Genomic DNA, 57,671 nt, shown 5'->3' with positions numbered 1-57,671 from the left:
TACCTGTTTGGTCCATTGGATGTTTTCAAGAAATCCCTTAATATTCAAAAAACGAGTTTCTAAATCAGAAAGACTATTTTTTTGGCTGGCAGGAATACTATTTAACACAAAGTCGAACTGGCCCGGAAGAAGTACATCAGGCAACACACTACCCTTATCAAAGTCAGCAATAAACGAAAAAATACCATCAGTTTTAAGCCGATGGTATTTTTCATATTGTGTTGCACTTGCCCAGACCTCATGTCCCTGATGTTTCATATCCATGGCAAACGATTCTGCCAGCCATCCACATCCTAAAATGAGTATCCGCATAAGGTCAAGATATTAATAAGCTTTTGCAAATAAAACGCGTCGGTTAGAAGGTTTACCCGTAAATATACAAACACCTTCTTCCTCTTTGGCATCCAAAGGAATACAACGGATTGTAGCTTTTGTTTCCTCTTTTACACGCTTCTCAGTTTCTATTGTTCCATCCCAATGGCAAGAAATAAATCCGCCCTTACCTTCTAGGACCTCTTTAAATTCATCGTAAGAATTCACCTCAGTAAAATGAGATGTTCTAAAGTTTAAGGCTTTTTGATAAATATTTTCCTGTATTACATGCAACAATTGTTCAATATTTCCAGCCAATCCTTCCTGGGCGACAGTTTCTTTTGTTTGTGTATCGCGACGTGCTAACTCCACCGTTCCATTTTGCATGTCTCTTGCCCCCACAGCTACACGCACGGGCACACCTTTCAATTCCCATTCAGCAAATTTAAAGCCCGGACGTTGTGTATCGCGATCATCGTATTTCACCGAGATATCCTTTACCTTCAGTTCGTTTACTAACTGATCTACGAATGCATCAATCTGCGCTTTTTCGTCTTCAGTTTTAAAAATTGGAACAATAACAACCTGAATTGGCGCCAATTTCGGAGGCAATACCAATCCTTGGTCATCAGAGTGAGCCATAATCAAGGCTCCTATCAAACGGGTAGAAACACCCCATGATGTTGCCCAAACATGTTCAAGTTTCCCCTCTTTGGAGGTGAATTTTACATCAAAAGCCTTTGCAAAATTCTGCCCAAGAAAATGTGATGTTCCCGCTTGTAAAGCCTTACCATCTTGCATTAAAGCCTCGATACAATAGGTATCCAATGCACCTGCAAAGCGTTCGTTTTCAGTTTTCCGTCCGCGTACAACAGGTACAGCTAAAATATTTTCAGCAAATTCAGCATAGACATCAAGCATACGTTCTGTCTCTTCAATAGCTTCTTCCCTAGTTGCGTGTGCAGTGTGTCCTTCCTGCCATAAAAACTCTGCTGTACGTAAGAAAAGACGCGTACGCATTTCCCAACGGACCACATTTGCCCATTGGTTAACCAAAATTGGCAGGTCACGATAAGATTCGACCCAACCACGGTACGTATTCCATATAATCGTTTCAGAAGTCGGACGTACAATCAACTCTTCCTCCAACTTTGCATCTTCATCCACCACAATCTTTCCGGTACCATCGTTTTTTAATCTATAATGTGTGACCACAGCACATTCGGTAGCGAAACCTTCCACATGGGCAGCTTCTTTAGAAAAAAACGACTTGGGAATGAATAAAGGGAAGTAAGCATTGCTATGGCCTGTTTCTTTAAATCTTTTGTCTAAGATTGCTTGCATTCTTTCCCAGATAGCATATCCGTATGGTTTGATCACCATACAGCCCCGTACAGCTGAATTTTCAGCCAGATCAGCTTTGATCACAAGTTCATTGTACCATTGTGAATAATCTTCTGCACGACTTGTTATTCCTTTACTCATATGAAATTGATAAATTATTGTAACATTATTACGTTAAATCTCGTCTGTATCTCCAATACAAAAAGCGTTCAATAAAAAATATTTGTATTTTTGATTACTTCGATTAAACCACCTCGAGAAATTTGCGTCTAAGATAGTAAATAAGGCTGTATAATCGAAAATAACGATTTAGGATATTATGAAAAAAAATAGATTATTTATCGGAGCACTTGCCATGACAGGAGCATTTATGTTAGGTTCCTGCGGTACTAGCAGGCAAATCTATGGCGACGATGTCTATGGCAATAATGGACAGGCTAGACAGAAAGTCTATCAAAGTCCAGATTACTATTACACAGATGTGGATCAGGTTCAACAAGGAGGACAGGCTCAAGGTGGTTACTATGATGACGAATATTCAGACCAGGATTATAACAATGATTCCTACGAAGATCTAGAATATGCGAATCGTATAAACAGGTTCTATTATGCGTCCCCCGGAATGACCTATTTTGATCCATTCTTTGATCCATGGTATGGCTATGGATTTGGTGGTATGTACGGATATGGTCCTTCCTTCGGTTTAGGCTGGGGTTGGAATTCAGGCTGGGGTTCTTCATGGTCTCTTGGTTTTGGCTGGGGCTGGGGCTCTAGTTGGGGCTGGGGATCTCCTTGGTATGGTGGCTATAACCCTTGGGGTGGCTGGTATGGCGGCGGCTACTGGGGATCTGGCTGGCATGGTAACGGTTATTGGGGCGGCAGCTATTGGGGTAATTCAAGACCTCGTTATGCTTCATCTCGATCAACTTATAGAGACAACTATAATGTACGGACCTCCTCTTCCCGCACCAGAAGTTCGGGAAATTATGACCGCACCGGTGTAGCCCGTGATTCCAGAGGACGTATTACATCAGTCGCTAGCACGCGATCAAGTGCTGGTGGGCGAACTAGATCATCTGATGGCTCTATATCACGTAGTTCTTCTTCCTATGACAGATCAAATGGTAGAACAAGGTCTTCGGACGGTATCTCAACAAGAGGCGGATATACAGATGGTGGCAGAACACGGGCATCGGATAGATCTAATGGAACTTACCCAAGCATGCGGAACTCCAATGGAACTTCAAGAACCCGCTCAAGTTCCGGTGATGTTTCTCGTCCAATGAGCCGTTCCATGGAAACTCGTTCAAGCAATCCAGGTTCGACATCAAGACCATCCTATACTCCTCCAACAAGAAGTTATGATGGTGGATCGACACGCTCAAGTGGAGGTTATTCCGGTGGCGGTAGCACTAGATCCAGTGGCGGATTCTCTGGTGGTGGTGGCGGTGGTAGCACCAGATCCAGCGGCGGACGTACACGCTAATCATAAAAAATAGCTTACAGTAGCATACATTACCCTGTGTGCTACTGCTTATTATAGACGATATTTTAGCATATGACAATCAAAAAATTACTTTTTGGAACTGCATTTTTAATCGGTGCAGCAGGGACTGCCCAGGCGCAATACACGAAAGATGTGCTTTTATTTTCCCAAGGGGACAATGGTGGTACTGCTCGCTTCAAAGCCATGGGAAATGCTTCAACCGCTTTGGGTGGCGATATTAGTTCAATTACTGGCAATCCGGCTGGTTTGGGGTATTTTAACCAATCAGACATTTCGGTAACAGGTAGATACCTTAATAATAAAAATAAAACAGATTATTTCGGACAGAATACAAATAGCAGTAAAAACAATTTCAATTTGGATAATGCAGGAATTGTTTTTCATTTGCCTACCTACCGGAATGGGGGAAGCCTCGAAAAAGGCTGGTTGAACTTCAATGTCGGTATTGCTTACAACCGTAATTATGTTTACAACAACCTATTGGAATATAAAGGTGTTAATAATACCAGTTCGATAACAGATGCTTATTCGGACCGTTTATCTGCGCCAGGAGGATTGAGTGGTTGGGGCCAGGAAGTCTACGGTAACTCTTTATTATTTGATGTAGATCCTAACAAACAAGGATCCTATTTGCCTATTACAAGTTTTGGTAACTATAATGGAAAAGATGGTTTTAATCAAGTAAATTCCATCCTTGAGAAAGGAAGTAAATCAGAATCTGTCTTGTCTTTCGGCGCAAACTACAGCAACAAATTGTACTTAGGGGCAGCTTTAGGATTTACAGCCTTTAGCTATGACAACTCGAGCTGGTTTACTGAGTATGGCCAAACTATGAATGTAGCGCAAATGACAAAAGCAAATCCAAAGTCTGACTTCTTAAAACCAGGTGCGGAGTATGCTAGTAAACGTGAAATGCTGGATAAAGATTATGAACTGTATGATGACTATGCACAAGTGACTGATGGTACAGGTGTAGATTTCAAATTAGGGGTAATTTATAAGTTCACGCCTACTTTCAGCATGGGCTTTACAGCGAAATCACCGACATTTATGAGCATTAGAGATGAGTCTTACAGCAATTCGGAATTTCGTTATTTTAAGCCAAATGAAGATAAGTCTTTTAAAGAATACCGCACCAGCGATAAAGCAGGCTATAGCTATTTAGAGTATAATATGAACACACCATACAAACTCTCCTTAGGGGCTAGTCAGGTATTTTCCAGTGGCTTGATTACCGCAGATGTAGAATGGGTGGATTATGGAGCTATGCGTTTTAAAGATGCTGGTGCCGCTAATAAAGCATTAGAACAAGATATGAACCAAAACATTAAAAACACATACCAAGGTGCATTTAATGCGCGTATCGGTGGTGAAGTTTTATTTGACAACGTTTTTAGTGGTAGAGCTGGATTCAATTATAGTGGCAATCCGTACAAAAATGCAGACTATACAAACTATACTGCATCTTTAGGTATTGGTGCGAAACTCGGTCGGGGAATGTATATTGATTTGACAGGAGCTTATAATGCTGTCAATTACAAAGAAAGTCCTTATACTATCGCTGAAGATTTTTGGAATACAGCCAGCCCTGCCGCAGATATAAAAAATCAACGAACAAATGTCGTTTTGACAATCGGTTCTAAATTTTAAGATATTCTTCTCAGAAAAAAACGTCCAGCTCGTCTGGACGTTTTTCATTTATTACAATCCCACCAGCCATAATTTAAAAGCTTTTAGTAAATTTGTCCTCTTGGTTGAAAATCACATGACAAATCAGACAGTCTCAAAAGCATTCAATGTTCTATTTACTTATCCCATCTGGCGGATCGAGATCGATGCCGAGAATAGACTGATTGCAGTAGAAACCAGAAATCCAACAGACACACTTCCCTATTTCAATGTGATTTCTTTTGAAGGAGATTATGTCCTTCAGGACTTCAAGGCTATGAGCAAGGAGTGGGTGTTGGCTGGAATTCAATGTCAGAAACTCATCCTAAAAAAAATCTCGGACACTTCACCCATCGATGCTGGTGTACAAATTATAAACTGTTATCAGCCACAACAGCAAGAAACCTGGTTTAACTGCATTTTTCTAGAGATGGTCAATGATGCTATACTACTCAGGCCCAAAATGATCGCGCAAGGAATGCAATTGTTTTTAGATTTAAAAACAATGTCCATTGAAGACAAAAAGGAAGAGTCTTTTAAACCTTTTGATAGCCAAATAGTCTACCCAGTAATCTACAATGGTCAGATACCCCATTTTTTGACAGATTTCACAACAGATGACGAAATTTGGCTAAGTGCTTTGGATGACTATTTTATTTGGGCTTTCTATGAAAAAAACAAAGATAATCACTATCAAATCCGGATAGTTCGATCAACAAAAGATAGGTTAATTGAATCTGTTGTTGCAGTAAATCAGTTGCCTTTAAAGTTTTTCAACATCTATTTTCTTGTTAACAAACAAATATTCCTTTTGACAGACAATAAACGGGAGTTTGTTTCGTATTTAGTATAATTGCAAAATATATGAAACTATTATTCGAATTAAATACATATAAAAAGGTAGCCATTTTATCAATTTCTATGCTATCTCTACAACAGGTTGAAGCTAAAAATTTCACCTCAATACGTACAACCGCGATCCCCGACTCAGTTGGGACAGAAATAGTCAATGGTGAAGAATTTGTCCTTTTCAAAATAGAAAAAGGAGATAATTATTACCAACTCAGCAAAAAGTACAAAACCACCGTGGGCCAGCTCACCCAAATAAATGGAAATGGTACATTAAGTATCGGCCAGATTGTTAAAGTACCAACTGGTCGAAAACCCGCTCCTATTGCGACTAAAACACCGGTAAACACAGCGCAACAGAATCCAAATGACCCACAACAAGGCTTTACAGCGTATATCGTTGGTGAAAAAGAAACACTCTATGCCATATCCAAAAGATTTGGCATTACTGTCGAAGATATCAAAAAAGCTAACAACCTAAAGAACAACACCATCGGTGGTGGCATGAAATTAATGATCCCAAATCAACCGCTACCACCTGAAAGACCAAAATTGGTTGAACCTAAAGGTATAGAAGTCGTTGTCCCGGATTCTACAAACGATGACAACAAAGAAGAAAATCAGATCTCAACAAACCGCTACGGAATACGGGAAAAAGCTGAGCGGGGAATTGGTGTCTGGATAGATGGTTTGTCTTCCCAAGGAACAAGCAATCTAGCACTCCATAAAAGTGCACCTGTAGGAACGATCCTAAAAATCACCAACCCAATGACTAAAAGCGTTACCTACGCGAAGGTAGTCGGCAAATTCAATGACAATGCTGAAAACCAAAATGCTATTGTGGTGTTATCAAAGTCCGCAGCGGCAAGTATTGGAGCATTAGATAAACGCTTTCAGGTAGAGATCGCCTACGGATTACCTTTAGAAAATTAATTAAAATAAAAATAGCTCTTGCAGCACAAAACAAGAATGAATAACAAACCGTATGTCATAGGGATTGCCGGAAGTAGTGGTTCTGGAAAAACTTTTTTTTTGAATAGCTTTTTGAAACATTTCAAAACTGATGAAGTTACTTTGATTTCCCAAGACGACTATTACATTCCAGCCAATACAAAAACGCAGGAAGAAAATAGACTCTATAATTTCGATATCCCAACATCCATAGACAGAGAAGCTTTCTACAAAGATATTAAGGCACTCTTTAATGGAGAGACTATTTATAAAGAGGAATATACATTTAATAATCCTTCATTAACACCAAAAATATTAGAGATAAAACCGGCTCCGATATTGATTATCGAAGGGCTTTTTATTTTCTATTACACGGAAATAAATGCACTTATAAATCATAAGATATTCCTGAGCGCTGATCAGGATATTGCACTCAGAAGAAGGCTACATCGCGATTTGGTTGAACGTGGTTACTTTGAGGATGATGTTATGTACAAATGGGTGAATCACGTCCTCCCCTCTTATAATGAGTATTTATTACCGTTTCAGGATTCTTGTGATCAGGTTATATTCAATAATACGGACGAACCGGAGCCGATCTGGGATATTACCAATCAGATTTCTGAAGAGCTGAAAACAAAACTTAATTTAGTATAACGTAGATAAAGACGGGCTTAGGTATAAATAAGCCCGTCTTTATTTAAAAGTACTTGATTTATTGACATCAAGACTTTAAATTCTTATCTTTGCGCCACGAAACAAATCCATCATAATGAACCATCCTGTAAAGATTAAAAATGCTTTGGTTTCAGTCTATTATAAAGACGGCCTAGCTCCTTTAGTTGAATTATTAAACAAATACGGTGTTACATTCTATTCCACTGGTGGGACAGAAACATTCATCAAAGATTTAGGTATAGATGTCGTTCCAGTTGAAGACCTGACAAGCTACCCTTCGATTTTAGGAGGCCGTGTTAAGACCTTACACCCGAAGGTGTTCGGTGGAATTTTAGCTCGCCGTCCGCTTGAGTCGGACCAACAGCAACTTGCTCAGTACGAAATACCAGAGATCGATTTGGTTATTGTGGATTTGTATCCATTTGAGGAAACTGTTGCTTCTGGAGCTTCCGAGCAAGACATCATCGAAAAAATCGACATCGGTGGAATCTCATTGATTCGTGCAGCAGCGAAAAACTTTAATGATGTTGTTATCATTTCTTCTAAAAATGATTATAAAGCGCTTGAAGAAATCCTAGCGAACCAAGAAGGTAATACTTCTTTGGAGCAACGTAAAGAATTTGCGAAACGCGCCTTCAATACATCATCGCATTATGATACGGCAATTTTCAATTATTTCAACCAAGAGAATCCAATTGAAGTTTTTAAACAATCCGAGCAAAATGCTCAGGTGTTAAGATATGGTGAAAACCCGCACCAAAAAGGTATTTTCTTTGGCGACTTGGATAACATGTTCAACAAATTAAATGGTAAAGAGCTTTCGTACAACAATCTAGTTGATGTAGATGCAGCTGTAGCTTTAATCGACGAATTTGAACAACCGACATTTGCTATCCTAAAACACACAAATGCTTGTGGGGTTGCATCAAGACCAACGATTAAACAAGCTTGGTTAGATGCTTTGGCCTGTGATCCGGTTTCAGCATTTGGCGGGGTTTTAATCACCAACGGAGAAGTGGATGGCACAACAGCAACAGAGATCAATAATTTATTCTTCGAGGTCTTAATCGCACCTTCTTATTCGGAGGAAGCAATTGCTATTCTTACTGCCAAGAAAAATAGAATTATCTTAGTTCGTAAAGACGTAAAACTACCTAGCCAACAGTTCAAAACCTTATTGAATGGTGTCATTCTTCAAGATAAGGACAATACAATTGAAGGTCCTGAGCAAATGGTAACTGTAACAACAGTAAAACCTACAGCTGAACAATTGGAAGATTTATATTTTGCGAATAAAATTGTAAAACATACGAAATCCAATACCATTGTCTTTGCTAAAAATGGCACATTGTTAGCATCGGGTGTTGGGCAAACATCAAGAGTTGATGCCTTAAAGCAAGCAATTGAAAAAGCAGTTTCATTTGGTTTTGACCTACAAGGTTGTTCAATGGCATCAGATGCATTCTTTCCCTTCCCTGACTGTGTAGAAATTGCATCTGGGGCGGGTATTGCAGCCGTATTGCAACCAGGTGGTTCTATCAAAGATCAATTATCTATTGATATGGCCAATGAAAAAGGTATTGCAATGGTAACGACAGGCGTAAGACATTTCAAACATTAAGAACGATCCAATCGCCTCATAAAAAAAGCTACTTTGTAAAAAGTAGCTTTTTTTATTTGTTGACCTGCCAGCCCAATCGCTCTGATTTGTATCGTTCTATTTCTTCCGAGAGTTTCCGTATGGCATAGGCAACAATAGCGACATCATCTAACCAACCGCCTATAGCAATAAAATCCGGAATAGCATCTACAGGGGAAACCACGTAAATAATCGTCCCGATAATAATGGATAGATTCCAACTGTTCATTTTAAACTTTCCTGTAATTGCATCCTTGCACATCGCGATCAGCAATTTAAAATCACCAACATAGCTTCCTAGATTTTTCGCCTTAGATTCTGCCTGTGACAGCTCCGCTTCGGTAATTTTACGATGTCTAAAGCGCTCAAACATACCCGATGCAATCTTTTTGATTCTACTGTTCATAACTCAAAATTATCAATATTTTTTAATTAACAAAGCCTGTGCCTTTTTTACAAGGTAGCACTCAACCCGAAGCGAGTCCCCTCACGTACTGACTTATTTCAGTATTGGACAATATCACCTGAAATCTCGTTTATGATAAAATAAAACACAATTTTATTATTTTTACAAGTAACTGTAGCAAAGTGTATGTCATCTCCGTATAATAGACAACACAAGCGCAATGTGTTTTACACAAAAAAGATTTTAATATTACACGGTTATGAAAAACTATAGATTATTTAATTTTATTGCCATCACAGTAGCGACATTCTTACTATCCAGTTGCTTAAAAGATAATGACGACCAAAGAATTCCAGGCGCGTTATTTACAATGGTCAATGGATACACTGACGCCAATGCGGTTGTATATTATGCCGACGGGGGACCCTTACAGAGTCCATATTATCCCTTGGATTTTAAAAGCTATAGCCAAGTTGGCCTATTTACAGGGGCTAGAAAAATAGCGATATCATCAGAGTATAACAATGTTTTGGTTGATACTACTGTTACAATCAAAGACAGTACAATTTATACTTCATTTGTGTATGGAAACAAATCCAAAGCCATTCAGGTCATCACAACAGATAAAATCAACAAAGAAATCAAAAATACGGAATCCGGTTTACGTTTCTTTAATTTTGCTGAAGGAACCGATCAGGTAAGCCTTCAAATCGGCAGCCAGACTTCTCCGACAGAATGGACAAACCGTGCGAAAGAAACACAAAATTCAGCGACTGCTCACCAAGGTTTCATCGCACAAAAAAGTGGGACCTTTACAGTTATTGCTAAAGATAAAGCCGGAAAAACCATTGCAACTCGTAAGGATATCAAATTGGTTGAAAATTATTACTATTCATTGATATTGATCGGCAAGGCCAATGATGAGAAAAAACCATTATACCTTGGTTTGGTAGCTCAGGCCGCAAACTAAAATACCCCGTTTTCTATATACTGAAAAAGACCATCGTATTCATATGATGGTCTTTCTTCATTTTGTACAAGGTATCTCTATAATGGGATCCCCTTTTTCCGTTAGACACTAAGGGGTTTCTTTAGGGGCAACTTTAGAGACAACATAGATATCCTCATTATCTTTCTTCATCTTATATTTCTCCCGCGCGATACGTTGCACCTCCTGCGGATTGGATCGAATGTCGTTTATCGTTTTTATAATTGCTGCATTCTCCTTCAGATAAAAGGATCGTTCCGTCTCCAGGTTGGTCTTTTGTTTTTGATAACTGTATTGTGTCGCAAAATCATTTCGATCAAAAAACAACATCCACACCAAAAAAGCCAAAGTGGCTAATAAATACTTATTTCTAATTAAAGACCATAATCGTTGCATAGGACAAAAATACTATTTAGCTTTTATACTCCTGATATTTTCTTCCAAAGTTAAACATCTTTAATAAAGATATGGAATAATGTACTCAAATTCATCATATACTTAGAATAATCTTATCTTTAACAATTCGAAACAACATTAATATTCCGATGAAATATCCGTATTTGAAAAGCATAAATAGTCTTAAAAATAATGTGGATATTCCATATGGCCATTAAAGAATAAATCATTTACATATGAAATACTATCTCATTGCTGGCGAAACATCAGGTGACCTACATGGAGCCAATCTTATCAAAGCACTTAAAATAGAGGATCCCACGGCTACATTCAAAATCGTTGGTGGTGATTTAATGCAGGAAGCCACTGGAGAGAAAGCGTTGATACATACTTCGGCGATGGCTTTTATGGGTTTTGTGGAAGTTTTGAAAAACCTGGGCAAAATAACTAAAAATTTGAAGGCAGTCAAAAGTGATCTGCTGAAAGAAAAACCTGATGCTGTTATACTCATAGACTTTCCCGGCTTCAATTTAAAAATTGCCGAATTTGCCAAAAAGCATAATATTAAAACATGTTATTATATTTCACCAAAAGTATGGGCCTGGAATCAGGGGCGTGTGAAAAAGATCAAAAAAATTGTCGATCACATGTTCTGTATTCTGCCATTTGAAGTTGATTTCTACAAAAAATGGCGTATGCCGGTCGATTATGTTGGCAATCCACTGCTCGATGCTATTTCAGCCTACTCTTTTAATCCGAAATTCCGGGATGAAAATGGATTTACAGACAAACCACTCATTGCCTTATTACCGGGTAGCAGAGAAATGGAGATTTCCAAACTTCTTCCCATTATGGCCGAACTCCCTTATTTTTTCCCAGTGCATCAATTTGTTATCGCGGGTGCGCCTAATTTTGACGAATTTTATTACAAACAATTCATGAGGGGTATCGATATTCCGGTTATTTTCAATCAAACATACGATATCCTAAACAATGCAGAGGCGGCAGTAGTCACCAGTGGTACCGCGACGCTGGAAACAGGTATATTGAAAGTTCCGCAAGTTGTCGTATATAAAGCAAATGCAATATCGGTTTGGATTGCCAAATTAGTGGTTAAAGTAAAGTTTATTTCACTGGTAAACCTAATAAACAATTTTCTATCCGTAAGAGAGTTAATTCAGGAAGATTGCACAGCATATGATATTTCCTATGAAGTGGGTGAACTGATCAACAACAAAGCGCATCGGGCAAGTGTGTTAGAAAATTACGATATCCTTGCCGAAAAACTGGGCACACCGGGTGCCTCGGAGAAAACAGCTAAATTAATTGTAAAATATCTTAGTAAAAATTAAACTCTTTGGGCTTTCAATTGTCAAACTATTAAATAGTTACAAATAATTAAAGGTTTATGAAATCGAAACTTATTTTAGGCTTTCTTTTTTGTGTCGCGTTTACCTTTGTTGGTAAAGCGCAGGAAACACAGCATTTTTCCAAGCTTGAAATTGGAAAAAAAGCCAAGAAAAATATTGACAGTAAAGACTCCACAGCAGTTATCCATATTGACACATTAATCATGAAGGATAACTCCACCTTGTCCTTTTACGGAAAGAAAAATGTAAAAATCACCATTGGTTACGCTGAGATCGGAAACAAAGCAACTTTCTATGGGACCGATGGAAAGAATAATGGCGCCAATTTTGATATCAACGCCAATTTCCAAAAATTGGGTTCACTGTATATTATAGCAAAAGGCGATGATGCATTTAATGGAACCAAAACATTCCCCAATGGAAATGGTGGCAAAGTGAAAGTTACCCTGGCAACAGGAAGTATAAAACCACAGGCGACAGATAAGAAATCTCCAAATTATATCTATGCTGATGTCGTGGCAGGTGGTAGAGCGGTCAATGCAAACACAGACTTGAGAAATATCTATGATCGGATCAAAACCGCGCCTACAGGTCTTAGAGGTTTACCACAAGGGCAGATTTACTCAGGCAGTGCAGGTACGGAAGGTTCCTTTGAGCTGATTTCAACCCAATAGGATAAACGGAAGCAACTTGTCAATAAAAAAGCATCAATGCTCACATTGATGCTTTTTTATTGACCTGAGTTTTTATACTAATTTCAATGACAGCCTCTCTTTTTTAGTTCATAGGCCAATACCAATCTTGTCATCCGGTCGTATCTTGCAATTCCCTCCTTCTGATTGTTATGTGTTAGGTATTGATTGTAAAACAGCCCCATCAGATCGTTGATCCAACCGGTATAATCACTCCAAAATAGGCGTTCATCGGTAATATCCGCAAGCACCTGCTTACTTAGCCTTATTTGATAATCCTTCGAAAGGTCTGGATACATCCCCCGCAATTCTCCCAGCATATATAAGGTTGTTTGTAAATAAGCTGAATAGCGATAAAAGGATTGCGGATGATGTTGTAAGCGAACAAAAGCAATAAAATTGGCTTCATCCTCAAAACCAACCCCCTGTTGGTGGGCGAGCTCATGTACATAAGTAAACGGAAAAGATAAGGCTGGCATCGCATAATTTACCTGCGCTTCATGTGTAAACGGATTGAAATAACCTGAAACCCCGAAATAAGAAACAACCACACTATTTAAAGGTGATTTAGCCCGCACCTGGCTCCTTGATAAAAAAGTAGAGAATGTGGTATCATTTTTCACCCAATCTGCAAGATCCGCCCGCATATGGTCTTTCCGATCCGTCCATTGTGCAGGATTGACCTGTTCCCGCAAAGCATTTGTACTATCCAGGTATTCATCGAGTACCATGAGATAGTCCGCAAGCTTCAAGCTGTCAACTTGCAGGTTTGCATTCACACTGATCGGCTTCCGGTAATAATTCAACCCCCAGGAGATATAGAAGAAAATATATAACCCCAGCAATAGATTTAAAATAAACAAAAAGGTTCGACAAGCATCCGACCATTTTTTACCCCATACCTTCCGTATAAGATTAACAAGCCAATAAAGCAGAAAAATAATCGTGAAAGCGTAAAAAACATCTCCTATACTAAAGGGAATATAACCAAAAATATACTTCGGGATATGTCCAAAAAATCGATAAAATCCCTGTGCATAAAATTCCTCTATCCATAGACTTTTGCTTTCGATCGACGATAAAAGGAATAGCAGGCCGATGAATGATCCAAAAATAAAAACAGCTAATTTATCACGCTTCGTCATAAATATTAGCTTTCGTTTTCGAAATAGACCTTATAATAGTTCATCCCTTTATCATCATCAAATCCCTTTTCAAGGTATTCCCGTTTTCCATGCACATAGATATGAAAGTTCTTATCCAATTTTAGTACAGACTTGTAGGATGATTCCATCTTTTTGACGGCTTTATCCGCTATTTCAAAACTTGACTGAAAGGGTGAATCAAACTCATTTTCAAAACCAGCTTTATAGTCCTGGAACATAGCTATCGCCTGAGGATTTCCCAATACTTCTTCTTCAAATTCCTCCTGAACGAAAGTTTCCTTTTCCTTAAAGTAGTTCATTGATTTATTCATCAAATCAATCTTATCGGCCTTCTCCAGTTCAAACGTTTCATCGAGTTTCTCCTGAACAAAATTCTTATAGACTTTTAAGTAGTTACCTGTCTGATTGAAATTGTCATTACGTACGCGCAGTTTTAGAAACTCGTCTTTCCAATACACTGCTTCCTGCTGTCTATTGGTTTGATCTAGCACAAGAACCTTATACCCTTCCTCTTCCTCAACATTGATAATAATGCATCCTTTGTCCAACTTATTGATGTTGATTGCCTCCTGCTCATATTCCAAGGTAAAAGCCCCTTGTTCAGGATATACCTTTAGATAAGTCTCTTTGTTCTCCGATTTAAATATACCAATAGCATCGTGTTCCTCGCCTTCAATCTGCACATTTTTTAGCGCTACCACATACACCTCTCCTGCTTTAATCTTGGGGTGACTGGACACCTCATACAAGTGCTTCGAAATCTGCTGAGAAAAATCGTGAAAAGGTAACTGTTCCTTAAAGTATTGACGAACAAAATAGAAGACTTCGTTCAGATCCAGTTCTTCATTGGGATGATATAAACGATATACTTCGTTCACTTTCGCAAAGGGGCTCATAAAGTACTGCATCAAAAGTCCGGGCAATATTTCATCGCCTTCAAGGGATACAGGGGCGTCAGAAAGGATATAAAACTCATCCTGTGCTTTGTTTCCTACACGATGGATAGATAATGCTTCAAAAATTGCGTCTTGATGAAAAAACATATTCTTATTTTATAAATTATATAAATCTATTGCTATTTTAAACGTTTGACAATGTGCATTGACAATATCTTTGATCTGCGGAGAATAACCGCCTCCCATACTTACCTGAACAGGGATATGCTGCTGATGACATAGCCCCAATACAAGCTCATCCCTTCGCGCGCAGGTTGTCGGACTTAAATTCAATTTACCCAGTTTATCTGTTCCCAGTATATCTACACCTGCCTGATAAAAGACAAAATCAGGCCGGATACGCTCAAATAAATCCAGTAGATTGGCTGTCAGGATTTTTAGGTATTCTTTATCTGTTATATTTTCAGCAAGACCGATATCCAAGTGAGAACGCTGCTTGATAAAGGGATAGTTCTTCTCGCCATGCATCGAGAAGGTAAATACCTGTTGATGTCCTTCAAAGATATGCGCTGTTCCATTCCCCTGATGCACATCTAGGTCAATGATGAGGATTCGATTTGCAAGCTTCTGTTGTAATAGATAACCAGCAGCAGTCGCTTGGTCGTTCATCAGGCAGAAGCCTTCACCAAAATCATAACCCGCGTGGTGCGTTCCACCTGCAATCGTGAAAGCTACCCCATATTTTAAAGCATAACCTGCAGCCTGAACAGTTCCATCCAAAATATAGCGTTCGCGATCTACCAAGCTCCTACTCAAGGGAAATCCGATCCTGCGCACCATTTTTGCATCCAAGGTCAAATCAAACAGTTTCGTCACATAAGCTGGATCATGGACCAGACAACAGGTCTCAAAACTTGCTAACTCAGGCCGGAAGAAATTAGCTTCATTGGCCAATCCCTCGTGCTTCAACTGCAGCGGGATCAACTCATACTTTAACATCGGAAAACGATGTCCTTCTTTGACCGGATGGATAAATTCGGGATGAAAAGCTATCTTGAGCACTTTAAATCTTATTTTATTCATGCGAAGATAAGAAAAACTAAAGCAATCCCATTTTATCCAACAATATCAATCGTATATTTTGGAGTTGTATAGGAAAAAGGGCATCTTTGGGTAAGAACAAATCCTCAAGTTGATGTCGGGCGCCGTTTGACATTAAACTTATATTCGATCATAAATAGATACATTACAATAACATGGAAACGACTAATTTGCCTCAATTGTCTGCAATGGAACAGCGTGTCCTGGGTTCTCTGATTGAAAAATCAAAGGTAACCCCCGAATATTATCCCATGACGGTCAACAGCTTACAGGCTGCATGTAATCAAAAAACTTCACGCAAACCTGTTGTTCAATACACCGAAGAGGACATCGTCAATACGCTGGATATACTTAAAAAGAGAGGGTTGGTTTCAACCGTTATCGGTGGTGGATCCAGGGTAACTAAGTATAAGCACAATTTCGCCATACAGTTTCCCCTTGTACCATCTGAATTGGCAATAATTTGCCTATTACTCCTCCGTGGACCAATGACAGCCGGTGAAATCAATTCAAATGCTGGAAGATTATACGAGTTTGACTCTTTAGGTGAAATTAATGAACAATTGGAGAAACTTGCTCAAGAGGGCTATCTGAAATCTCTTCCAAAACAAGCCGGACACAAAGAGGTGCGTTATATCCACCTGCTGGGTGAAGTAAATATCGAAGCATTTGAAAATAGCAGCAATGCACCGAGCGTGGCTGCAGATCCGGCGCTTTTGGAACGTATCGGACAACTCGAACGGGAAGTTGCTGAATTAAAACAGAAGTTTCAAGAATTGTGGGACGAACTACATTAATCAATGACGAATATTACCGATTCTAAAACAGAATTATCCCAAGCCACCTTATGGCTGATGACCATTGCCACAGGTTTAGTTGTCGCCAATAATTATTATAATCAGCCATTATTGGGGCTGATTGCCAAAGACCTACGTGTTAGCGAAGCCACAGTGAGCAATTCCGCGATGTTAACACAAATTGGTTATGCCTGTGGGCTTTTATTGATTGTTCCCCTGGGCGATATGTTCAAGAGAAAGAAAATGATCTTAATTGATTTTATATTCATTATTCTCTCTTTGGCCGGAATGGCACTTTCCCAGTCTATCACAGCTATCCTAATCTTTAGTTTTTTGATTGGCTTTACGTCCGTGATACCACAAGTTTTTGTACCCATGGCGGCAGAACTTGCCCCGAAAGGGAAACAGGCAGCTGCAATAGGTATGGTCATGTCAGGCTTATTGATCGGTATCCTCTTATCACGTGTGGTCAGCGGATTTGTCGGTTCCTACTTTGGCTGGCGCGAAATGTATTGGATCGCTACTGTGATCATGATCATCACAGCAATGGCCATCGCTATCAAATTACCTGAAGTTAGCCCAAATTTTAAGGGCACTTATAAAGAATTGATGCTTTCGGTGTGGAATTTTGCCAAGAAACAACCTGTCCTGCAATTGGCTGCATTTCGTGGTGCAATGGGATTTGGGGCGTTTTCAGCCTTCTTTACGACCCTGGTTTTCCATATCGAAGGGCCTCCGTTTTTTGATGGGCCAGCTACCGCTGGGGCATTTGGGCTTGTGGGTGCCTGCGGCGCCCTTGCAGCTGCTTTTGTTAATCGGATGACCGTATACATTGGTACCGCGAAAATTATCCTCTACGCAATATTATTGATGGTCTTTAGCTGGCTGCTTTTTACGTTATTCGGTAATTATTACTGGGGCCTGATCATTGGTGTGATCCTCATTGACCTTGGATTACAGTCCATGCACATCTTAAATCAGAGTGATTTCTACGCGCTCAATCTTGGCGCTAACAATCGTCTGAACACCGTTTATATGGTCAGCTATTTTATCGGTGGTTCAACAGGCACCTTTTTTGCGGCACAAGCATGGCAGCATTTCCAATGGCCGGGGGTTATTGCGGTTGGAACAACATACACCTTAATGGCATTGCTCGCACACTTATTATTTGATCATAAACTAAGAAAAATCTAATATGAAATTTGGCCAAGTAGATCATCCAGAAGAAGTGGACTTCACACTACCTTCTACATCTCAGGAGACCTTAACCCTCCTACAGCATTTCAAAAATAAAGAACCTTTTGAAGTATATGTCGGCTGTGCAAAATGGAACAAACAGGATTTAAAGGGTTTTTATCCCAGAGGAACAAAGGACGAGCTTGTTTACTATGCCAATCAATTTAACAGCATCGAACTGAATGCCACGTTCTATAATTCACCGAGCATGGAGCAGGTAGAAACCTGGAAAAAGAAAACTCCGGCAGATTTTAAATTCTTCCCAAAAGTCCCCCAGTCTATCAGTCATTTTAGTCGATTACTTAACGCAACGGATAAAGTCAAGCTGTTTACAGATGCTGTTGTTCGATTTGATGAAAAATTAGGTATGGTCTTTCTACAAATGCATGACAACTACAGTCCAAAGGATATGGCGCGGTTAAAATTATTTTTGCACGACTGGCCAAAAGATGTTCCCTTAGCATTGGAAGTCCGAAATAAGGACTGGTTCTCAAAAGCTGAAGTAACGAATGAACTTTATACCTTATTGGAGGAGACCAGTGTAACCAATGTATTGGTGGATACGGCTGGCAGAAGAGATATGTTACATATGCGCCTGACTACGCCTGTCGCCTTTATCCGTTATGTCGGTGCCAACCATGCATCGGATTATGCGCGTCTGGATAATTGGATAGAAGTATTAAAACTCTGGCGGGATAATGGATTACAGAAACTGTATTTTTTCATCCATCAGAATGTTGAAATTGAGTCACCCCTGCTGGCAACCCACTTTATTAAGAAAATGAATGAAACATTTGATTTGAACCTTAAATATCCAAATAAAGCAAGCGGCAATACCTTATTTTAATTAATATAAATCTATGACAAAAATATTTATAGCATTCTCATTTATCCTACTGGTCGTCTTCTCATGCAGTGTCCAGCAGGCCATAATGAAAACCGATTCAAACATGAAAAAGATACAACTAGGCATGAGTAAAGAAGAAGTGATCAATACCATGGGGAAGCAATATAGAATCGCTGGTGCAGACCGCCTGAATGATAACTCGATAATGGAATTGATAACCTATGAAAATGCATATAATGAAGAGTATCAGCTATGGTTCAAAAATGAGGTACTCATGAAATGGAACAGAATATATAAATACAATCATGATCATGATCGAAGTAGAAGGGATACAATCCATTAAACTGTAATTCTTATGCTCTTTCCAGGATAAAATTATGCTAAAAAAATAAGGCCCAATCTGTAGATTAGGCCTTATTTTTTTAGCATGATAGGGTAAACCTATTTTTTTGCATATTTAAAGTTTTTGCCGATGAAGCGAGCATTACCACCCAATTCTTCTTCGATACGCAACAACTGATTGTATTTAGCCATACGGTCAGAACGAGAAGCCGAACCTGTTTTGATTTGACCACAGTTCAACGCAACGGCCAAGTCAGCGATCGTCGCATCTTCGGTTTCACCTGAACGGTGAGACATTACTGAAGTGTAACCAGAATTTTGCGCTAAAGTCACTGCATTGATCGTTTCAGTCAAAGAACCTATTTGGTTTACTTTGACCAAAATAGAGTTTGCAGTATGGGTATCGATACCTTGTTGAAGACGTTTTGTATTTGTTACGAAAAGATCATCACCTACTAATTGAACGTGATCGCCAATTTTATCAGTCAATGTTTTCCAACCAGCCCAGTCATCTTCAGCCATACCATCTTCGATAGAGATAATTGGGTATTTTGCTGTTAATTCAGCTAAATAGCTTGCTTGTTCTTCGCTAGAACGTACTGCACCTTTATCACCTTCAAATTTAGCATAATCATATTTGCCATCTTTGTAGAATTCAGAAGAAGCACAATCCAATGCTAAACAGATGTCTTGACCTGGTTTGTAACCTGCGATTTCAATCGCTTTCAATACTGTCTCGATTGCATCTTCTGTTCCGTCAAATGTTGGTGCAAATCCACCTTCATCACCTACCGCAGTAGAAAGACCTCTATCATGTAAGATTTTTTTCAATGTATGAAATACCTCGGTTCCCCAACGTAATGCTTCAGAAAAAGAAGGAGCACCTACTGGCATGATCATAAACTCTTGGAATGCGATAGGCGCATCAGAGTGAGATCCACCGTTGATGATATTCATCATCGGAATAGGCAACGTATTCGCGTTAACGCCGCCAATATAACGGTACAAAGGTTGACGTGACTCTTGTGCAGCTGCTTTTGCTACAGCCAAAGAAACACCAAGGATAGCGTTTGCACCTAAATTACCTTTATTTTCACTACCGTCTAAATCAATCATGATTTTATCGATGGCATTTTGCTCGAAAACATCTACGCCTTCCAAAGCTTTCGCTATTTTGGTATTTACATTTTCAACAGCTTTCAAAACACCTTTACCCAAGTATTTTGACTTGTCGCCATCGCGCAATTCTACTGCTTCGTGAACACCTGTTGAAGCACCTGAAGGAACAGCTGCACGACCAACAAAACCATTTTGTGTAGTAACATCTACCTCAATTGTAGGGTTACCGCGCGAATCCAAAATTTGACGCGCATGAACATCGATAATTAAACTCATCTCTTTATTAGACTATAATTTATTTTCATTACTTAGTGTAAATAAGACACACTCTCATCTACAGACATTTCTCACAACCAAATATAACAAAAAATGTATTTAATCCGTCATTTATTGTGAATAAAATATGACCAATCTGAATAATTGGTTCAACAAATAGCATAAAAAACCCTCCACAATAGGGAGGGTTTTTATGATATACTACGTTTGCTTAGTTTTTGATCATTGCGACGAAATCATCAAATAGGTAACGTGAATCGTGTGGACCTGGAGATGATTCAGGGTGATATTGCACCGAGAATGCTTTTTGCCCTTTTATACGGATACCTTCGATAGACTGGTCGTTCAAATTAACGTGTGTAATCTCAACATTTTCCGAATTTTGGATATCCTCTGCTACGACACCAAAACCATGGTTTTGTGAAGTAATTTCACAACGGTTAGCAATAATATTTTTGACTGGGTGATTGATACCTCGGTGTCCATTATGCAATTTACTTGTGCGGATGCCATTAGCTAACGCTAAAATCTGGTGGCCTAAACAGATCCCAAACATCGGCTTGTTTGCACTCAAAATAGATTTTACAGTTTCGATAGCGTAATCCATTGGAGCAGGATCACCAGGACCATTTGAAATAAAGTAACCGTCAGGGTTCCATTTTTCCATTTCCTCAAATGTTGTCTTAGCCGGGAAAACCTTTGTATAAACGTCACGTGCTTCAAAATTGCGCAGGATATTTTTCTTAATACCCAAATCCAATACTGCAACACGTAAAGATGCATTTTCATTCCCAAAGAAATAAGGTTCGGCAGTCGTTACCTTAGAAGACAGCTCAAGACCATCCATCGAAGGAACTTTTGCCAACTGGCTCTTTAATTCTTCAACGTCTAGCGTTTCTGAAGAAATGATTGCATTCATGGCTCCTTTATCACGGATATGTCTTACCAATGAACGTGTATCCACATCGGAAATACCCACCAAATTTCCTTCTTCAAAATAGCTTTGAATAGACTCATCAGCCATTTTACGGCTATAGTTGATGTTGTAGTTTTTACAAACCAAGCCCGCAATCTGAATTTGATTTGATTCGGTGTCATCCTCATCAATACCATAGTTACCAATATGTGCATTGGTTGTTACCATGATTTGTCCAAAATAAGATGGATCTGTAAAAATCTCTTGATAACCGGTTGTTCCTGTATTAAAACAGATCTCACCAGTAGTCGTACCAATTTTACCAGCGGCTTTACCGTGATAAACTGTACCATCTTCTAAAACTAAAATTGCAGGCAATTTGCTGTAGTTGGTCATTATCGATGTAATATTATAAAATGTGTATCTCTTCTGTTCTGAATCCTAAAGCCTTCCCTATTGGATATAAAAAAAGCCCTCAAATGGGCTAAAATATTAATTAACAATGCATTACCACGATTGACAAACCGTTTCCTAAGGCACCTACCAATAAAGACTCTACTTTAATTTTCACGGGAGACAAAGTTACGACATATCAGTTAAAAGTGAAAAACATTTTTCAATTATTTTATCTGAAATCTGTTTGCGTATGTCTAAAACGCCAAAAGTCTCTTAAAATCAAAAAGATGAATGCAGGAACGAGTACATAAATCATCGGATTTGCAGACCAGGCGTAGGCCCATTGCATTCGAAGCAGCGCCACAAATGCGGTCGTCAGTCCGCAACCGGGACATTCATATCCTGTAATTGCCTTCCAGAGACAAGGAATGAGGATATGAATATCCGACAGCATGTACAATGCAATAGCGGTGCCAAAATACCCTATGACAATGGTATAAATCCAATGCAATCGCAGGTATTTCAGCACAAGCCAAGCCATTAATTATTGTTTACCGGACTTTTGATGTATTGACCATTTTTATCCTTGTATTTCCCAACAATGATCATAATCAGATCTATAAGCGACCAGATTCCACAGCCGCCTAAAGTAATCAATTGGAGAACCGCTGTTCCAATCTGTCCCAAATAGAAACGATGTCCACCGAAGGGGCCCAGAAAGAAACAAAACAACAAAGCAGGCAACCAGCGATCATCCTGAATGCTACGACTCTGTTGGAAAGGTTGGTTCGTGTAAAATATAGGTTGTTTCGCGCCGCAAAGAGGACAGACCTCTGCTTTGACATTAATTACCTGACCACATTCCACACAATATTTTTCGTCTTCTGTTTTCATTTAGATTTAGTTTGGTGATGGAACTAAAAACCAGTCTTCCATCAGAGATTAAATAATAGGTTGAAATTAATAAAAAAACTTAAAAAACATACATTTTTTGGACCACTAGGATGCGCATTAGTTCATCTTCAGCCCAAAATGATCTAATACCGCACAACAGCGATCTATTTGTTACTTAAGCACAACCTCTCCCCTTTTTTTCCTTTAATTTTTAGCGGCAGCAAATTCCGAGCAATAAGTGATCAAATTCGGCATTTTGACATTGCTTATTCAGTGTTTGTTCAGTGCTTGTTCAGTGATTACCCAGTACAAACTGAATAATCATTGAATAAGCACTGAATAAAAATTGATTGAAAATTGTGATTAGACATAAGTTGGTATTTGGATGTGTCAGCTTTAATGTTTATCTTAATTAGTTATAATCAGCTAATTGTAGCAATCATCAAAAATGGAATCATACCGAAAATGGGGGGAACCGCAATTAATATAAACAGGAAAGGCGCCTCATGACATGAAGCGCCTTTCCTGTTTATATTTTTTCAACTATTAAGAGTTTATTGCTTTCCAGATCATATCTTTCAATGGCAGAATATTTTTACCGCTGACGGATGAGATGAAAATATGTGGAAGCCCCTCAGGAAGCTGTTGTTCCATTTCCTTCTCAAGTTCATCATCAAGCATATCAGACTTTGTAATCGCTAATAACTTGGGTTTATCCGCTAGTTCAGGATTATATGCTGTTAATTCATTCAACAAAATACCATATTCTTCTGCTATCGTGCGATCTGTATCAGCAGGCACCATAAATAACAATACTGAATTTCGTTCAATGTGTCTTAAGAAACGATAACCGAGTCCCTTTCCTTCTGAAGCGCCCTCAATGATCCCCGGAATATCGGCCATCACAAACGAGCGATTATCGCGATAACTCACCATACCGAGATTAGGTACCAATGTGGTAAATGGATAATTAGCAATTTCAGGTTTTGCTGCTGAGACTACAGACAACAAGGTTGATTTACCTGCATTCGGAAAACCTACCAGACCAACGTCTGCCAGTACCTTAAGTTCGAGAATCATCCATTGCTCTTTGCCTGGCATCCCCGGTTGCGAAAATCGAGGCGTCTGTTTTGTAGGCGACTTAAAATGCCAGTTACCTAAACCACCTTTTCCTCCCGGAACCAAGATCTTGGTCTCACCATCTTCGGTAATATCAAACAACACCTCGCCGGTCTCCGCATCCTTGGCAATGGTACCCAGCGGCACCTCCAATATTTCATCATGACCAGTGGCACCTGTCCGTAGCGAACTACCACCAGATTCACCATTGGAGGCAATGATATGTTTACGGTACTTTAGATGGAGTAATGTCCAAATATTAGTCGTTCCTTTTAGGATAATATGTCCTCCACGGCCGCCATCACCACCATCAGGTCCTCCCGTAGCTGTGTGCTTGTCACGATGCAAATGAGCCGAACCTGCCCCACCATGTCCCGAACGACAACACACTTTCACATAATCAACAAAATTCGATCCTTGCGCCATTTACAATGTATTACAGTCTAAAAAAAGTATTTATTTCAATTAATAATTATCGATAATATCCGTTAGGTTTTTGAAGATTGTATCAATATCGCCAATACCATCTACCTTGGACAATTTACCTTGCGCTTCGTAATAAGGCAACACATGAATTGTTTTTGTAAAATATTCATCAATGCGTTTCACCAATTTATCAGCATCGTCATCTGAACGGCCAGAGATCTCTCTACGTTTAGCGATCCGCGCTTTCAGTTCATCTTCATTTACATCCAGTGCGATTACAACTGAGATTGATGTGTTGATACCTTCCAAAAAAGCATCCAATGCCTCAGCTTGAGCAACAGTACGTGGGAATCCGTCAAAAATAAATCCTTTTGCTTCAGGATTCTTTTTCACTTCCTCTTCCAGCATTGCTATCGTAATCGAATCTGGCACTAAATTTCCCTCAGCAATAATCTGGCTTACTTGTTGACCAAGTGGCGTTTGACCTTTAATATGTGCTCTAAAAATATCACCAGTTGAAATATGAATCAATTGATATTTTTCAATAAGCTTTGCAGATTGAGTTCCCTTACCTGCACCCGGAGGGCCAAATATTACAAGGTTTAGCATAGTTTTATTTAAGAAATTAAAACGAGTTAAAAAATAAAAGCCTAATCACAGATGATGACTAGGCTTTTCAGTCGTGCGCTCCAAGGGAGTCGAACCCCTAACCTTCTGATCCGTAGTCAGATGCTCTATCCAATTGAGCTAGGAGCGCAGTAAACCATTACGTTTAGAACTCTGTCCCATTTGTTTTGGTGACGCAAATATAGTCAGAATTCATTTTTTTACAAATTTTTTTTCAAAAAGAAGTTTCCACACACCTAAATATACTACGCGTACTTCACCTTCTTTTATAAAAAAAGCCAATCTTCAAGATTGGCTTTTTGTGCACTCCAAGGGAGTCGAACCCCTAACCTTCTGATCCGTAGTCAGACGCTCTATCCAATTGAGCTAGGAATGCCTCTTTTTAATAATACAGAAACTGTATATTGTGCGCGCCAAGGGAGTCGAACCCCTAACCTTCTGATCCGTAGTCAGATGCTCTATCCAATTGAGCTAGGTGCGCTGGGCAACCAAAACAAATCCGTATCCTTTTCCGTTTTGGTGATGCAAATATCGATATATTTATCGATTTAACAAACATTTTTTCTCTTTTTTTAACTTTATGAAACAACATTTCGTTTATCTCGTTGATAATATTATATTTAAAATATCAACTTTTTTTTTCAGACACTGACAAATGTTATTATTCATGAGCAAAAGAGAATTAAAACTCAGCAAAATCCGCATTGGAGATATCAGCATCTCCTATTATATCCGCCCTAGCACAACATACCCTGCCCCTAAAACCGCGTTATTTATCCATGGGTTCCCTTTCAATAAGAATACCTGGAAACAACAATTGTTAGATCTTGACGAGGAATATACAGGGATTGCCTTGGATGTCAGAGGACATGGCCTCAGTACAAATGGACATGGTTTCTTTTCCGTCGATGTGTTTGCAAAAGATCTTGTTGAATTTATCCGGAAATTGGATCTCAATCATATCGTGCTCTGTGGCATCTCCATGGGTGGTTATATCGCCTTGCGTACTTATGAGTTGATCGGCCAGCAGCTCGCCGGTTTGATTTTATGTGACACTAACTCCCTTGCTGATGATAATAAAGGCAAACAAAAGCGATTTGATTCCATACAGGCATTGCTTAAATATGGCCGAAGACCATTTGCTATCGGTTTTACAGAAAATGTGTTCTATGAAAAAACAATCCGGGAAAATCCTGAAGCCGTCGAACTCATCAAAAGCTGTATCCGTAGAAATGAGCTTTCCAGTATATGTTCAACACAACTTGCCCTGGCTTCCCGGACAGACACGACACATTCCCTGAAAACGATTATTATCCCCACACTAGTCATTAAAGGCAAACACGATAAATTGATGAGCGAAGAGCAGACGAGCATTCTTATCGAAAATATCCCTGATGTTAGATTTATGGAATTTGAAGAATCAGGGCATCTGCCGAATCTTGAGGAACCCGAAAAGTTCAATAGGGTGTTGAATGAATTTTTAGCCAGTATATAAGATCCTCGTTATTGCGAAGCAATCATGAAGCGATCATAAAACCAAGAACTAAGGAAAGTCCGAATAAAAAAAGCCACGCGAGTGGCTTTATTTCTTTTTTTTCATTGAGATTTCATCCTGGGTACGTTAGAACGAAAAATCATCTTTTGAACGACTATCTGCTTCTTCAGCATACGCATCGTCAAAGTTAGGCTCATAACGTTTTTCGATTACTTCCTGATTAGACTTGATGTAATTTACAACATCTGTCAAACCCTCCGCAAACTTTTCAAAATCTTCTTTATATAAGAAAATCTTATGCTTAATAAACTGGCCATCCTCAAAGCGCTTCTTGCTTTCTGTGATAGTAATGTAGTAATCGTTCGATCGAGTTGCTTTTACATCAAAAAAATAAGTTCGCTTACCTGCTCTCACCTTTTTTGAAAAAACCTCTTCACGCTCTTTGTTTTCAAAATCTCCCATTGGTTGTTATTTAAGTTTAAAGTAATCTTAATCTTTGATAAATATATAATAATTCATTTTAATACACCAAATAATATTAAAAAAAAAGACAATAAACCGTAAAAATGGCATATTCATTCCATCGACAGCCGATAAAAATTAAACAACAAGATTTTTTACCGACGAAATCAGTACATTTACCGAAAATATAAGTTGTATTACCTAAAGCGAATATGTATAGTTTATTTGTGCCTCTATCTTTGAGTCATAAATAGTAAAACATTATGGAAAAAGAACCCATCATACCAAACAGCAATAACAGCCGCAATATCGTAGGAGCGATTGTGATTATTATAGGTATATTCCTATTATTACATAATCTAAATTTAGGAGACTGGTTTCCGGGCTGGTTATTTGGCTGGCAAATGATTTTAATCATTATCGGACTAGTTATTGGGATAAACTCCCAATTTCAGAAGAAATCAGCGATTATCCTTCTGATTATTGGTGGCGCCAGTCTGATTTCCCGAATGATGCGTACGGACTTTGGATCAGTAACCGTCCCTATTATCATTATTTCGCTTGGGATTTATTTTATCATGAGTAAACGGAAGCCACCAATGGTTCCGCCTACTTACCCTAATCCGCCACAGAATCCTTACGATTGGGATAAACGTGTCAATAGTCCAACAGATACTCCGGAGGACGCCACAGCACCTGATGCTGAAGCGAAACCTTTTAACGAACAATATGGATCAAGCCAACAAGCCTCGCCTAACGCGCAGGCTTTTGGCAACAAAGAGAATAGTTCATTTCATCAGTCTTTTGAGGACAGCCTGAATCTGAACTCGATTTTTGCGGGCCAAAAGAAAGTCATCTATTCCAAACAATTTAGAGGTGGCAATTTGACCAATGTCTTCGGAAGTATTGAATTGGATCTAACAAAGGCAGATATTCAACAGGCAATTGTCATCGATACATTTCAGTTATTTGGCAGCGCACGTATTATTGTCCCGCCACATTGGACAGTATTCAGCAATGTAGCCTCCATTTTAGGATCTGTCGATGACCGAAGATTCCAGACGATCTACAACCCTGACACCGACAAAAAGATCTATATCACTGGTACATGTATATTGGGCAATTTAACGATAAAAAATGCTTAATAGATGAAAAACAAACTGTCCCTCAGTGTTAAAAGTCGACTAATAGGCATTATTTGTATATCCGTATTTATCGGATATCTTGCATTACAATATTTACTGATGCTACGTTCAGGATTTGATTCCGAGCTGGCATTTAAAGATTCTTTGATCAATAGTGCTGTGATGATGTTTTGCTGCTATGGCATGTCCTCTGCGCTAAACTTCTACACACCACAACCCCGCGAGATATGGAAGGTACTGATTATAGGCTTGATTATGGCCGCCATTAGTACTGGGTTGAGCCGTTTTCTGATGAACTATTTTATTCAGCCCAACTTTATCACGCTACTGGATTTAACACTACCATTTCGTGGTATCGTAAACTTCCTTATCCTCACTTCGGTTGCTATTATCAATATCGTCTGGAATATCCAGGAAGATAATATCAATAACATCAAACGGAAACAAGAGTCCGAAAATCTGCTTCGCGAGGCAGAACTCTATAATTTACGGCAGCAGCTGCAACCACATTTTTTATTTAACAGCTTGAATTCGATCATCGCCCTTATTGGTGCGAATCCGGATGAAGCGCGCAATATGACATTTCAATTATCTGATTTTTTACGGGGGACGATGAGAAAGGAAAACAATCAGATTATCACATTGGAAGAAGAACTGGACCATTTACAACTTTATCTTGATATTGAAAAAGTACGTTTTGGTCATCGTCTGAACACTTCCATCTCCTCCTCTGAGGAAATATTTAGTAATAAATTGCCAGCAATGATCATCCAGCCTTTGGTAGAAAACGCTATTAAGCATGGATTGTACAACATAACCGACCAGGTCGAAATACAAATTAAATGTGCCTCAAATGAAGGGCAGCTTCTGATTCAAATTACCAATCCATTTGATGTCGAGGAGCAATCGAGTCCTAAAAAAGGTACCGGATTTGGGCTTTCCAGTATCCAACGCAGATTATATCTTTTATATGGAAGAAATGATCTTATGGAGACCCAGATTCAGGACAATATATTTACTAGCACCCTAAAAATACCTCAATATGATTAAAGTCGTTATCATTGATGATGAACCCTTAGCACGCTCCATTATTGCGGGCTATTTAAAAAATGAAGCCGATGTAACCATTATGGCTGAGTGTGGCGATGGTTTTGAAGGCGTTAAAGCAATCCAGACACATGAACCTGATCTGGTGTTTTTGGATGTCCAAATGCCTAAATTGACTGGTTTTGAAATGCTCGAACTGGTAGACGATCCACCAGCCATTATTTTCACCACGGCGTTTGACGAATATGCGTTAAAAGCTTTTGAAAAAAATGCACTGGATTATCTGCTAAAACCGGTCTCCCCGATGCGTTTCAAAAAAGCATTGGAGAAATTTAGGGCCAGCTATTCTGCACCCGAGAAGAAGGTCCAACCTAACTATGAGGTCCTCGCTGCACAAGATGAAACAAAGATCGACCGTATTGTTGTAAAAACAGGTACACAAATCAAAATAATCCCGATAGATACTGTTAAATACCTGGAGTCTTATGATGACTACGTAAAAATTCATACCAAAGATGGCATGTACCTCAAGAATAAGACCATGGCATTTTTTGAAAAATCCCTTGATCCAAATCAGTTCGTACGTATCCATCGTTCGTTTATCATCAAGGTCGATCAGTTGGCTAAATTGGAACCTTACGAAAAGGATTCTTATATCGCTGCATTGATCTCTGGTGAGAAGCTCAATATCAGCAAATCAGGCTATGCCCGATTAAAACAATTGATTGGAATTTAAACATTCCGTAGATTTGTGCCTAACAATGGTTATGAAACATTTTTATACAGCAATCTTGTTGGGCATCACATCTTACTCCTTTGCTCAGACAAATCAAGCGGAACAGATCAACAAAGGAGTTTACAATAGACTGGAATTCTTCATCAATTCCCAGATGACAGACTCTGCCTATAATCTAGCGAGCGATTCTTATAAACAACAATATAGTCTTCCAAAGTTTACACAGATGCTGCGGCAGATCTACCCTTTGGGAAGGATCAAAAGTTCGGATATCACTAATTTCGAAAAAGGTACAGCAACCTATCGTCTGGCTTTTGACGGTCAGACTTATGAAGTATTTTTTGCGACAGACTCGACACTCAAGTTTAACACCCTACACTTTAGTCAGCTGAACGAATCTACAGCGGACAAAAATATCGCCGAGAAACCGGTTGAGACAACAATCATTTCGAAAGCCGTAGACAAAGAGGATTTTTTCATCGATTCTGTTGCAAATTCTTACCTAAAACAACAAAACACACAGTCACTTGCCATAGGTGTTATTAAAAACGGGCAGTCGAAAACCTATTTTTACGGCGAGACCGCAAAAGGTAACCAAACATTACCGACAAAGACCTCGCCTTACGAAATTGGCTCACTCAGTAAAGTTTTTACAGCGATCCTATTGTCGAACCTTGTTGAGGAAGGAACAATTACCCTGGATCAACCTGTATCATTATTCCTTCCAGATACATTGAAGAAGAATGAGGACCTGGCGAAGATAACTTTTCAGATGCTAGCCAACCATACTTCAGGACTCCCGCGGCTTCCCGACAATTTTGATAAAGTAAAGAGATACAATGAAAACGATCCTTACAAAGGATACGATAAAAAAGCACTTTATAGTTATTTATCCAGTTTCAAAAACAAAAAAACACCCGGAGAAGAATACGAGTACAGCAACTTGGGTTATGCAATATTAGGCGATATCATCTGTAGTATCTATAAAAAGCCATATGACCAGATTGTTCGTGAAATCATCTGCAAACCGCTCGACATGAATAATACCTTTCAGGTATTAGATCCTAAAAGAAAAGATACCTTTAAAGTATACAACAAAGAAGGGCAAGAAGTAACCCCTTGGTCTTTTGATACTTTTAGCGCCGCCGGTGGATTAAAGTCAACCGTGGAAGATCTGCTTAAGTTTGTAAACGCGCAGTTTAAGATGCCACAAAGCCCACTGGAAAATGCAATGGCCAACACGAAATTATTTACGTTCTTTCTCCCTCCTGATACAGACTTGGGATTGGCTTGGCATATGAACCTGCTTGATGATCTTACTTTTTATTGGCACAATGGCGGTACAGCAGGAAGCAGTTCCTACCTCGCCTTGTCTCCAGATAAAAAAAGTGCCGTTGTCATCTTGTCCAATACTGCACTCTCTGTCGATGACATAGGGAAAAGCATGTTGGACAATCTGCTTCACACAAAATAAGACCTTCGTACCTTTACAAGCACCAACAGCGATGAAAATCACTGAAGGTTCTTTCAGACAAATAGGCTGCGTGTAGTGAGCTCATTGATAATAAAAAAATACGAATTAATCAAATCACCACCGATAAGAAAAAAACAACATATTATTATTAGAGCTATATCGAAACAACGATATAGCTTTTTTTGTTGTTATAAAAAGGGTTAATTTTTTGTTGTTACACAAGCTGTTAACCATTAACTTTGATTAATAGCCCAAATAAACTGGGCACTTTTAATTTTATTTTACAACAGGCTCCACGACAGCATTACATTTACATGAAGATATTTATCACCAAACGAATCCCGCAAAAAGGTATCGATCTATTAACTACAGCCGGACATGAGGTGGCAATACATGATTCTGCTACCCCGTTATCCCCTACCGAACTTATCCAGGCAGGACAACAGGCCGATTATGTATTAAATGGCGGTATGCAAAAGTTTGACGAAGAATTTTTCCAAAACTGCCCCAATCTTAAAGCGCTATCCCTTATGAGCGTTGGTTACGATAATGTTGACATTCCCGCAGCGACGAAATTTGGTATCCCTGTGAGCAACACACCGGGTGTACTTTCCGGCGCTACAGCTGATGTTGCGTTCCTATTGATGCTGGCCGTTTCCAGAAAAGCTTTCTTCAATCACAAGCAGATTTTGCAGGGCCAGTGGAAAGGTTTTGACCCAACAGCACATCTGGGCATAGAACTCAATAATAAAACATTGGGTATCTATGGACTTGGACGGATCGGTCTTGAATTTGCCCGAAAAGCAAGGGCTGCTTATAATATGGAAATCATCTATTATAACCGTGGACGTAACTTGGAGGCTGAACGGATCTTGGGGGCGAGATATGTCAACTTTGATGATCTGTTAACCCAAAGTGACGTACTTTCCATTCATGCTGCACTCACAGCGGAAACATCCAACCGGTTTAATCGGGATACATTCAAACGCATGAAAAACTCGGCGATTCTAGTCAACACGGCACGTGGCGGATTAGTCCAGGAGGAAGACCTCGCCAACGCTTTACGAACAGGAGAATTATGGGGAGCGGGACTCGATGTGACAAACCCTGAACCTATGGCTGCGGACAATCCACTACTGAATCTTGAAAATGTGTGCATTCTACCGCATATCGGATCCGCAACAGTAGAAACTAGAGACAATATGGCCCTAATGGCAGCAAGCAATTTATTGGCAGCAATCAAAGGTGAAAAGATGCCACAAACTATCAATCCAGAAGCCTATACATGAAACGACATTTCTTTCAGTTCCTGAACAAGCTAAATAAAGCGATCCTGCCCAAATATGGGAAGAAGGATCCGCTTAAACTGAAAAAGTACCAGCAGGCCATATTAGCCTATCGGTACTTTATTCTTATCCGTGCCCTGTCAGATGATTAAGCGTCTGCTTTGACCGGACTTCCCTGATCATTTGCATTAGGGACAATACTAATCTGTGTCGGATTCGGAGCCACACTCATATCGTTTCGTTCTAATTCCAACATAATTTTTTCCTGCATCGAATTGCGTGCCGGCCAGTAATGTTCCCGTTTGGTCCATGCCCGCACGGTCAATACAATTGAGCTGTTTCCCAACTCTTTGACAAACACCGTCGGTTCAGGTGTTGTCAACACATTTTCATTGGATCGAAGTACTCTTAGAATGATCTCTTTCGCCTCTTTTATATTCTTGTCATAGGATATGCTCACGGTATATTCAAACATCCGTTGAACGATTTTCGTATAGTTCTTGATCACCGAATTAGCTAATGGACCATTCGGGCTAAAGATGCGTACGCCATCGTCACCAATCAATGTTGAGTATAAAATGTCAATTCGCTCCACAGTTCCGGCCGTACCATTCGCACTTGAGATGTAGTCACCTACTTCAAAAGGTCTAAACATCAGGATCAACACACCACCGGCAAAGTTACTTAGACTTCCCTGAAGCGCCATACCTACAGCCAAACCAAAGGCAGACAATGCCGCTATAAAAGAGGTCGTCTGAATACCAATCTGACTGGCAACAGTCAACATCAACATCACCCACATCACAATCCTTACCATACTCGAGATAAATGCTCGTATTGAAGGATCAACATTTCTCTTCTCAAAACGCTTGTGCAATAATCGGTTGACCAAATCGATAACATATTTACCAATAATCAATAAAATAATACCACCTATAATACCTGGTATTGAATCAATGACGATATCGGTCAATCGCCCAAATTTAGTCCCTAGACTATTTAAATTACTTTCCATGCTTATTAAATATATTTCCATGCTTTTTGAAACAAGGATTGTTCCAACATCCAAACTTAGCATTCAAAATATTAAAATCGTTGAAAAATACCACAAAAGACCAAATTAACACCACTATAAAAAGAATATTTGAGCTAACTTTGTAGTATGAATAGAAAAAACACCATTCCTATTATCGATAGTTGCAGTCTCGATCTCAACAATAAAACAACTATCCATATTGATGACTTGAGTCAATACGTCATCAAACATGCGAATATGGTGTTTCCTCACAAGCACAATTTTTTTCATTTTGTATTATTTACGAAAGGTTCAGGTGATCACATCATCGATTTCAATCATTATAAAATTAAACCCTTTCAAATCTACTTCATGGCCCCCGGTCAAGTGCATACCTGGAATTTTGTTGGCGACGAAGGCGGCTATGTCGTCAATTTTTCGGTCGACTATTTCCAATCGTTTTTATTACGTACAGATTATCTGGAGCGTTTCAGCTTTTTACAGGGCAAAATTGAGCATTTAATTTTTGAACTGGAAGGACCTTGCCGCGCTCAGGCGACGAATATTTTGGATGAGATCTTATTGGCGAAGTCCAGCGGTCTATCCGAAGATTATATCCGTACACTGCTGCTCCAATTTCTACTATATGTTTCCATCTGTTCTGAAAAAGAACAAAAAGACGGAAGCAATCCCTATAATCATAAAATATTCAATAGCTTTCAGCAATTGGTTGAACAACAGTTTAAATCTACCAAATTACCGAGTGTATATGCGGATCAATTATTTATCACGCCAAATCACCTGAACGCGATCTGTAAATCCTATATCGGTCAGTCGGCTGGAGAGATCATCCGCAACCGGATTGTCCTGGAAGCAAAACGACTGTTAATCAATCGAAATTTAAATATTACTGAAATTGCAAATGAATTGCAGTTTAAGGACAACTCTTATTTCACCAAATTTTTTAAAAAATCCACTGATCTCACACCCGAAGAGTTCAGAAAACAACTATAACTATGGAAGAAGTTAAATACGAATTATCGGAATTCAAAGCGGCATGGCAAGCAAAATGTCCAAGATGTAGAGTTGGTCATGTATATAAAGGTCCTGCCTATGGTCTAAAGGTCCAAAAGATGAATAGTAACTGTGAATACTGTGGTCTCCGCTACGAACGTGAACCGGGTTATTTCTATGGTGCCATGTATGTCACCTATGCATTTGCCATCGCAGAGATGGTAACGGCCTGTATGGCAACCTACATCCTTACCGGAAATGACTCGTCCTTCATTCTTTATGCGACTGTCGCTATATTAAGTGTTGTGTTGATGTCTCCCTTCAATTATCGATATTCACGCGTTATTTTGATGTATTGGTTGACACCGGGACTACGCTATGATCCCAATGTCAAAAAGAAGGAAGTTGATGTGAAAGCTTCTGTATAAACACCATTATCCTTATCTTTATGCTGATGAAGGATACCATATATTTGGACAACAATGCAACCACCCGAATTTTGGATGAAGTATGGCAGGAGATGACCCCTTATTTCATCCAAAATTATGCTAATGCATCCAGTGTTTACCACCAGATGGGTAGAGCGGCAAATGCAGCGGTTCAACAGAGCAGAGCACAAGTCGCCGCGGCTTTAAATTGTACGCCAAAGGAAATTTTTTTCAATTCCGGAGCTACAGAGAGCATCAATACCGTACTGCAGGGTGTATTTGACAAATATCAGTCTCAAGGCAATCATATCATTACAGCCACTACGGAGCATAAAGCAGTATTAAGTTGTTGTGAACAACTGACCAAACAAGGGGCACAAATTACTTATCTTCCCGTTGACAGTCAGGGGCACATAGACTTGGATGATCTTAAAAATGCCATTACCGCCAAAACCATATTAATCTGTCTGATGGCGGCGAATAATGAGACTGGCGTGTTGGCTGAGATCGAACAGGTGGCATCCATCTGCAATAAAGAAGATATTCTATTTTTTTGCGACGCCACACAAGCAATCGGAAAAGTTGCGATCGACCTCCAGCAGCTTCCTATTGATCTTTTATGTCTGAGTGCACATAAAATTCACGGCCCAAAAGGAATTGGTGCACTTTATATCCGACGCAAATCAAAACCCATTCAGCTTACACCATTAATTTTAGGTGGTGGTCAGGAGAATGGTTTTCGAGGCGGCACCTACAATGTTCCGGCCATCGTCGGCTTTGGAAAGGCGATCTCCACGCTAACTCCACAAGCCTATACAAACGTTCGGGCGTACCGGGATCTGCTGGAAGCCGAGCTAGCTGATATTCCTGAAATTATTATACATGGGCAAAATACCCTTCGCCTACCGACGACAAGCTATATCAGTTTCAAGCATGTGCTCGCAAGCGAGATTATGACCGCCTGTCCTACCTTGGCCCTGTCCTCCGGCTCCGCCTGTGTTACCGGATCAAGGGAAGCGTCACATGTACTACTGGCCATGGGCATATCCAAAGAAGATGCACTTTCCGCAATCAGATTTAGCCTAAGTATATTGACCACAGGTGAAGAAATCCTACAATGCGCACAATTGATCAAAGAAGCTGTACAAAAAATAAGAGAGCAATCACCCATATGGCAACTTTATAAGGCCGGTTTGATCAGTTAATTTATGACATTCTAAAAACTTAAGAACAGGCGAAATATAGCGAGATTGTATGTATCTTTGTTGTAGACAAAGATACAACTATGATTACAGTTACTGATAAAGCAAAAACTCGTATCGAGGCAATCATGAAGGATGAGCAATATGACGGCAATTACTTTGTGCGTGTTGCTGTAGAAAGTGGTGGTTGCTCAGGCTTAAGCTATAAACTGAATTTCGATAATGAGGAAAAAAAGGGAGACCAGTTTTTCGAAGATAAAGGAGTTAAAATTTGTTTAGATATCAAATCATTCCTCTATTTAGCAGGAACGGAACTTGATTACTCCGATGGGTTGGACGGAAAAGGATTTGAATTTCATAATCCAAATGCAAGCCGTACATGTGCCTGTGGCGAGAGTTTCTCGGTATAAGCGAATCCCATTCAATAGAACAAAAAAAGCCCTGAAAATTATTTCAGGGCTTTTTTTGTTAGGTCGGACCAATTTAGTTGCACCGACAAATTAATAGTTTTATAATTACAGATTGACCTATTCGCTTTTTCTTGTAATATTTATATTTTTTCAACATTTTAATGGATAAATATCAAAAATAACAACAAAACATATTAGCAAATGATATTTTCATATTTTTGTATCAAATAACTGAATAAGAAAAATGATGCGATGTACAACGATCCGTACATGGCTTTTCAATTGACTCATATGGAGGGAAGAAAACTTTTAAATACCGAAGTTGCTATCAGCTTCGTTAAAGATACATTTGTCCAAGAATTAAAAAGCAAGTTAAATCTGATTCCAATTTCCTCACCACTGGTGGTCTTGGACGGCACAGGATTAAACGATGATCTAAATGGCATCGAGCGCCCTGTTTCCTTTCCGATCAAATCTTTAAATGAAAAGCGGGCAGTCGTGGTTCATTCATTGGCGAAATGGAAAAGAGTGCGGCTAAAAGAGCTTGAAATGTTGCCGGGTGAAGGTATTGTCACCGACATGAAAGCTCTTCGGCCGGACGAAGATTACACCCCTATACATTCCATTTATGTAGATCAATGGGACTGGGAAAAAGTAATCGGAAAAGATCAGCGTAATTTGGTTCTTTTGAAAGATACTGTACTCAATATATACGAATCACTTCGATTTACAGAATTACAGGTGGAGCGTAAATACCCACAGATAAAAGCGATCCTTCCTGAGACCATTACATTTATTTCTTCGGAGGAGTTATTGCAAAAGTACCCCGACTTAAGTGCCAAAGAACGAGAAAATGCCATCACAAAAGAACACGGTGCGGTATTTCTTTATGGTATTGGTGGTGCACTGAGCAATGGGGTAGCACATGATGGCCGTGCGGCAGATTACGACGATTGGAGTACAACAAATGAAGCTGGCTACAATGGTTTAAATGGTGATATTCTTGTTTGGAATCCAATTTTAAATTCAGCATTCGAGCTTTCGTCCATGGGTATCCGTGTCGACAAAACAGCATTAGCCTATCAGATGGAAATCAGAAATTGCAGCGAAAAATCCAAGTTGACTTTTCACAGCATGCTTCTTAACGATGAATTACCCGAATCGATGGGCGGTGGTATCGGGCAGTCTCGTGTGTGTATGTTTATGCTTAAAAAGCAACATATCGGCGAAGTACAGGTCAGTATCTGGGAAGAAGATAAAAAACAAGCTTTAAGAGAAGAAGGTATTGATATACTCTAAAACAATACTATTAAAGTATTATACTTTGGGTCTTTAAAAAGCGATTAATCGCAATAAAGGCCAATACAAAAATCTGACAAAGGTAATCCATCTGAAAGAGGTGGGTTACCTTTTCGTTTTAATTAGTACTTTTGTGCCATGCAGCTAGAAGCTATTTTAAACAAATTCGGTATTTCATCCCTGAATGAAATGCAACAAAAGGTATTGGACGTCTACCAACAAGACAAAGATCTCATCTTGCTTTCCCCTACAGGGTCAGGAAAAACATTAGCCTTTTCATTATTAATACTACAACAGCTAAAAGATATCGCCCGAGAAGTACAGGTACTGGTTTTAGTGCCCACCCGTGAACTCGCCTTACAGATCGAGCAAGTCATCCGGAAACTGACGACAGGATACAAAGTGACCTGCGCTTATGGTGGACATAGCACACGTATCGAAAAAAACGCATTCAAAGATGCGCCATCTATTCTTATCGGTACCCCCGGTCGAATAAAACAGCATCTTGAAGAAGGAAATTTCGATCCGACACAAATCCATACCCTAATACTGGATGAATTTGACAAGTCATTGGAACTTGGATTTCATCAGCAAATGGATTTTATCATTCGGCACATGCCCAAAATTAAGTCGCGCATATTGACCTCCGCGACAACAATGGAGACCATTCCGCCTTTTACGCAGATTCAGGATCCCGTTACTGTCGATTTCCTGAAAGATGCAAGCAATATCCCGCGGATCACGATAAAAAAAGTAGTTGCAACCAGTCAAAAGAAACTAGAGGCGCTATTAAAACTTATCTGCAAGATCGGTACAAAAAAAATGATTATTTTTTGCAACCATCGTGATGCTGTCGATCATATCAGCGACCTATTGGACAATCGTAATATCATTCATGACATCTTTCATGGTGGCTTGGAGCAGCAGGACAGAGAGTTGGCGCTACTAAAGTTCAGAAACCACTCTAACAATGTCTTGATTACCACAGACCTTGCTGCTCGGGGACTGGATATTCCTGAAGTAGATGCAATCATTCACTATCAGCTTCCACATAAAGAAGATGATTTTACACACCGCAATGGACGCACAGCGCGTATGCAGGCAAAAGGTGACGTGTATGTCATCTTAAAACCGGAAGAAAATTATCCCTACATTCTAGAAGATACCGCAGAGGAGGAGTTCCCGGACTTTTATGACCTGCCGGAAAACTCGCCTTTTGCTACACTCTATGTCAGCGCAGGAAGGAAGGATAAGGTCAACAAAATTGACATCGTTGGCTTTTTGTTAAATCTGGATGGCATCGAAAAAGACGATATCGGAATTATCGAAGTCAAAGACAAAATTGCTTATGTTGCTGTCAAACGTAAACTGGCTTTAGTGATCATCAATGCCGCTAACGGTCAGAAAGTCAAAGGCCGAAAAGTGAAAATCGGAAGAACATAGAAAGCATAACAAGATATATTTACATATAAAAAAAGAGGTTTGTTGAACAAACCTCTTTTTTAATTTCTAATGCATCGCGCTTTATTTGATCAATCCAAATCTTTTAAATAGCCCAGATAACGTTGTACAGCTTCCCGTTTTTGATCCGTTAGATGAAAATCAAGATGTGCCGTCAAATATTTTGTATAATCAAACCCTTCAAATTCGGGCAGTCCCGCAATGACATCGGTCGCATGAGCCACGCCGTAAGCGAGGGCATCATTGAAATCTTTCACAAACGATTCAGGCAGCTTTTTATTGCTTACCCAAAGGGCAAACGCAAAAGGCAATCCTGTAAAATCAAACCATTCCTTCCCCAAGTCATAAACGTAGGGTACGGTATTCTTTTTACCGAAGGTGCGGTCACCGATCAGGACATAAGCATCTGGTTCCGCACTGTCGTCTGTAATCAACTGAACCTCGCGTTTCCAGTAATTCTTTAGCAGTACACGGGCAAGGCCATTAGAAGTACGCGATTGCTTATCCAGTCTGAGGGTCTCCACCTCCGTAATGGGCTTATTGGAAAAAATAAACACCGAATCAACGGCACCTTCAGTTCCGATACAAAAATCTGTATTGATATAATATTCAGGAAGACTTAGTAGTGCGGCAGTCGGAATAATTCCCATATCTGCCTCATCATCTATTACTTTTTGCGCACAGGCACTTGGATAATCGACACTGAGATCGATCTGATCCATTACCTTTGATTTACGTATTCCGTTCAAAAACGGATAAGTGTTTGTATAAGATACGGCTGAAATTCTAATTTTATTCATTCATCAATGCTTCTAGGTGGTCTGTATTGTAATGGTCTATAATTTCAAATTGACCATTATTATACAGCAATTTATATAAAGCAGTATTTGTGTGTGGAAAATCATCCATATATCGAGCATCAATACCAGTCATGAGGCAAAGCATGATACGTAAGGCACGACCATGCATACAAACAAGGATATTTTCTTCATTTGCTTGGGCCAGCATATGATCCAATGCAACCTGCTGGCGTTCCATTAATACATTTGGAGATTCTCCATTTTCAATACTGACATCCAATTCTCCGTTGCGCCATGCAGCAACCAATTGCTCAAAACCAGACAACAACTCAGGCGTCTGCTCTTTCCCTTCGTAGATTCCCCAGCTGATTTCATCCAGCCCGACAAGCTGTTCCCAAGGTAAATTTTGGTCAATAAAGCCTTTTACCGTCTGATGAGTCCTTAATAAAGTCGAGGTATATACTTTGTCAAAAGGCACTGTATTGTAGCGTTCAAAGAAAGCCTGAGCCTGGGCCATGCCTGTTTCATTTAATGGGGAATTAACCCCTCTCCCCTGCACTATGCCCTTTAGATTTAAATCAGTCTGTCCGTGTCGTATAAAATAAAATGTCTTTTTCAAAATGAATATGATCTAGTTTATGGGTTTACAACAGGTAGTGCATAATAACTTTTCTTTTTGGTATCCACTTCAAAGACAACATCATTATAGTCAGTTACCACATTATACAATGTATCGCGTTCAATGGGATGACGGCCTACCTGTTTAATCAATTCCACAACCTCTTGTGTTGTCATTCCAGGTTTTTGCTCTTCCGCACCAGCCATACTGTATATTTTGGTCGTATCGTCCAACGTACCATCAATATCGTCCACACCAAAAGCTAGGGACAATTGTGCTGTATCTCTTGATATCATGGCCCAGTATGCTTTGATATGATCAAAATTATCCATGTAGATCCGTGCGATTGCATAATTTCTTAAATCCTCAATAACAGAAACCTCAGGGATATGTGACATTTGGTTTTCCTTGTTCCTAAATTTCAATGGAATAAAAGTCTGGAAGCCACCGGTTTTATCTTGAAGCTGTCGCAAACGTTCCATATGGTCTACCCGATGCCAGAATTGTTCAATGTGACCGTATAACATGGTCGCGTTTGTATACATCCCCAGGCGGTGAGCTTGTTCATGAATATCTAACCACTGCTCAGCCGTACACTTGTCATGCGCAATCTGCTCTCTGATTTCCGGATGGAAGATTTCAGCCCCACCTCCGGGCATCGAATCAAGACCACAAGACTGTAAATATTTCAGTCCGTCATAGTGGCTCAACTTTGCTTTCTTGAAAATATAATAATATTCTACTGGCGTGAGTCCCTTAATATGCAATTCCGGTCGATGTGCTTTACATCTTTTAAAGAAATCCGCATAAAACTCAAGGTTTTGCTTTGGCACAACACCACCAGTAATATGCACTTCGGTAACGGCTTCATTGTCATATTTCTTCACAATATCCATCATGCCATCGACCTCCATTTCCCAACCTTCGGCGCGCTCTTTGATCAGTCTGGAGTAGGAACAGAATTTGCAGTCATATACACAGACATTCGTGGGCTCAATGTGAAAATTACGGTTAAAAAAGGTATGATCTCCATGACGTTTCTCACGGATATAATTGGCAAGAACACCAAGATAGCCTAATTCACCTTTTTCGTATAAAAGAACTCCTTCATCAAAAGTGATACGCTCCTCTCGCAAAACTTTCTCGGCTATATTTCTTAATTCAACGTCTAAATGTTTATCAGTGATCAAGAAATTTAATTTATCTATTGCGTTCATTAATGTATCTCCTATCTTAAACAAATGTACCTAAAAGGCGACAAAAGTTATAATAAAATGTGACAACACTCATTCAGGATTGCGTCATGTTTAGTCCGATAAAGACCAACAAAACTTTCCTAAAACGACGTGTTTAGTCGGTAAATTGCTGCATCTCAATTAACTTCTTATATAAGCCATTATGCTGTAGCAATTCAGTATGGCTACCCGATTCAACAATTTTTCCAGCTTCGATTACAACAATCTTATCTGCATTTTGAATGGTACTTAAACGATGTGCAATCACGACTGTTGTGCGATTATCCATCAATTTATAGAGGGAATCTTGTACTAATTTTTCGGATTCGGTATCCAGGGCCGAAGTAGCCTCATCGAGTAACATAATTGGTGGATTTTTTAACACTGCACGTGCAATACAGATTCGCTGACGCTGCCCACCTGACAATTTACCGCCCCGATCACCAATATTGGTTTGGTACCCCTGATCTGTCTTTAGAATAAACTCATGTGCATTGGCTATTTTTGCCGCTGCTTCGATTTCTTCCTGACTAGCGGCTAGATTGGCAAATGCGATATTATTGAAAATAGTATCGTTAAATAAAATAGATTCCTGATTGACAACACCGATCATACTACGTAAAGAATCCTGATCCAGATCTCTTAGATCCACGCCATCAAAAAGGATCTGTCCGTCCGTGACATCCATAAATCGTGGGATGAGATCCACTAATGTTGATTTCCCGCCACCTGAAGGGCCTACTAGGGCAACTACTTTTCCTTTTTCGATGCTTAGGTCTATTCCCTGAAGAATTTTCTTATCTTTCGTATAAGCAAAATTTACATCTTTAAAAACAATACGCTGCTCGAAGCTTTCAACTTTTTTCGCATTCGGTTTGTCGGTCACCTCACTTCGTTCATCAACTAATTCCAACACCCGTTCACCTGCTGCAAGCCCATTATGAATACCACTAAAAGCATCTGTCAATGCTTTCGCGGGACGCATGACCTGCGAGAAAATGGCTATGTAAGCGATAAACGCAGGTGCCGTCAAACTTTTATCTCCAGAAAGCACCAAATGTCCGCCATACAATAAAATAATAGCAACCATCATCACCCCAAGCAGCTCCGAAACGGGAGAACCCAATTGTTGTCTCTTCGCCATTGCCCGACCAATATTGGCATATCGTTCGTTCTCATTATGAAATCTATTTTTGATAAAAGAGACCGCATTAAAGGCTTTGATGATTTTGATACCGGATAGTGCCTCATCCAGGTAGGATATCATATTTCCATAGGATTCCTGAGCTGAACGCGCTTGGCTTTTTAAATTTTTTACAATTCGTGCTATAAAAAATGCTGAAATCGGAATAACCAATAAAGAAAAGAAGGTCAGCTTGGCCGAGATATTAAACAACATCACAATATAGGCGATCAGCTGCAAAGGTTCTTTGAATACGACCTGTAAAGTACCCGTTACTGAATACTGTACAACCTGTACATCGGAAGCAACCTTGGAAACGATATCTCCTTTCCGCTGTCCCGTAAAATAACCGACATGCAGATCCATCACATTGTCAAATACTGCCCTGCGTAGTTTCAACAAGGTATGAATACGAAAATTTTCCATAATCCGCTGGCAGAAATAACGAAAAAGATTACTGATAAATACGGAGATTACGATAACAATACAAACGTACTTTAATGCCCCATAAGCACCAAGTTGGTTATTTGCTACATTCGCATAGTAATTAAACCAGGCCAGAATATCCGTATATGTCTCAGGTTTTACAACTTCAGTGACAGATTTACCGGTATTAAAAAGTGTATGGAGTAATGGAGCGAGTAATGCTAAATTTAACGTGCTAAAAACAACCGTAATCAAGGTGCAAATTACATACGGAATCGCAAATTTCTCAATGGGTTTAGCAAATGATAAGAGCCTAAAATATGTTTTCATTTATTTTGAACTAAGACAAATTAATTTGACACAAAAAATAATTTGTCGACCTCTCCTCTTCCATTAAAATTCTGTTAAGCGAGGAAATTGAACAAAAATAACAAATTAATCAAGAAAAGCACTCATACAGTTCTATTCTATAAAATTATCAAGGTTTAGTGTGAAACGCTGAACGTGCTATTCATTTGAAAAAAAGACAAAAATAGCTACTTTTTATAGATAATTCCCTAATTTAGCTTCATTCAAATACCAAAATTATTAAAAATAAAATGCAAATAGACGTTGCCAAAAGATTGCAGCAAACTGAAGAATACTACTTCTCGAAAAAACTAAGGGAAATAGATGAGCTTAACAAACAGGGTGCACGTGTAATCAATCTAGGAATTGGAAGTCCTGACTTACCCCCTCACCCGGAGGTAATAGCGACATTAAACACGAATGCCCAACTTCCAAATGTACATGGCTATCAAAATTACAAAGGAGCTCCAGCTTTAAGACAGGCTGTCGCAGATTGGTATCAACGCTATTATCAGGCTACTTTTAACTCCAATACTGAAATACTACCGCTTATTGGATCGAAAGAAGGTATTGTACATATTTGCATGACTTACCTACAGGAAGGAGACAAGGCATTAATCCCCAATCCCGGATATCCGGCCTATGCTGCGGCGGTAAGGTTGAGTGGAGCTGAATCGATCACCTATAAGCTTACACAGGAAAAAAATTGGCTGATTGACTTTGATGAACTTCGGAAACAGGACCTATCAAAGGTCAAGTTGATGTGGATCAATTATCCGCACATGCCTACGGGTGCGTCAGCATCGGATGCGTTTTATAAAGAACTGATTGAATTTGCAAAGGAATTCAATATTCTTATCTGTCATGATAACCCCTATAGCTTTATCCTGACTGACAAACCGCGTAGTATTATGAGCGTGGAAGGCGCAAAAGAGGTCGCGATAGAATTAAATTCATTGAGCAAATCATCCAATATGGCTGGTTGGAGAGTTGGAGCATTGGTTGGTAGCGAAGAGCGTATCAATCAGGTATTACGTTTTAAAAGCAATATGGACTCAGGAATGTTTTTGCCTGTTCAATTGGCGGCGGCAAAAGCCTTACAACTGGAAGCTTCATGGTATCAAGATCTAAACAAAATTTATGCAGATAGACGTCATAAAGTCTATGAAATTATGAACTTACTGGGCTGTTCATACCAAAAAGATCAGGTTGGTTTATTTGTATGGGCTCAGATTCCGAATTCCTATAAGGATGGCTATGCCCTTAGCGATGCTGTCTTGGACAAAGCACGTGTGTTTATCACGCCGGGAGGGATTTTTGGAGACGGAGGAAATGAGTATATTCGGATCAGTCTCTGTGCCACAGTAGAAGTTCTTGAAGAATCCATCCAACGCATTAAGGATAACTTCTAAACGCATTTTTCAAAATTAACATTTCAGTCAGATGAAATATCCGCTATTACAGCAAAAAAATAAATATAATCCGGATATTTCATATGGACTTTGAAAAACAAACACGAATAAATAATTATTCACATATGAATATTGCCATCGTAGGCGTAGGCTTAATTGGCGGCTCAGTCGCCATCCGCTTAAAAGAAACAAAATTCTGCAGTAAGATCATTGGTGTAGATAAAAGTGAAAAAAATCTTGACAAAGCCAAGCAGATAGGCTTTATCGACGAAGCAATGACTTTGGAAGAAGCAATAAAGAACTGTAAGGTACTTATATTGACTATCCCGGTTGATGCGATTTTGCAGGTCGTTCCTCAGATCCTTGATCAGGTGACAGACCAGGTCGTTATCGACATGGGATCTACCAAGACAAACATACTCAACAAAATCAAAGATCACCCTAATAGAGGACGCTATATTGCGGCTCACCCAATGGCCGGTACGGAATATTCTGGCCCCGAAGCAGCCGTAGCAGGTTTATTCAAGGGGAAGATGATGGTCTATGTTGAAGCCTTTAGAACGGATGAAGATGCATTTGAAGTTACTGACGCGATAACGGATCAACTGGAGATGCGTACCTGCTTCATGAATGCGGACGAACACGATGTACATACAGCTTATGTTTCACATATTTCCCACCTTACTTCATTCGCACTAGCATTGACAGTATTGGAAAAGGAGAAATCGCAGGGACGTATATTTGAGTTGGCAGGATCAGGTTTTGAATCTACAGTCCGTTTGGCTAAAAGTTCACCAGATATGTGGACGCCTATCTTCAAACAGAATCGCGAAAATGTACTGGAAGTCCTAGAGGAACATATCAAACAATTGCAATCCCTACATGATTCAATCGCCAGCGAAGATTATGACAAGTTGCATAAACTCATCAAGCGTTCAAATAAGATTAAACGTATTATTAAGTAGGATGTGAACTGGCTTTAACGTAGAACAATCACAGGCTCCGCGGGAGCTCAACTAAAATAGAAACGGGGCTATCCAAATTTGGATAGCCCCGTTTCTATTTTATTCGTTCTCTCCACTTGTCTGCACAAGTATTCAATTCTCCATAAGACGCTTTTTTTATAGCTTTCTTCTATTTATTCGTCTTCCAATTCATTAAACTTATCTAAATCGAGCTTAGCCCCCACTGCATCGCCGAGCTTTTCTTTGATAGCAGCACGATAAGAATATAAGTCTGAATAATAGGGATTCAATTCAATAGCTGTCGAATAATCCACCAAAGCGCCTTGCATGTCCTCCAATTTTTCCTTGAGATCGGCCCGCAAAGAATACACATAAAAATCCTCAGGATTCAGTTCGACCAGACGGTTGAAATCAGACAATGCCTCAGGAAGACAGCCCAGACGTTCTAATAAAGAAGCCCGTTCTTCATACACAATAGATGAGTTGCTGTCATTTTCTTCCGCTTTCGCATAATCGTTAAGTGCTTTTTCGGAATAACGGTAAGATTCAAATACCTTGGCACGGAATACATAGGCGGCGGTTTGATTTTCATCTAGCTCGATCGCCCGATTAAAATCATTTAAAGCCAACTCAAAGCAGGTCAATTTTAGATAGAGACTTCCTCTGAAAACAAAGAGGTTACTATCTCCTGTTGTATTTTTATTGATGGCCGAGGTATACAATTCGATCGCCTTCAGATAATCATAACAATGTACATATTCAAGCCCTAATGAATTCAGCTCATCCGTACTGAGTTCTTTCGGCGTAGATTCCAGCTCTTGAATAACCAGATTCTCCGCTTCAAAATAGCTTACCTCGGCTTGATTTTCCTGCCATTCCAATACGCTATGATAATTAAAATCCAATCTTTTGGCAATCTGGTAATCATAAAATGCTCCCTCATCTTCACCGATCAAGCGATAGACTAGGCATCGGCTTGCATAAAAATACGGTTCCTCTTTAAAATTTTCAATTGCTCTGCTATAGACAGCGATCGCTTCTTGATAGGCTTTCAATTTAAAATAATAGAGTCCAAGGTAACTGTATGCCAGCGCACTGTTTGACAACACAATGACCTCTTCCAGGACTTGCACAGGATCGTTATCAGCAATAATCCCCATCGAAAAGCCCTTTAACAGGAGTTTGATGTCTGTTTGTTCGATGTGATCAAACTCATCCGGGGAAAAGGGAATGATATCCGTTGGAAAAAAAGACGAAATCGGCAAAAAAGAAAATTTAGCAAGCAATACAGGTGTGGGAAGTTTAAAATCCGCCGCTGTAACAGCATTGCCCCGAAGGGTAACAGATAGATTTGATATCATTTGCTTCATACCCAAAACTAAGCTAAATTTCGATACAAAAGAAATTTAACAGCTTTCCTTTCCTGTTTAAATAGAAACCTTTTAGTTCAACTCACCGGTCAAATAGAGATATTTGTAGCGAACGATATCCCTTGAGTTTGTAAATCTGACAAGCTTTTCATGTTTGAAGACATAATTGGAAACCTTGTCCTCCATTAAACGTAAAAACTCAACAAACTCGGCGAAAAAGCTTTGGCGTTCACTAGCTGTAAATTGACTATTTTTCACGATCCAAAAAAATTGGTCTTCATTGACATGAAAAGACACTTCATTTTTCTTCTCTTTTCGAAAAATAAAAATCGGGTCATTTTCTTGGTTAATAAATAAAGCAAAACCGGTATTTCCACCATCCAGGTTTACCACAAAAGCGGAAAAATAAACGGTACCTATCTGTAAATTTTCCAGACAAATTAATTTATGCAACATCAGGTTGGCAGTTAGATCACCTAAAAGTATTAAGTTTTTATTAAAAAACAAAAAAAGACCCACAATAATGTGAGTCTTTTTAATACAAATAGGATTTTACTAGAACGTAAATTTCACTGAAGCGTTCCAGGTCCTGCCCTGACCGATCAATACAAAATTGGATGTATCAATACCATTCCAGATATTGTCAGCATTTGTAGTTACTGTACTGGAGGTAGCCTCGGAGATATAGAATTTGTTTAATACATTATTCATATTAACACGGAAACTCATTGTATTTTTATCACTTACTTTAACCTCATAGGATAATCCGGCATCCAGTAGATTGAAAGAAGGAAGCTCAATTACACGACCAACCTTTTTACCGTTTTCTTCAACCGTTCTATGTCTTGAAGAATATAGGCGTTCATACTGTCTGTAGTTACCATCAACTGAAAATCCTTTGAATACAACGTATTTAGCACCAAAACCGTAAGTTGTCTGCGCAGCATTTCCAACACGCTCCCCAGTCAAATCGACCTCTTCTCTACCTAGTTCAACACGGTTATCATTGCGTTCAATAGCTGTTACTTTTCCATCATATTTCCAATCACCGATTGATGCAAAACCAGTTAAAGTAAGCCCATGAAACGGACGAGCTGCAATGTCTAATTCCGCCCCTTTATGATCCTGTTTAACACCGTAATTTGACGTATAGATATATTGTCCCGCAAGCAAAACGCTCGGATCATTCTGTGGGTTATATTTAGCAACGTCCTTATCTGTTGCCAGTCTAGAGCTACCTGTAACTCGATTTTCCCAAGTTGTACGGTAAACATTCACATTCACATCCAAGAATTGAGAAGCAAATTTATAACCAGCTTCTAAACCCAGAATTTTTTCATTGTCAGCATTTTCATTGATATCATTTGCATAATTCATGAAAATATTGTTTTGATAAGGCTGACGGGAATAATACCCTGCATTAGCAAAAATACTGTGTTTCCCCAAAGTATAACTTACACCACCTTTGGTATTGTATCCAAAGTTGTTAACTGTTTTGGATTTTTCATTTCCCGGTGTATATTGAAAATAATCGTAACGCTTATTTTGTTGTTCAGAAACTGATCCTTGGAAAAATGCTGTAAAACCATTTTTAGCATATTCCAATTGACCAAATAAACCTCCGTAGCGGATATATTGGTTATAGTCCCAAGACAGTCTGTCTTCACGAGAATCAGGCTTGCTTGAGAAAGCTTTCCAAGGATTAGTGGAATATGTATTGGTTACATATACCGGATCAGTAATATTAATATTACCGCCCAACAATACACCATTTGTATTGGCAAGTGGATCAGTTAACTTACGGTAATGTGTACCTTTATAATCTCTGACATCAAAACCAATGTTAAAATTCAAAGACTCTGAAAGTTTATGGTTGTAGTTTGAAACAACACCAAACCATTGGTGATTGTTCACATCGGCTGCTAGGTATTTTTCTTTGTTGTACTTGTCACCTCTTAACCCTTGACCACCACCAGCAGCCAAAGAAGCATATACAACAGTAGATAATGAAGATTTATCATCGATGGTCCAATCCCAGTTTAAGTTAGCAACCGGTTTATGATAAAAGTTCTTCTGTGGATTCATCATCACCCCGTTGACATCCTTATAGTTATCATTGTATCGCTTACCATATTGTAAGTAATTTGATAATTTAGATGTAAATCCTTGGTTATGCCATTGCGGGGCTCCTGTAATCATCAAGTTAAGGTTGTGCTTTTCACTTGCTTTATAACCTACAGATAGGAAATAGCTCTGTCCTGCACCTTCAGTATGATCCATATATCCGTTACCAGACCATTGCGTAAACATTGCCGAAACAGCAAATCCGTTTTTCATCAAACCTGTATTGTAACCAACAGTAGCTTTCATAAACATGTCGTTACCGACTGTTGTCCGCACAAAACCACCTTCTTTCATCGAAGTGGATTGCGTTACATAGTTTACAGTTCCCCCTACAGATGAAATGGCTAATTTAGAAGCTCCCAGACCACGTTGAATCTGTACCAATGATGCAATGTCCGTAAGACCAGACCAGTTTGACCAATATACGCTACCATTATCCATACCATTGATCGGCTGACCGTTCAATAAAAATGCGGTATTGGATTGGTCAAAACCACGTGTAGTCATTGAAGATTCACCAAAACCTTTGGCTTGACCAGTAATATAAACAGATGGAGTATTGGCAAGCGCTGAAGTAATATCCTGTGCTCCTACTTTTTCCTCTAAATCTCTTTTATGGATTGTAGATACCGCAATAGGTGTTTTTCTACCTACAGCAATATCAATAACACCATGACCAACAACAACAACCTCATCTAAATCCGTTGAAGAATTCTCCGAAAAAGTCGGATTTATATTCAACGATTCGCCTGATTTCAACATGATGTTTTCAATGACAACTGGTGTTTCACCAATATAGGTCACTTCCACTTTGTAGGGACCACCCTCTTGAAGATTTGAAATTTGAAATTTTCCTTGAGCATCAGCTGAGCCGCTTACAACTTGTCCACTTGGGATGTGGGTGATTTTAATGGTTGCTCCTTTAACTGTTTGTCCAGTAGCCTCTTTTACAACTCCTGAAACCGAACTAGTATTTGCTGTTTGTGCATGAACCGCGCCATAGCTAGCAAAAACAAGTGCAAAAAAAAGTAAAGACTTTTTCATCTTAGATGTGATTGTTTTGTTTTTTGAGCCGCAAAATTAGGAATTGATTGTCTTTTTAACTAATTTTAACACTAGCATAACTGTATTCAGTGCATTTATATTCACTTCAAATTTTAATCTTCCATAGATTAAGCTCGGTTTTAAGATCAAAACAATAATTCAGAAATCAGCCCATTGACATAAACACAATAAAAACATTATTTTAATGGAAATATCTCAAAAATAGTCAAAATAAAATTTTGTCTTCTTTGAATAAGTCGATACATTATTTTATTTTCGTTTTCTTTATCCGACATCTACCTGAAACACTCTTTATTAATACAACAGAGCATAAGGTCTTAGCATTTTTTTAGTCAAACACCGCGCCCCTTAAAATCAAAATGGCTATATTTAATTACTAATAAAAAACTATGTTGTCCATTGAACAAGCTTACGCAGGTGTTCTTGAACCTGCATTGATTGAAGAAATTATAAAGCACGCTCGCATCAAAAATTTTCGTGAAGGCGATCTCATCATCGATACCGACCAATACATTAGCGCAATGCCCCTATTGCTAGCGGGAGCGATCAAAGTCGTCCGCGAGGATGAAGCCAGAGGCGAACTCCTACTCTATTATCTTGAACAGGGACAGACCTGCACCATGTCTATTGCCTGTTGTCTGGGTAATAAAAAAAGTGAAATCCGTGCCCGGGCTGAAAAGGATACAACCGTAGCCATGATCCCCAATGAACAGGTCAATGACTGGATGGCAAAATACCCATCCTGGCGGAATTTCATTATATCAAGCTATTCGAGTCGAATGAATGAAATGCTTCAGGCCATAGATAATCTTGCATTCTCCAATATGGAAGAACGTATCCTCAATTACCTAAAAGCCAAAGTAAATCTTACCAACGACCGAATCCTTACCCTTACTCATCAGGATATTGCATCCGATCTGAATACTTCCCGCGTTGTCGTCTCCCGGATCTTAAAAAAACTAGAAAATGAAGACAAGATTGTACTGCTCAGGAATGAGATCAGGGTATTGATTTAGCAGCAGAAATAAATTCATATCAAACGGATATAAAGCTTACCGAAGCAGATTTCAATACTTGTGCAGTTGTCCTAGCTTTGCACCCCATAGATCCAAAAACATTTGTACCTTTATTGTGAGCAGAACGTTCGATTCACATGACAGGATTTAATATGAAAACAGAAAACGTAGGATTTATAGGATTAGGAAACATGGGGAATCCCATGGCAAAAAACCTTGAAAAAGCAGGTTTTCCGCTTGCCGTTTACAACAGAAACATCGCCAAAACAAGAGACTTTGAAGCACAATCAACTGTTTATAGTGAAGTCACAGATCTGATAGGCGCCAGTGACGTCGTTTTTACCATGCTGACAAACGATGATGCAGTCGAAGAGGTATACAGCAAAATTCTTGAACAGCCTATCAGCGGAAAATTATTTGTGGATATGAGTACCATCGCTCAAGATGTGAGTATCAATCTTGCCAATAAGCTAAAAGCAAAAGGTGCTACATTTCTGGATGCTCCTGTCGCTGGAAGCACCAAACCTGCTGCAGAAGGTACATTGATCATTATGGTTGGCGGAGAACAGACCGACCTTGAACGTGCTAGACCTTACCTTGAAAAGATGGGAAAATCCATTAAACACCTTGGTGAAAATGGCAAAGGTATTGCCGCAAAACTAGCCATCAATTATTTTCTATCAATCATCTATCAAGGTCTGGCCGAAACCATCTTATTCTCCGATCAATTAGGGATTGAACGCAGTGAAATGCTAGAGATTATCAACGATAGTGCCAGTGGTAGCGGAGCAACAAAAGTAAAAACACCTTTGCTCGTAGAAGGAAATTATACCGCAGCATTTGCACTGGATCTGATGTTAAAAGATATCCGGCTGGCACAACAGGCAGGAGCCACCTATCCCCTGCTTGGCACCTTGCTAGACACCTATCAAAAGGCACATGAAAACGGCTTGGGACAGTTGGATGTGATCGGAATTATTGAGTCAATAAAACCATCCTGAGTCTAAATTTGTTTATAAACACACGAAGGACTTTCACCGGAAACAGCGGTATTATGTTTAATCACACAGGCCATCTGATGGCTAAAAAAAATTAAGAACAGATGAAAACAGCTTTGACATTTTTTCTATTAACTATCGTTACCATGAGCATGAAAGCACAGGAGTTAAAACAGGTATCCTATAAAGACGGAACACAGCAGCTAAATGGGCTTATCACGTCCAATGCTAATAAAAAAGGGCCTGCAGTCCTTATTTTACCCGCTTGGAAAGGCATAGACAATGAAGCAAAACAAGCTGCTTTACAACTTGAAAAAGAAGGTTATATTGCTTTCATTGCCGATATCTATGGTGAAGGAAATATTCCTACAGACAACACGGCGGCTTCGAAAATCGCCGGCCAATATAAAGCAGACTACAAGGCCTATCAGCAGCGCATTTCGGCTGCTCTGAAACAATTGAAGGAAGCAGGAGCTGATCCCGAAAAAATTGCAGTAATTGGTTACTGCTTTGGCGGAACCGGAGCGCTGGAAACAGCACGCGCTGGTTTTCCTGTCGCAGCTGTGGTCAGTATTCATGGTGGGCTCTCCAAATCAGTCGACAGACCTAATGCAGCAATCAATGTAAAAGTATTGGTTGAACATCCCGCCGCTGACAAAAGTGTATCAAAAGAAGATTATGATGGATTGGTTAAGGAACTTAATGAAGGAAAAGCCGACTGGCAGATCATTACCTATGCCAATTCTGGCCATACCTTTACCAATCCAGAATCACCAGAATATAACCCTGTTATGGCCAAACGTGCTTGGGAGCATACTTTACTATTCCTAAAAGAAGTACTAAACTAAAACATATAAAGCCAAAGTTTCCCCTATTTAAATGAACTGTCATTCCAGATCAATAAAGCCCCATTCGATCATTTTCCAGTTATTGGCACTCCTGTTCTGTACGACTGTAGCACGATCTCAAACGATAAAATCAATGGAAATCGGAGCGCCTACACAAGCGATCCTGTTCGTTACCAATGAATCCGATAAATCAACGGATTTCGCGATGCGTCTCCATGATCAAAAGGCGAATGAAATTATTAGACTGGCTCCCTATAGTACCACCAAACTCCTGGTCTCAAAAACAGATGCCCAAAAATTTACTTTTGTTGTCAACAAGCGTAAGTGGACAGTGGATGCACCAACCCTCAAACAACGCAATGCCATGATCCTGTTTGATGGTCAGAGCCGACCGAAAGTGATCTATGACAGTCAAAGCTATCTACAGGCCGCAAAGCCAATATTGACAAATAATAAGCAGACAAGTACGCCTCAAAAAGCGCTTAAATACGATGGGAAACTATTCTTCGATTCCATCGCAGCTATTCCGTTTAAACCATCCAAGCAATATGCTAAGGCCATCATCTCTCGATCCAATCTTCCGATCTACTCCACTCAGAAAAAAGGCAAATATGACGGAACTTATATTTCGCAGACCTTTACAGGGGAGAACCTCGAAAAACCTAGCGGCATTATAACAACCGTTTATCAGCAAGGCAAAGAACTCTCGGCAAACAATTTGTCTAATGGGATCAATTTTTACACCAAATATTTTTACAACAAATGGGGATTAATCGATTCGATACAACAGCTTCAAAATAGCAAATGGTCCTCTAGTACAATTTATCAATACTTACCGCATGCTATTCTCATTACCGATCCTGAGCGGCGGTCCGTCTCCATCCAGCATTTAAATGATCAATATCAATTGATCCGGGAGGAGTCCATTCATTTCGTTTACCAACGGATGCATTGGGTCGACCGCCGTTACAATGAAAATGGGCAGCTTATTGAGGAAGTTTCAGGGCTAAATGACGCTATCGAAAAACGTACACTGTATTATTATGATAACCCAAAAGCAGACAATTTCTCTTCGTGGCAGGTATTTGACACGAGGGGGAAGCTCACTGCTGAATCCAAAATAGCTGTGCAAGGCAACGAAACGACCTACCTATTTTATCGTGATGGTACATTGGAATTGAAAATAATCTCAAAAGAACAGGGCGATTATCAATACGAGAGCACTGTATTTGATAAACAGAATAAAATCACTTCTAAAACAATACAAACAAAGAAAAATCCCGCCAATTCTCAATAATCAAAACGCGCAAACTGAAACATGAGGAAGCAATAAACAATCATTTGTCATTAGTGAAAAAACGGAAATTAATAAGTCAACGTCACCCTTTGCTATATTTTCTTGCTGTTTGGGTAAGAAGAACACAAAGAAAAGCCATTTGGTTACTGGATAATAAAAAGTACACAAAAACCAAGTCTACAACAGCGCTACAGTACCGCATCAAAAAACACCAGTCTGTTTTATTAAAGAAGTTGGGAGAAAACAATATGCAGCTGCAGATCAATAAAGTGACCAATCTAAAGATTGCAGCAAAGCAGATCAACGGTGTACTGATCCACCCCGGTGAAACCTTTTCATTCTGTAAACTAGTTGGGCAGCCCACAAAAAAGAAAGGCTATCTTCTGGGGATGGAATTGTCTTTTGGCGAAGCACGGGCAGGTATCGGTGGTGGAATATGCCAGATCTCCAATCTGATCCATTGGCTTGTTATCCATAGCCCACTGACAGTCGCAGAGCGTTATCATCATTCTTTTGATCCGTTTCCCGATGATGGGCGTGTATTACCTTTCGGAAGCGGTGCAACGGTATTTTACAACTATCGGGACTATCAGTTTACCAACAATACACCCTACACGTTTCAGATCAATCTCTGGTTTACCGAAAAATGTCTTGAAGGTGAACTGAGGATCGATCAGGAGCTCGATTTTGCCTATCACGTCATTGAAAAGGACCATCAATTCCTTAAAATAGAAGATCAATTCTATCGAAAAAATGAAATATGGCGGGAAAAATTCCTAAAATTTCAGGGTGGAAAGGTTGTTGATACGGAACTCCTGACGAAAAATTTTGCCCGCGTCACTTATACCCCACCTGACTACACGGAATTGCCAGCTGAAGACAATATAAATTCTTAACAAGCAGCTTAGCTGCACGAGATCATTTTGACATCATCCTGTATTAGTTATCGGCTCAAGCTATTTCCTTACTGATACTGAAAATGTCGGTCAAATCGCTCGCAGTCATTTTTACTATTCTTGGGCCGAATAAAACACGGGCTATAAAAAGTCCTTTTTTTTGTCTAAATTTGATATGGCTTTGGGGGTATTCTGTATAGAATTGAGATAGTCCCTTCGAACCTGATTCGGTTTATACCGGCGTAGGGAAAAGCAACCGCTTAGGTATATTGAAATATACCGGACAGCCCATCTGTCTCATTTCTTCCTGACAAAGCCACCATCAAACATAGCGAACAAAAAGGAATGGAAGATTTAATTATCGATCTGTTAGCACAGGTCAAACGACAAAAACCACTTGTACATAATATTACGAATTTGGTGGTGATGAATAGCACCGCCAATGCACTCCTTGCTCTTGGAGCTTCCCCAGTCATGGTTCACAGCCCATCCGAAGTACGCGAGGTTGTTGATCTTGCCCAGTCATTGGTACTTAACATCGGCACATTGAGTGAACTTACTGCCGAGTCTATGCTTGTGGCAGCAGAACACGCCAATAACATTGGCCGCCCCTGGGTATTGGATCCTGTGGGTGCGGGAATATCCGCTTTTCGCAATGACCTATTAGCAAATCTCTTGGAGTTAAAGCCAACTGTGATACGGGGAAATGCATCGGAGATCATGAGCCTTTATAATTTCAACGAGGTCAATACCAAAGGTGTAGACAGCACCGCAGACAGCAAAGCAGCTATCGGCTTTGGTAAAGCATTACAAGAACAATTGGGATCTATCATCTGCATCTCCGGAAAGGTAGACTATATCCTGTCCGAACAGCATACCGCTGAGGTGCACAATGGACACCCCTTGATGACCCAGGTTACCGGACTTGGCTGTAGCGCAACTGCACTCATCGGTGCATTTTTAGCAGTCACAGACCATCCTTTTGAAGCAGCGACCGCCGGTGTCTCCCTTTTGAGCTTAGCAGGTGAACTGGCTACAGCGCGATCCGCTGGTCCGGGTTCCTTACAGATGAATCTCTATGATGAACTGTATCTGCTGAATGAAGAGCGTATCCGGATGCATCTCAACTTGAAGCATTATGGCAATTAATCCCCTGTTTCCTTACCCCTTGTATCTGGTTATCTCCGAACAGGACTGCTACCCACAATCTTGGCTCCATATTGCGGAAGAAGCCATAATCGGTGGTGTAGATATTATTCAGTTACGCGAAAAGAACGAAACGCCGACGGGGTTTCTGGAAAAAGCCAAGAAGCTAAAGCAGATTACCGATCGCTATGGAATCCCATTGGTCATCAATGATGCCGTGGATATTGCAATTGAAATCGAGGCATGGGGCGTGCATGTTGGACAAAATGATCTTCAACCTATAGCAATAAGGGAAAAATACGGACAGCGTCTTCAAATTGGCTGGTCGCTTGAAGATCGGACACAACTTGACAGCAAACAGATGGCCGCTGTAGACCACCTTGGTGTCAGCCCAATCTTTCCAACAAAAACAAAAACAGACACCATTACAACCTGGGGAATCAGTGGATTGGCTGAGTTACGTAATCTAACTGAAAAGCCCTTGATCGCCA

The 57,671-nt window shown here is 39.6% G+C and carries 57 protein-coding genes, 3 tRNA genes and 1 riboswitch (2 of these 61 only partly in view); of the genes, 35 read left to right on the top strand and 25 right to left on the bottom strand.

Features of this window, described 5'->3' with window-relative positions:
• Both LC454_RS01930 and proS read right to left on the bottom strand, forming a co-directional pair.
• Positions 1–312, bottom strand: the 5' portion of a protein-coding gene (locus LC454_RS01930; protein ID WP_223578656.1) for a GDP-L-fucose synthase. 477 nt of this gene lie to the left of the window's left edge; only the first 312 of its 789 coding nucleotides appear in the window; the start codon lies at positions 310–312; the stop codon falls past the left edge of the window.
• A gap of 12 nt (positions 313–324) precedes the next feature.
• Positions 325–1,797, bottom strand: a complete 1,473-nt coding sequence (gene proS / locus LC454_RS01925) for a proline--tRNA ligase (RefSeq protein ID WP_223578649.1) — start codon at positions 1,795–1,797, stop codon at positions 325–327.
• Between the two features lie 178 nt (positions 1,798–1,975).
• Between proS and LC454_RS01920 the strand changes: the two genes are divergently transcribed.
• From LC454_RS01920 to purH, 6 genes are all read left to right on the top strand, one after another.
• Entirely contained in the window at positions 1,976–3,142 is a 1,167-nt protein-coding gene (locus tag LC454_RS01920; RefSeq protein WP_223578647.1) for a hypothetical protein, read from the top strand.
• A gap of 72 nt (positions 3,143–3,214) precedes the next feature.
• Complete coding sequence (locus LC454_RS01915; protein ID WP_223578645.1) at positions 3,215–4,813, top strand: OmpP1/FadL family transporter; 1,599 nt, start codon at positions 3,215–3,217, stop codon at positions 4,811–4,813.
• Between the two features lie 115 nt (positions 4,814–4,928).
• Positions 4,929–5,684, top strand: coding sequence for a hypothetical protein (locus tag LC454_RS01910; protein WP_223578643.1), 756 nt, complete (start codon positions 4,929–4,931; stop codon positions 5,682–5,684).
• Positions 5,685–5,695: 11 nt separating this feature from the next.
• Complete coding sequence (locus LC454_RS01905; protein WP_223578641.1) at positions 5,696–6,613, top strand: LysM peptidoglycan-binding domain-containing protein; 918 nt, start codon at positions 5,696–5,698, stop codon at positions 6,611–6,613.
• A 36-nt stretch (positions 6,614–6,649) separates the two neighbouring features.
• Complete coding sequence (locus LC454_RS01900; RefSeq protein ID WP_223578639.1) at positions 6,650–7,288, top strand: uridine kinase; 639 nt, start codon at positions 6,650–6,652, stop codon at positions 7,286–7,288.
• Between the two features lie 115 nt (positions 7,289–7,403).
• On the top strand, positions 7,404–8,930 hold the full coding sequence (gene purH, locus LC454_RS01895) for a bifunctional phosphoribosylaminoimidazolecarboxamide formyltransferase/IMP cyclohydrolase (protein WP_223578637.1): 1,527 nt from the start codon (positions 7,404–7,406) through the stop codon (positions 8,928–8,930).
• A 52-nt stretch (positions 8,931–8,982) separates the two neighbouring features.
• On the opposite strand, the gene LC454_RS01890 is transcribed toward purH, so the two are convergent.
• Positions 8,983–9,354, bottom strand: coding sequence for a YkvA family protein (locus tag LC454_RS01890; protein ID WP_223578635.1), 372 nt, complete (start codon positions 9,352–9,354; stop codon positions 8,983–8,985).
• Between the two features lie 259 nt (positions 9,355–9,613).
• Here LC454_RS01890 and LC454_RS01885 point away from each other — a divergent pair, with 259 nt between their 5' ends.
• On the top strand, positions 9,614–10,324 hold the full coding sequence (locus tag LC454_RS01885) for a DUF4397 domain-containing protein (protein WP_223578633.1): 711 nt from the start codon (positions 9,614–9,616) through the stop codon (positions 10,322–10,324).
• Between the two features lie 108 nt (positions 10,325–10,432).
• On the opposite strand, the gene LC454_RS01880 is transcribed toward LC454_RS01885, so the two are convergent.
• A complete protein-coding gene (locus LC454_RS01880; protein ID WP_223578631.1) occupies positions 10,433–10,738 on the bottom strand; it encodes an FtsB family cell division protein in 306 nt (101 codons plus the stop codon).
• A 236-nt stretch (positions 10,739–10,974) separates the two neighbouring features.
• Here LC454_RS01880 and lpxB point away from each other — a divergent pair, with 236 nt between their 5' ends.
• Together lpxB and LC454_RS01870 are read left to right on the top strand one after the other, a co-directional pair.
• On the top strand, positions 10,975–12,090 hold the full coding sequence (gene lpxB, locus LC454_RS01875) for a lipid-A-disaccharide synthase (protein ID WP_223578629.1): 1,116 nt from the start codon (positions 10,975–10,977) through the stop codon (positions 12,088–12,090).
• A gap of 56 nt (positions 12,091–12,146) precedes the next feature.
• A complete protein-coding gene (locus LC454_RS01870; protein WP_223578627.1) occupies positions 12,147–12,782 on the top strand; it encodes a hypothetical protein in 636 nt (211 codons plus the stop codon).
• An 83-nt stretch (positions 12,783–12,865) separates the two neighbouring features.
• Here the strand turns inward: LC454_RS01870 and LC454_RS01865 are convergent, their stop codons facing one another.
• The 3 genes from LC454_RS01865 to LC454_RS01855 are packed head-to-tail and all read right to left on the bottom strand — an operon-like array spanning position 12,866 to position 15,945.
• Complete coding sequence (locus LC454_RS01865; RefSeq protein WP_223578625.1) at positions 12,866–13,945, bottom strand: DUF3810 domain-containing protein; 1,080 nt, start codon at positions 13,943–13,945, stop codon at positions 12,866–12,868.
• A gap of 5 nt (positions 13,946–13,950) precedes the next feature.
• Positions 13,951–15,009, bottom strand: a complete 1,059-nt coding sequence (locus tag LC454_RS01860) for a nucleoid-associated protein (RefSeq protein WP_223578623.1) — start codon at positions 15,007–15,009, stop codon at positions 13,951–13,953.
• 9 nt (positions 15,010–15,018) lie between these two features.
• Positions 15,019–15,945, bottom strand: coding sequence for a histone deacetylase (locus LC454_RS01855; protein WP_223578621.1), 927 nt, complete (start codon positions 15,943–15,945; stop codon positions 15,019–15,021).
• A 173-nt stretch (positions 15,946–16,118) separates the two neighbouring features.
• Between LC454_RS01855 and LC454_RS01850 the strand changes: the two genes are divergently transcribed.
• From LC454_RS01850 to LC454_RS01835, 4 genes are all read left to right on the top strand, one after another.
• Positions 16,119–16,760 (top strand): YceH family protein, encoded by a 642-nt coding sequence (locus LC454_RS01850; protein ID WP_223578619.1) that lies wholly within the window; start codon positions 16,119–16,121, stop codon positions 16,758–16,760.
• Between the two features lie 3 nt (positions 16,761–16,763).
• On the top strand, positions 16,764–17,954 hold the full coding sequence (locus LC454_RS01845; RefSeq protein ID WP_223578617.1) for an MFS transporter: 1,191 nt from the start codon (positions 16,764–16,766) through the stop codon (positions 17,952–17,954).
• A 1-nt stretch (position 17,955) separates the two neighbouring features.
• Positions 17,956–18,843 (top strand): DUF72 domain-containing protein, encoded by an 888-nt coding sequence (locus LC454_RS01840; protein ID WP_223578615.1) that lies wholly within the window; start codon positions 17,956–17,958, stop codon positions 18,841–18,843.
• Between the two features lie 103 nt (positions 18,844–18,946).
• A complete protein-coding gene (locus tag LC454_RS01835; protein WP_223578613.1) occupies positions 18,947–19,186 on the top strand; it encodes a hypothetical protein in 240 nt (79 codons plus the stop codon).
• Between the two features lie 98 nt (positions 19,187–19,284).
• On the opposite strand, the gene eno is transcribed toward LC454_RS01835, so the two are convergent.
• The 9 genes from eno to LC454_RS01790 all read right to left on the bottom strand — a co-directional run bounded on the left by eno (position 19,285) and on the right by LC454_RS01790 (position 25,439).
• On the bottom strand, positions 19,285–20,580 hold the full coding sequence (gene eno / locus LC454_RS01830; RefSeq protein WP_223578611.1) for a phosphopyruvate hydratase: 1,296 nt from the start codon (positions 20,578–20,580) through the stop codon (positions 19,285–19,287).
• A 211-nt stretch (positions 20,581–20,791) separates the two neighbouring features.
• Positions 20,792–21,892, bottom strand: coding sequence for a glutamine-hydrolyzing carbamoyl-phosphate synthase small subunit (gene carA / locus LC454_RS01825; RefSeq protein WP_223578608.1), 1,101 nt, complete (start codon positions 21,890–21,892; stop codon positions 20,792–20,794).
• A gap of 229 nt (positions 21,893–22,121) precedes the next feature.
• Positions 22,122–22,433: a DUF2752 domain-containing protein gene (locus tag LC454_RS01820; protein ID WP_223578606.1), complete on the bottom strand. Its 312-nt coding sequence runs from the start codon at positions 22,431–22,433 to the stop codon at positions 22,122–22,124.
• Complete coding sequence (locus LC454_RS01815; protein ID WP_223578604.1) at positions 22,433–22,786, bottom strand: TM2 domain-containing protein; 354 nt, start codon at positions 22,784–22,786, stop codon at positions 22,433–22,435. The genes LC454_RS01820 and LC454_RS01815 overlap by 1 nt, the downstream gene beginning before the upstream one ends.
• 546 nt (positions 22,787–23,332) lie before the next feature.
• Complete coding sequence (gene obgE, locus LC454_RS01810; RefSeq protein ID WP_120258454.1) at positions 23,333–24,331, bottom strand: GTPase ObgE; 999 nt, start codon at positions 24,329–24,331, stop codon at positions 23,333–23,335.
• Between the two features lie 39 nt (positions 24,332–24,370).
• On the bottom strand, positions 24,371–24,940 hold the full coding sequence (locus LC454_RS01805; protein WP_223578602.1) for an adenylate kinase: 570 nt from the start codon (positions 24,938–24,940) through the stop codon (positions 24,371–24,373).
• 74 nt (positions 24,941–25,014) lie between these two features.
• Positions 25,015–25,088, bottom strand: a tRNA-Arg gene (locus LC454_RS01800).
• A 172-nt stretch (positions 25,089–25,260) separates the two neighbouring features.
• A tRNA-Arg gene (locus LC454_RS01795) sits at positions 25,261–25,334 on the bottom strand.
• Between the two features lie 31 nt (positions 25,335–25,365).
• Positions 25,366–25,439 (bottom strand) — tRNA-Arg (locus LC454_RS01790).
• 186 nt (positions 25,440–25,625) lie between these two features.
• Here LC454_RS01790 and LC454_RS01785 point away from each other — a divergent pair.
• Positions 25,626–26,453, top strand: coding sequence for an alpha/beta fold hydrolase (locus LC454_RS01785; protein WP_223578600.1), 828 nt, complete (start codon positions 25,626–25,628; stop codon positions 26,451–26,453).
• Positions 26,454–26,579: 126 nt separating this feature from the next.
• Here LC454_RS01785 and LC454_RS01780 read toward each other — a convergent pair whose 3' ends face one another.
• Positions 26,580–26,915 carry a DUF3276 family protein gene (locus tag LC454_RS01780; protein WP_104382695.1) on the bottom strand — a complete coding sequence of 112 codons (336 nt, stop codon included), beginning with the start codon at positions 26,913–26,915 and terminating at the stop codon, positions 26,580–26,582.
• Positions 26,916–27,178: 263 nt separating this feature from the next.
• Between LC454_RS01780 and LC454_RS01775 the strand changes: the two genes are divergently transcribed.
• The 6 genes from LC454_RS01775 (at position 27,179) to LC454_RS01750 (ending at position 32,755) form a co-directional block, all read left to right on the top strand.
• Entirely contained in the window at positions 27,179–28,060 is an 882-nt protein-coding gene (locus LC454_RS01775) for a LiaF transmembrane domain-containing protein (RefSeq protein WP_223578598.1), read from the top strand.
• A gap of 3 nt (positions 28,061–28,063) precedes the next feature.
• A complete protein-coding gene (locus LC454_RS01770) occupies positions 28,064–29,110 on the top strand; it encodes a sensor histidine kinase (protein ID WP_223578596.1) in 1,047 nt (348 codons plus the stop codon).
• Positions 29,103–29,843 (top strand): LytR/AlgR family response regulator transcription factor, encoded by a 741-nt coding sequence (locus tag LC454_RS01765; RefSeq protein WP_223578594.1) that lies wholly within the window; start codon positions 29,103–29,105, stop codon positions 29,841–29,843. Before LC454_RS01770 ends, LC454_RS01765 begins: the two co-directional genes overlap by 8 nt.
• A gap of 31 nt (positions 29,844–29,874) precedes the next feature.
• Positions 29,875–31,317, top strand: a complete 1,443-nt coding sequence (locus tag LC454_RS01760; RefSeq protein ID WP_223578592.1) for a serine hydrolase domain-containing protein — start codon at positions 29,875–29,877, stop codon at positions 31,315–31,317.
• Between the two features lie 314 nt (positions 31,318–31,631).
• Positions 31,632–32,606, top strand: a complete 975-nt coding sequence (locus LC454_RS01755; protein WP_223578590.1) for a 2-hydroxyacid dehydrogenase — start codon at positions 31,632–31,634, stop codon at positions 32,604–32,606.
• Positions 32,603–32,755 (top strand): hypothetical protein, encoded by a 153-nt coding sequence (locus LC454_RS01750; protein ID WP_223578588.1) that lies wholly within the window; start codon positions 32,603–32,605, stop codon positions 32,753–32,755. Before LC454_RS01755 ends, LC454_RS01750 begins: the two co-directional genes overlap by 4 nt.
• On the opposite strand, the gene LC454_RS01745 is transcribed toward LC454_RS01750, so the two are convergent.
• Positions 32,752–33,618, bottom strand: a complete 867-nt coding sequence (locus tag LC454_RS01745; RefSeq protein ID WP_223578586.1) for a mechanosensitive ion channel family protein — start codon at positions 33,616–33,618, stop codon at positions 32,752–32,754. The genes LC454_RS01750 and LC454_RS01745 overlap by 4 nt on opposite strands.
• Before the next feature lie 147 nt (positions 33,619–33,765).
• Here LC454_RS01745 and LC454_RS01740 point away from each other — a divergent pair, with 147 nt between their 5' ends.
• From LC454_RS01740 to LC454_RS01715, 6 genes are all read left to right on the top strand, one after another.
• Positions 33,766–34,632: a helix-turn-helix domain-containing protein gene (locus tag LC454_RS01740; protein ID WP_223578584.1), complete on the top strand. Its 867-nt coding sequence runs from the start codon at positions 33,766–33,768 to the stop codon at positions 34,630–34,632.
• A 2-nt stretch (positions 34,633–34,634) separates the two neighbouring features.
• A complete protein-coding gene (locus tag LC454_RS01735) occupies positions 34,635–35,060 on the top strand; it encodes a DUF983 domain-containing protein (protein ID WP_223578582.1) in 426 nt (141 codons plus the stop codon).
• Between the two features lie 26 nt (positions 35,061–35,086).
• Entirely contained in the window at positions 35,087–36,265 is a 1,179-nt protein-coding gene (locus LC454_RS01730) for a cysteine desulfurase family protein (protein ID WP_223578580.1), read from the top strand.
• Positions 36,266–36,345: 80 nt separating this feature from the next.
• Entirely contained in the window at positions 36,346–36,672 is a 327-nt protein-coding gene (locus LC454_RS01725; RefSeq protein ID WP_120258465.1) for a HesB/IscA family protein, read from the top strand.
• A 252-nt stretch (positions 36,673–36,924) separates the two neighbouring features.
• The gene (asnA, locus tag LC454_RS01720) at positions 36,925–37,971 is read left to right on the top strand and encodes an aspartate--ammonia ligase (RefSeq protein WP_223578578.1); all 1,047 of its coding nucleotides are present in this window, start codon (positions 36,925–36,927) and stop codon (positions 37,969–37,971) included.
• A gap of 138 nt (positions 37,972–38,109) precedes the next feature.
• The gene (locus LC454_RS01715) at positions 38,110–39,414 is read left to right on the top strand and encodes a DEAD/DEAH box helicase (RefSeq protein ID WP_223578571.1); all 1,305 of its coding nucleotides are present in this window, start codon (positions 38,110–38,112) and stop codon (positions 39,412–39,414) included.
• An 89-nt stretch (positions 39,415–39,503) separates the two neighbouring features.
• Here LC454_RS01715 and LC454_RS01710 read toward each other — a convergent pair whose 3' ends face one another.
• From LC454_RS01710 to LC454_RS01695, 4 genes are all read right to left on the bottom strand, one after another.
• The gene (locus LC454_RS01710; RefSeq protein ID WP_223578561.1) at positions 39,504–40,232 is read right to left on the bottom strand and encodes a menaquinone biosynthetic enzyme MqnA/MqnD family protein; all 729 of its coding nucleotides are present in this window, start codon (positions 40,230–40,232) and stop codon (positions 39,504–39,506) included.
• Entirely contained in the window at positions 40,225–40,851 is a 627-nt protein-coding gene (locus LC454_RS01705) for a histidine phosphatase family protein (protein WP_223578559.1), read from the bottom strand. Before LC454_RS01705 ends, LC454_RS01710 begins: the two co-directional genes overlap by 8 nt.
• Positions 40,852–40,868: 17 nt before the next feature.
• Positions 40,869–42,068: an aminofutalosine synthase MqnE gene (gene mqnE / locus LC454_RS01700; protein ID WP_223578557.1), complete on the bottom strand. Its 1,200-nt coding sequence runs from the start codon at positions 42,066–42,068 to the stop codon at positions 40,869–40,871.
• 133 nt (positions 42,069–42,201) lie between these two features.
• Positions 42,202–44,025, bottom strand: a complete 1,824-nt coding sequence (locus LC454_RS01695) for an ABC transporter ATP-binding protein (RefSeq protein WP_223578555.1) — start codon at positions 44,023–44,025, stop codon at positions 42,202–42,204.
• Positions 44,026–44,294: 269 nt separating this feature from the next.
• On the opposite strand from LC454_RS01695, the gene LC454_RS01690 reads away from it, so the two are divergent.
• Together LC454_RS01690 and LC454_RS01685 are read left to right on the top strand one after the other, a co-directional pair.
• Positions 44,295–45,455, top strand: coding sequence for a pyridoxal phosphate-dependent aminotransferase (locus LC454_RS01690; protein ID WP_223578553.1), 1,161 nt, complete (start codon positions 44,295–44,297; stop codon positions 45,453–45,455).
• A gap of 83 nt (positions 45,456–45,538) precedes the next feature.
• Positions 45,539–46,420 (top strand): prephenate dehydrogenase, encoded by an 882-nt coding sequence (locus tag LC454_RS01685; protein ID WP_223578551.1) that lies wholly within the window; start codon positions 45,539–45,541, stop codon positions 46,418–46,420.
• A 173-nt stretch (positions 46,421–46,593) separates the two neighbouring features.
• Here the strand turns inward: LC454_RS01685 and LC454_RS01680 are convergent, their stop codons facing one another.
• The 3 genes from LC454_RS01680 to LC454_RS01670 all read right to left on the bottom strand — a co-directional run bounded on the left by LC454_RS01680 (position 46,594) and on the right by LC454_RS01670 (position 50,958).
• Complete coding sequence (locus LC454_RS01680; RefSeq protein WP_223578549.1) at positions 46,594–47,790, bottom strand: tetratricopeptide repeat protein; 1,197 nt, start codon at positions 47,788–47,790, stop codon at positions 46,594–46,596.
• Between the two features lie 72 nt (positions 47,791–47,862).
• The gene (locus LC454_RS01675) at positions 47,863–48,246 is read right to left on the bottom strand and encodes a hypothetical protein (RefSeq protein ID WP_223578547.1); all 384 of its coding nucleotides are present in this window, start codon (positions 48,244–48,246) and stop codon (positions 47,863–47,865) included.
• Between the two features lie 99 nt (positions 48,247–48,345).
• A complete protein-coding gene (locus LC454_RS01670; RefSeq protein WP_223578545.1) occupies positions 48,346–50,958 on the bottom strand; it encodes a TonB-dependent receptor in 2,613 nt (870 codons plus the stop codon).
• A gap of 410 nt (positions 50,959–51,368) precedes the next feature.
• Between LC454_RS01670 and LC454_RS01665 the strand changes: the two genes are divergently transcribed.
• The 7 genes from LC454_RS01665 to thiE form a co-directional block, all read left to right on the top strand.
• Positions 51,369–51,995: a Crp/Fnr family transcriptional regulator gene (locus LC454_RS01665; protein ID WP_223578543.1), complete on the top strand. Its 627-nt coding sequence runs from the start codon at positions 51,369–51,371 to the stop codon at positions 51,993–51,995.
• A 137-nt stretch (positions 51,996–52,132) separates the two neighbouring features.
• Entirely contained in the window at positions 52,133–52,996 is an 864-nt protein-coding gene (locus LC454_RS01660; RefSeq protein WP_223578541.1) for an NAD(P)-dependent oxidoreductase, read from the top strand.
• A 101-nt stretch (positions 52,997–53,097) separates the two neighbouring features.
• Complete coding sequence (locus LC454_RS01655; RefSeq protein ID WP_223578539.1) at positions 53,098–53,841, top strand: dienelactone hydrolase family protein; 744 nt, start codon at positions 53,098–53,100, stop codon at positions 53,839–53,841.
• Positions 53,842–53,974: 133 nt separating this feature from the next.
• Complete coding sequence (locus tag LC454_RS01650; protein WP_223578530.1) at positions 53,975–55,138, top strand: hypothetical protein; 1,164 nt, start codon at positions 53,975–53,977, stop codon at positions 55,136–55,138.
• 53 nt (positions 55,139–55,191) lie between these two features.
• Positions 55,192–56,034: a VanW family protein gene (locus tag LC454_RS01645; protein ID WP_223578528.1), complete on the top strand. Its 843-nt coding sequence runs from the start codon at positions 55,192–55,194 to the stop codon at positions 56,032–56,034.
• 173 nt (positions 56,035–56,207) lie between these two features.
• Positions 56,208–56,300: riboswitch (TPP riboswitch) on the top strand.
• A gap of 79 nt (positions 56,301–56,379) precedes the next feature.
• Positions 56,380–57,183, top strand: a complete 804-nt coding sequence (thiM, locus tag LC454_RS01640) for a hydroxyethylthiazole kinase (protein ID WP_223578526.1) — start codon at positions 56,380–56,382, stop codon at positions 57,181–57,183.
• Positions 57,173–57,671: the 5' portion of a thiamine phosphate synthase gene (gene thiE, locus LC454_RS01635; protein WP_223578524.1), read on the top strand. The gene runs 134 nt beyond the window's last position; only the first 499 of its 633 coding nucleotides appear in the window; its start codon is at positions 57,173–57,175; its stop codon lies off the right edge, out of view. Before thiM ends, thiE begins: the two co-directional genes overlap by 11 nt.

The organism is Sphingobacterium sp. GVS05A, assembly GCF_019969845.1.
In the GTDB taxonomy this organism is placed as follows: Bacteria; Bacteroidota; Bacteroidia; order Sphingobacteriales; family Sphingobacteriaceae; genus Sphingobacterium.
This window is presented reverse-complemented; position numbering and strand designations above follow the sequence as displayed.

Excerpts from the sequence above, each read along its gene's own strand:
- LC454_RS01780 (WP_104382695.1), bottom strand. The coding sequence starts at position 26,915 with ATGGGAGATTTTGAAAACAAAGAGCGTGAAGAGGTTTTTTCAAAAAAG.
- LC454_RS01890 (WP_223578635.1), bottom strand. The coding sequence starts at position 9,354 with ATGAACAGTAGAATCAAAAAGATTGCATCGGGTATGTTTGAGCGCTTT.
- mqnE (WP_223578557.1), bottom strand. The coding sequence starts at position 42,068 with ATGAACGCAATAGATAAATTAAATTTCTTGATCACTGATAAACATTTA.
- LC454_RS01805 (WP_223578602.1), bottom strand. The coding sequence starts at position 24,940 with ATGCTAAACCTTGTAATATTTGGCCCTCCGGGTGCAGGTAAGGGAACT.
- carA (WP_223578608.1), bottom strand. The coding sequence starts at position 21,892 with ATGACCAACTACAGCAAATTGCCTGCAATTTTAGTTTTAGAAGATGGT.
- LC454_RS01905 (WP_223578641.1), top strand. The coding sequence starts at position 5,696 with ATGAAACTATTATTCGAATTAAATACATATAAAAAGGTAGCCATTTTA.
- LC454_RS01855 (WP_223578621.1), bottom strand. The coding sequence starts at position 15,945 with ATGAATAAAATAAGATTTAAAGTGCTCAAGATAGCTTTTCATCCCGAA.
- LC454_RS01775 (WP_223578598.1), top strand. The coding sequence starts at position 27,179 with ATGGAAAAAGAACCCATCATACCAAACAGCAATAACAGCCGCAATATC.
- LC454_RS01900 (WP_223578639.1), top strand. The coding sequence starts at position 6,650 with ATGAATAACAAACCGTATGTCATAGGGATTGCCGGAAGTAGTGGTTCT.
- LC454_RS01920 (WP_223578647.1), top strand. The coding sequence starts at position 1,976 with ATGAAAAAAAATAGATTATTTATCGGAGCACTTGCCATGACAGGAGCA.
- LC454_RS01845 (WP_223578617.1), top strand. The coding sequence starts at position 16,764 with ATGACGAATATTACCGATTCTAAAACAGAATTATCCCAAGCCACCTTA.
- obgE (WP_120258454.1), bottom strand. The coding sequence starts at position 24,331 with ATGGCGCAAGGATCGAATTTTGTTGATTATGTGAAAGTGTGTTGTCGT.
- LC454_RS01860 (WP_223578623.1), bottom strand. The coding sequence starts at position 15,009 with ATGTTTTTTCATCAAGACGCAATTTTTGAAGCATTATCTATCCATCGT.
- proS (WP_223578649.1), bottom strand. The coding sequence starts at position 1,797 with ATGAGTAAAGGAATAACAAGTCGTGCAGAAGATTATTCACAATGGTAC.
- LC454_RS01650 (WP_223578530.1), top strand. The coding sequence starts at position 53,975 with ATGGAAATCGGAGCGCCTACACAAGCGATCCTGTTCGTTACCAATGAA.
- lpxB (WP_223578629.1), top strand. The coding sequence starts at position 10,975 with ATGAAATACTATCTCATTGCTGGCGAAACATCAGGTGACCTACATGGA.
- LC454_RS01880 (WP_223578631.1), bottom strand. The coding sequence starts at position 10,738 with ATGCAACGATTATGGTCTTTAATTAGAAATAAGTATTTATTAGCCACT.
- LC454_RS01885 (WP_223578633.1), top strand. The coding sequence starts at position 9,614 with ATGAAAAACTATAGATTATTTAATTTTATTGCCATCACAGTAGCGACA.
- LC454_RS01680 (WP_223578549.1), bottom strand. The coding sequence starts at position 47,790 with ATGAAGCAAATGATATCAAATCTATCTGTTACCCTTCGGGGCAATGCT.
- LC454_RS01735 (WP_223578582.1), top strand. The coding sequence starts at position 34,635 with ATGGAAGAAGTTAAATACGAATTATCGGAATTCAAAGCGGCATGGCAA.
- LC454_RS01670 (WP_223578545.1), bottom strand. The coding sequence starts at position 50,958 with ATGAAAAAGTCTTTACTTTTTTTTGCACTTGTTTTTGCTAGCTATGGC.
- asnA (WP_223578578.1), top strand. The coding sequence starts at position 36,925 with ATGTACAACGATCCGTACATGGCTTTTCAATTGACTCATATGGAGGGA.
- LC454_RS01870 (WP_223578627.1), top strand. The coding sequence starts at position 12,147 with ATGAAATCGAAACTTATTTTAGGCTTTCTTTTTTGTGTCGCGTTTACC.
- thiM (WP_223578526.1), top strand. The coding sequence starts at position 56,380 with ATGGAAGATTTAATTATCGATCTGTTAGCACAGGTCAAACGACAAAAA.
- LC454_RS01730 (WP_223578580.1), top strand. The coding sequence starts at position 35,087 with ATGAAGGATACCATATATTTGGACAACAATGCAACCACCCGAATTTTG.
- LC454_RS01740 (WP_223578584.1), top strand. The coding sequence starts at position 33,766 with ATGAATAGAAAAAACACCATTCCTATTATCGATAGTTGCAGTCTCGAT.
- LC454_RS01750 (WP_223578588.1), top strand. The coding sequence starts at position 32,603 with ATGAAACGACATTTCTTTCAGTTCCTGAACAAGCTAAATAAAGCGATC.
- LC454_RS01675 (WP_223578547.1), bottom strand. The coding sequence starts at position 48,246 with ATGTTGCATAAATTAATTTGTCTGGAAAATTTACAGATAGGTACCGTT.
- LC454_RS01910 (WP_223578643.1), top strand. The coding sequence starts at position 4,929 with ATGACAAATCAGACAGTCTCAAAAGCATTCAATGTTCTATTTACTTAT.
- LC454_RS01760 (WP_223578592.1), top strand. The coding sequence starts at position 29,875 with ATGAAACATTTTTATACAGCAATCTTGTTGGGCATCACATCTTACTCC.
- LC454_RS01865 (WP_223578625.1), bottom strand. The coding sequence starts at position 13,945 with ATGACGAAGCGTGATAAATTAGCTGTTTTTATTTTTGGATCATTCATC.
- LC454_RS01840 (WP_223578615.1), top strand. The coding sequence starts at position 17,956 with ATGAAATTTGGCCAAGTAGATCATCCAGAAGAAGTGGACTTCACACTA.
- LC454_RS01815 (WP_223578604.1), bottom strand. The coding sequence starts at position 22,786 with ATGAAAACAGAAGACGAAAAATATTGTGTGGAATGTGGTCAGGTAATT.
- LC454_RS01835 (WP_223578613.1), top strand. The coding sequence starts at position 18,947 with ATGAAAAAGATACAACTAGGCATGAGTAAAGAAGAAGTGATCAATACC.
- LC454_RS01770 (WP_223578596.1), top strand. The coding sequence starts at position 28,064 with ATGAAAAACAAACTGTCCCTCAGTGTTAAAAGTCGACTAATAGGCATT.
- LC454_RS01765 (WP_223578594.1), top strand. The coding sequence starts at position 29,103 with ATGATTAAAGTCGTTATCATTGATGATGAACCCTTAGCACGCTCCATT.
- LC454_RS01850 (WP_223578619.1), top strand. The coding sequence starts at position 16,119 with ATGGAAACGACTAATTTGCCTCAATTGTCTGCAATGGAACAGCGTGTC.
- purH (WP_223578637.1), top strand. The coding sequence starts at position 7,404 with ATGAACCATCCTGTAAAGATTAAAAATGCTTTGGTTTCAGTCTATTAT.
- LC454_RS01785 (WP_223578600.1), top strand. The coding sequence starts at position 25,626 with ATGAGCAAAAGAGAATTAAAACTCAGCAAAATCCGCATTGGAGATATC.
- LC454_RS01715 (WP_223578571.1), top strand. The coding sequence starts at position 38,110 with ATGCAGCTAGAAGCTATTTTAAACAAATTCGGTATTTCATCCCTGAAT.
- LC454_RS01915 (WP_223578645.1), top strand. The coding sequence starts at position 3,215 with ATGACAATCAAAAAATTACTTTTTGGAACTGCATTTTTAATCGGTGCA.
- LC454_RS01655 (WP_223578539.1), top strand. The coding sequence starts at position 53,098 with ATGAAAACAGCTTTGACATTTTTTCTATTAACTATCGTTACCATGAGC.
- LC454_RS01755 (WP_223578590.1), top strand. The coding sequence starts at position 31,632 with ATGAAGATATTTATCACCAAACGAATCCCGCAAAAAGGTATCGATCTA.
- LC454_RS01665 (WP_223578543.1), top strand. The coding sequence starts at position 51,369 with ATGTTGTCCATTGAACAAGCTTACGCAGGTGTTCTTGAACCTGCATTG.
- LC454_RS01745 (WP_223578586.1), bottom strand. The coding sequence starts at position 33,618 with ATGGAAAGTAATTTAAATAGTCTAGGGACTAAATTTGGGCGATTGACC.
- eno (WP_223578611.1), bottom strand. The coding sequence starts at position 20,580 with ATGAGTTTAATTATCGATGTTCATGCGCGTCAAATTTTGGATTCGCGC.
- LC454_RS01695 (WP_223578555.1), bottom strand. The coding sequence starts at position 44,025 with ATGAAAACATATTTTAGGCTCTTATCATTTGCTAAACCCATTGAGAAA.
- LC454_RS01820 (WP_223578606.1), bottom strand. The coding sequence starts at position 22,433 with ATGGCTTGGCTTGTGCTGAAATACCTGCGATTGCATTGGATTTATACC.
- LC454_RS01710 (WP_223578561.1), bottom strand. The coding sequence starts at position 40,232 with ATGAATAAAATTAGAATTTCAGCCGTATCTTATACAAACACTTATCCG.
- LC454_RS01685 (WP_223578551.1), top strand. The coding sequence starts at position 45,539 with ATGGACTTTGAAAAACAAACACGAATAAATAATTATTCACATATGAAT.
- LC454_RS01690 (WP_223578553.1), top strand. The coding sequence starts at position 44,295 with ATGCAAATAGACGTTGCCAAAAGATTGCAGCAAACTGAAGAATACTAC.
- LC454_RS01725 (WP_120258465.1), top strand. The coding sequence starts at position 36,346 with ATGATTACAGTTACTGATAAAGCAAAAACTCGTATCGAGGCAATCATG.
- LC454_RS01660 (WP_223578541.1), top strand. The coding sequence starts at position 52,133 with ATGACAGGATTTAATATGAAAACAGAAAACGTAGGATTTATAGGATTA.